Below are 55,339 nucleotides of genomic sequence, written 5' to 3'. Positions count from 1 at the left end.
TTCATGCTGTGTGTCCTGCTGGTTGCTTGTTGTTCTTGTGGCGACTCAGCCCCCGGTTTCGCGCCGGGGTCGCGGAGCAGTATCGGCACTTCGCCGCGCTGACCAAAGAACAGAATATCGAACATGCCGATGCCGAAACGGCATCAGCGAACGGACAAGCTCGGGCAAGCCGTCTGGCATCGGCGCGAGCGCCGCTCAGGCCTCGTTCAGGCGCGCTTCCTCGCGCTCGCGCAGGCGCACTTCCTCGGCGATCTGCCGGGCCAGGGCGTCCACCGCCACCGGCAGGTAACGGCCGGTGCGCACGTAGAGGCCGAGGTCGCTGTGGATGCCGCCATTGTCTTTCAGCGGCAGGAAGCGCAGCTCGCCCTGGGCGATGTCGGCCTCGATCCCCAGGCGGGTCTGGAAGGCGACGCCGAGCCCGCGCCGCGCCAGTTGTCGCGACAGCTCCAGGGAGCTGCTCTCCAGCACCGCCCGGCGCGGTTCGCGCAAACGGCGCTGGAGCGGCGCCAGCAGGTGATGGATGGACAGCTCGCTCTTGGCCATGATCAGGCCATGTTCGACGCAATCGGCGAAGGCGATGGCCTGGTGTCGCGCCAACGGGTGCTGCGGGGAGACGATGGCACCGAGGCGGAAATGGCCGACGCTGACCTGTTGCAGGTCGGCGCTGCGCGGCAGGGCGAAGGCCAGGCCGAGATCGACCGCGCCACTGCTCACCGCCTCGGGTATCGCCTGGGAACCGAGCAGGGTGACACCGACGGTGATGTCCGGGTAGCGTTCGCGCATCGCCTTGAGCACGCAGGGCAGCAGGTCGCTGGTCACCGCCTCGATGGTGGCGATCTCCACATGGCCGGTGCGCAGGCCTTGCAGCGCATCCAGTTCGGAACGCACGCGCTCCATGTCCTGCAGGACCACGGTGACATGGCGCGCGAAGATCTCCCCGGCACCGGTCAGGCGCAGGCCGCCGGGCAGGCGGTCGAACAACGGCGCGCCGATCTCGTCCTCCAGCTTGAGGATCTGCCGGTTCACCGCCGACGAGGCAACGTTCAGGCGTCGCGCGGCTTCGCGGATCGAATGGCAGCGGCGAACCATGTCGAAGTAGTGGATCGCGGGCGCGTGGATATGCAGCTTGCGGCTCATGGCGGACCGAAGGGATGACGGAACTGTCGACCTTCCGGGAAACGCCGGCGAATGGCAAGGGGAAGCGCCGCCTCACCGGCCCTCGCGCAGGATGGGTAACCGCCGTTGGCCCTCGGAGTATCGGCGGATAGCGCCTGCGACGCCATTCGCCCTACCGATAGCGCCGCCCGGCGGCCTACCGGGACTCCTGCCGCGACTCCACGCCAAGCTCGTCCCACACCGATTCGGCCAGGTGGAAGGTCGCGTTGGCCGCGGGAATGCCGCAGTAGATGGCGCTCTGCATGATCACTTCCTTGATCTCGTCGCGGCTCACCCCGTTGTTCTTCGCCGCGCGCAGATGCAGCTTGAGTTCCTCGTTGCGGTTCATGCCGATCAGCATGGCGATGGTGACCAGGCTGCGGGTGTGTCGCGGCAGCCCCGGACGGGTCCAGATGTCGCCCCAGGCGTGGCGGGTGATCATCTCCTGGAACTCTTCGTTGAACGGCGTCAGGTTGGCCAGGCTGCGCTCCACATGGGCGTCGCCGAGCACCGCGCGGCGCACTTGCATGCCGGCTTCGTAGCGTTGTTTCTCGTCCATCGGCGGCTCCTCAGGCGGACAGCAGGAAATCGACCAGGCGGCGGCTGAAGGCGTCACCCGCTTCGACGTTGGACAGGTGCGCGGCGGCGAACTCGACCAACTGCGCGTCGGCGATGCGCGCCTGCATGAAGCGGGCGTTGTCCGGAGTGGTCACGGCATCGTGGCTGCCGGCGACGATCAGCGTCGGTGCCTGGACCAGCCCGAGCTGCTCGCGGAAATCGGCGTCGCGTACCGCAGCGCAGTTAGCTGCGTAACCCTGCGGCGAGGTGGCCGCGAGCATCGCGACGATGCGCTCGACCTGCGCCGGTTCGCGCTCGGCGAAGCCCGCGGTGAACCAGCGCGCCACCGAGGCGTCGCGCAGGTCGCGCATGGCCTGCTCGCCGCCTTTCAGGACGGTATCGATGCGGGTGTTCCAGACCTCGTCGCTGGCGATCTTCGCCGCGGTGTTGCACAGCACCAGCCGGCCGATCCGCTCGCCGGCGTGGATGCCCAGCCACTGGCCGATCAGGCCGCCCATGGACAGCCCGCAGAAATGCACGCGCGGCAGGTCGAGGGCATCGAGCAGGGCAAGCACGTCGGCGCCGAGCTGGCCGATGGCGTACGGTCCGGGGGTGACCAGCGAGGCGCCGTGGCCGCGGGTGTCATAGCGCAGCACGCGGAAGTGGGCGGTGAGTGCAGGGATCTGCGTGTCCCACATGCCCAGGTCGGTGCCCAGCGAGTTTGACAACAGCAGGACCGGCGCGCCGGCCGGCCCTTCCAGGGAGTAGTTCAGGTCGCCGTCGGCGAGGCGTACGGTTGGCACGAGGGGATCTCCAGTCAGGCGGGATGGGGTTCGCAGCCCAGGGCATGGTGTTCGGCGAGCGCGCGCTCGACCCAGGCGCGAGCCTGGCCGAGGTAATGGGCGGGATCGAGCAGGCGGTCCAGTTCGTCGCCGGACAGCTCGGCGCTCACTCGCGCCTCTTCGCCGAGCACCGCGCGCAACTCGCGGCGCTGCTCGACGGCGCGGCGGCAGCATTGCTCCACCAGGTGGTGCGCGGCTTCGCGGCCGATACGGCGGGCCAGGGCGATGCTCACCGCCTCGGCGAGCACCAGGCCGTGGGTCAGGCCAAGGTTGCGGCGCATCCGCTCGGCGTCCACCTCCAGGCCTTCGAGCAGGCCGATCGCCTGATGCAGCGCGCCGGAAACCAGGCAACAGAGTTCCGGCAGGGTTTCCCACTCGGCGTGCCAGAGGCCGAGGCTGCGTTCGTGTTCCTGCGGCATCGCCGCGAACAGGGTCGAGAGCAGCCCCGGCGCACGGGTGGCGGCGGCGATCAGCACCGCGCTGCTCACCGGGTTGCGCTTGTGCGGCATGGTCGAGGAACCGCCACGCCCGGCACCGGCCGGCTCGAAGACCTCGCCGGCCTCGGTCTGCATCAGCAGGCTGACATCGCGGCCGAACTTGCCGAGGCTACCGGCCACCAGGCCGAGCACGCTGGCGAATTCCACCAGGCGGTCGCGCTGGGTGTGCCAGGGTTGTTCGGGCAAAGCCAGGCCCAGCTCCTCGGCCAGCGCCGCGGCCACCGGCAGGGCCTGCTCGCCGAGCGCGGCGAGAGTCCCCGAGGCGCCGCCGAATTGCAGCACCAGCAGGCGCGGGCGCAACTCGTGCAGGCGCTGGCGGTGCCGGGTCAAGGCACCGAGCAGGCCGGCGAGCTTCATGCCCAGGGTCACCGGGGTCGCGTGCTGCAACCAGGTGCGCCCGGCCAGCGGCGTGTCGGCATGCCGTTCGGCCTGGTCCGCCAGGACCTCGGCAAGACGTTGCAGATCCTGCTCGAGCAAGGCCAGCGCGCGGCGCAGTTGCAGCACCAGGCCGCTGTCCATGGCGTCCTGGCTGGTGGCGCCGAGATGCACGTAGCGCTCGGCCTCGGCGTCTCCAGCCGCCACCCGGCGGCCCAGCGCCTTGACCAGCGGGATCGCCGAGTTGCCGGCATTGGCGACCGCCTCGGCCAGCGCCAGCGGGTCGTACAGTTCGGCGCGGCAGGCCGCCTCGATCGGCGCCACCGCCGTCGCGGGAACCACCCCGGTGCGCGCCTCGGCGCGAGCCAGGGCGGCCTCGAAGTCGAGCATGCCTTGCAGGCGGCCGCGGTCGGAGAACACCGCGCGCATCGGCGCCGCCGTGAAATAGGCATCGAACAACTGGTTGGCGGGTACATCGCTCATCGGTTTTCCTTTTCCCGGCCCGTCAGGGCTCGTCGTTCAGGTAGCTGACCTTGCGCAGGTCCGGCAGGCTCACGCAGACCAGCAGCGCCAGCAGGCACATGGCTGAAACATACCAGTAGAAGACGTTCTCCATCCCTACCGACTTCAGCCCCAGGGCGACGTACTCGGCCGAGCCGCCGAAGATCGCGTTGCCCACCGCGTAGGACACCCCGACGCCGAGGGCGCGCACCTGCGGCGGGAACATCTCGGCCTTGATCAGGCCGCTGATGGAGGTGTACAGGCTGACGATGGCCAGCGCCAGGATGATCAGGAAGAAGGCCATGTAGGGACTGCTCACGGTCTTCAGCGCGAGCAGGATCGGCAGGGTGCAGAGCGTGCCCAGGGTGCCGAACCAGAGCATCGAGGTCTTGCGCCCGATGCGATCGGAAAGCATGCCGAACAGCGGTTGCATCAGCATGTACGCCAGCAGGGCGAAGGTCATCACCGCGCTGGCGGTCTTGGCGCTCATCCCGGCGGTGTTGACCAGGTACTTCTGCATGTAGGTGGTGAAGGTGTAGAAGATCAGCGAGCCGCCGGCGGTGAAGCCGAGTACGGTGAAGAAGGCCCGCTTGTGCTTGAACAACTCGGCGAAGGTGCCGGATTCCTTGCGCTCCAGGGTCGACTTCGAAGCGGTCTCGTTCAGCGAGCGCCGCAGCCAGAGGGCGATCACCGCGGTGATCGCGCCGATCACGAAGGGAATCCGCCAGCCCCAGGCGCGCAGTTCGTCTTCGCTCAGCAACTGCTGCAGGATCACCACCACCAGCACCGCCAGCAACTGTCCGCCGATCAGGGTGACGTACTGGAACGAGGCGAAGAAGCCGCGCTGGCCCTTGAGCGCCACCTCGCTCATGTAGGTCGCGCTGGTGCCGTACTCGCCGCCCACCGACAGGCCCTGGAACATCCGCGCCAGCAACAGCAGCGCCGGCGCCAGGGTGCCGATGCTGGCGTAGGTGGGCATGCAGGCGATCGCCAGGGAGCCGGCGCACATCATCACCACCGAGATCAGCATGGCGGTCTTGCGCCCGTGCTTGTCGGCGATGCGGCCGAACATCCAGCCGCCGATGGGGCGCATGAGGAAACCGGCGGCGAAGACCCCGGCGGTGTTCAGCAACTGCACCGTCGGGTTGTCGGAGGGGAAGAAGGCCGGGGCGAAGTAGATCGCGCAGAAGGCATAGACGTAGAAGTCGAACCATTCCACGAGGTTGCCGGAGGAGGCGCCGACGATGGCGAAGATGCGCTTGCGGCGTTCTTCGTTGCTGTACTGGTGAACAGGGGCAGTCATGCTGTTGTTCTCTCGACAGGGTCCGTTTCATCCTGACCGTGCGACGGAGCGTCCTGTTCCGCTGCACACGCGCCGCGCCACCGCCGAAACATGGGCAGCGCCGCGCGACGCGCGCTCTTGATACCGGGCGGGCGACCCGGTTATGCCAGTCAGACCCGCTCGATGGCCAGCGCCAGACCTTGGCCGACGCCCACGCACATGGTCGCCAGGCCGCGCCGGCCGCCGCTCTTCTCAAGGTGGTGGAGCGCGGTGAGGACCAGCCGCGCACCGCTCATCCCCAGCGGGTGGCCGAGGGCGATGGCACCGCCGTTCGGGTTGACCTTCTCGCTGTCGTCGGCCACGCCCAGTTCGCGCAGGCAGGCCAGGCCCTGGCTGGCGAAGGCCTCGTTGAGTTCGATCACGTCGAAGGCGTCGATCGCCAGGTCCAGGCGCCGCAGCAGCTTGCGCACCGCCGGCACCGGGCCTATGCCCATGACCCGCGGGGCGACGCCGGCGCTGGCCATGCCCAGCACCCGCGCGCGCGGAGTCAGGCCATGCTTCTCCACAGCCTCGGCGGAGGCCAGGACCAGCGCGGCGGCGCCGTCGTTGACTCCGGACGCGTTGCCGGCGGTGACGGTCTTCTCCGGCCCGTTGACCGGCTTGAGCCGGGCCAGCGCCTCCAGGGTGGTGTCGGGACGCGGATGCTCGTCGTGCTCGACCAGGGTGTCGCCCTTGCGCCCGCGAATCGTCACCGGGACGATTTCCTCGGCGAAGAAACCGGCCGCCTGCGCCCTGCCGGCGCGCTGCTGGCTGCGCAGGGCAAAGGCATCCTGGTCGGCACGCGACACGCGATAGTCGTCGGCGACGTTGTCGGCGGTCTGCGGCATCGGATCGATGCCGTACTGCTCCTTCATCAGCGGGTTGACGAAGCGCCAGCCGATGGTGGTGTCCTCGATCTTCTGGCCGCGCCCGAAGGCGCTATCGGCCTTGCCCATCACGTACGGCGCGCGCGACATCGATTCGACGCCGCCGGCGATGGCCAGCTCCATCTCGCCGCAGGCGATGGCGCGGAACGCCGTGCCGATGGCGTCCATCCCCGAGGCGCAGAGGCGGTTGAGGGTGACACCCGGCACGCTCTCCGGCAAACCGGCCAGCAGCAGCGCCATGCGCGCCACGTTACGGTTGTCCTCGCCGGCCTGGTTGGCGCAGCCGAGGAACACCTCGTCCAGCGCCGACCAGTCGACCCCAGGGTTGCGCTCGACCAGGGCCTTCAGCGGCACCGCCGCGAGGTCGTCGGCGCGCACCGCGGAAAGGCTGCCGCCGAAACGGCCGATCGGCGTGCGCACGGCATCGCAGATGAATACCTCGCGGCTCATTCGTCGCTCCCCTTCTGTCCATGGGCGGCCGCGGTGCGCGCCTCGAGGTCGCGCAGCGCGGCGAGTTCGACCTCGCTCGGTGCGGGCGTCTCGGCGACCCGCTCGGCAAAGCGGATCGCCCAGCCGGTGGCCTCGACCACCTGCTCGCGGGTCACGCCCGGATGCAGCGAAGTGACCACGAACTCGTTGCTGCCGGCCTCCGGCTCCATGATGCACAGGTCGGTGATGATCGCCACCGGTCCCTTGCCCGGCAGGCCGAGGCGCTGGCGCGAGTCGCCGCCCTCGCCATGGCCGACCGAGGTGACGAAGGCCAGCTTGTCGACGAAGGTGCGGTGCGACTGCTTGAGGATGATCAGCACTTCCTTGGCGCTGCCGGCGATTTCCGGCGCGCCGCCGGCTCCCGGCAGGCGCACCTTGGGCTGGCGGTAGTCGCCGATCACGGTGGTGTTGATGTTGCCGAAACGGTCGACCTGGGCCGCGCCGAGGAAGCCGACGTCGATCCGTCCGCCCTGCAGCCAGTAGCGGAAGATCTCTCCGGTGGGGACCACGGTATCGGCGGTCTCGGCCAACTCGCCGTCGCCGATGGACAGTGGCAGGACGCTGGGCTTGGCGCCGATCGGGCCGGACTCGTAGATCAGCACGACGTCCGGCGAGGAGGTCAGGCGCGCCAGGTTGGCGGCCTTCGACGGCAGGCCGATGCCGACGAAGCACACCGCGCCGTTGTGCAGGCGGCGGGCGGCGGCCACGGTCATCATCTCGTTGGTGCTGTAGCTGCTCATCGCTTGCCCTCCGCGAGCTTGGCCTGGAAGGCGCCGAAATCCTCGGTCCCCCGGATGTATTCGTCGATCCACGCGGTGAAGCTTTCGCGGTCGCGGGCGATCGGGTCCCAGTCCTGGTAGAAGCGGTTGTCGCGCTCGTAGTAGCCGTGGGCGTAGGACGGATGCGCGCCGCCAGGCACCAGGCACACGGCGCTGAGCGCCCAGCTCGGCAGGACGCAGGCGTTCATCGGGGCGTCCAGTTCGTCGACGATCTCCTCGACGGTGACGATGCAGCGCTTCGCCGCCAGGGCCGCTTCCTTCTGCACGCCGAGGATGCCCCAGAGCAGCACGTTGCCCTTGCGGTCGGCCTTCTGCGCGTGGATCACGCTGACGTCCGGGCGCACCGAGGGCACCGCCGCCAGCACTTCGCCGGTGAACGGGCAGGTGACGCTGCGGATCAGCGGGTTGACCTTCGGCAGGTCGGAGCCGGCGTAGGCGCGCAGCACCGCGAAGGGCAATCCGGAGGCGCCGGCGACATAGGCGTTGGCGAGGTCGGCGTGGCTGTGTTCCTCGATCTCCAGCGGTTGCGGCCAGCCCTTTTCCACCGCGTCGCGCAGGCGGTGCAGCGAACCGACGCCGGGGTTGCCGCCCCAGGAGAACACCAGCTTCTTCGCGCAGCCTGCACCGATCAGCAGGTCGTAGACCAGGTCGGGGGTCATGCGGATCAGCGTCAGGTCTTTCCTGCCCTGGCGGATCAGCTCGTGGCCGGCGGCCGTCGGGATCAGGTGAGTGAAGCCTTCGAGGGCGACGCTGTCGCCATCGTGGACGAAGCGTCGCACCGCTTCGCGCAGGGAGAGGATTTCAGCCATCGGTCGGGTCTCGTCTTGTTGTGCGCTGCCTGGACGGCACGTGACGAGAACCTTACGCCGGGGTCCGAGGGCTCACAATCCGATAATCGATTAACAGTTCGGTAATCGAACAGAACGTTAGCAAGCATCCGATCGACCGAAGCCGCCGCCTCATTCGTCGCTGTGGATCACCACCAGCAATTCCGCCTGGGTCTCCCCCAGGGAGCGGATGCGGTGCGGCTTCTGTGCGTTGAAATGCAGGGCGTCGCCGCGCTCGAGGATGATCCGCTGGTTCATGAAGTCGACCTCGACCTGGCCCTCATGGACGAAGATGAACTCTTCACCGAGGTGCTCCTTGAACGTCGAGTGACTGAAATCGCGCGGCGGGTGGACGATGAACGGCAACAGCGCGCGGGCACCGATCTGCTGCGCGAGGGAGGCGTAGGCCGGGCCGTCGTCGCCGCTGGACAGCGACTTGCGCTGGTCGCGACGAACGATGCTGTAGCCGTCGACACCGTCGCTTTCCTCGGCGAACAGCTCCTCCACCTGCACGTTCAACGCCTTCGCCAGCTTCAGCGCGGCGGCAATGGACGGCGTGTTCAGCCCGCGCTCGACCTTGGACAGGTAGCTCTTGGTCAGGCCGGTCTTGTCGGCCAGGGTCTCCAGCGTGACCCCGAGTTTTTTTCTCAGCAATTTCAAGCGCATGGACATTGAGGACAGCCTTCTCCCGATGGCGATGAAACTTTTCTCTTGCTAATGACACTTTGTGTCATATAACTTGATCCGTGTCATTTACAGCCGGGTCGTTGCGTGGCGCGCAACTGCCTGGCGTTTCCCCCGACTCGCTCCGTCAAAGGAACCTCGCATGGCTACGACACTGGAATTACCCAAGGATCAACTGATCCAGCACGCGCTGAAGCAGATGAAAAGCAGCCTCGGCGATAATACGTGGACTGACCGGCAAAAGCTGGCCCTGACCTGCCGGATTCTCTTCGAGGCCGGCCACGACTCCGGGCTCGCCGGGCAGATCACCTCGCGCGGCCCGGAGGCGGGGACCTACTACACCCAGCAACTGGGCCTAGGCTTCGACGAGATCAGCGCCGGCAACCTGCTGCTGGTCGACGAAGACCTCAACGTCCTCCACGGGCACGGCATGGCGAATCCGGCCAATCGCTTCCACAGCTGGGTCTATCGCGCCCGCCCGGACGTCAACTGCATCATCCACACCCACCCGCTGCACATCGCCGCGCTGTCGACCCTGGAAGTACCGCTGCAGGTCTCGCACATGGACCTTTGCCCGCTATACGACGACTGCGCCTTCCTCAAGGACTGGCCGGGCGTGCCGGTAGGCAACGAGGAAGGCGAGATCATCTCCGCCGCCCTCGGCGACAAGCGCGCCATCCTGCTCTCCCACCACGGCCTGCTGGCCACGGGTGCGAGCATCGAGGAGGCCTGCGTGATCGCGGTGCTGCTCGAGCGCGCGGCGAAGATGCAGTTGCTGGCGATGGCCGCCGGAGAGATCAAGCCGATCCCGCCGGCCCTGGCGCGCGAGGCCCACGACTGGATCTCCACCCCGAAGCGCCACGGCGCCGCATTCAACTACTACGCCCGGCGCTGCCTGCCGCGCAACAGCGACTGCCTGAGCTGAACGACCTTTCCCACCAGGTCCGTCCTGGCATTTCCCACTCAATGTCACGGGTACATCCAATGTCCGCATCCATCCACGGCATCATCGGCTACACCATCACCCCCTTCGCCGCCGACGGCGGTCTCGACCTGCCGGCCCTCGGCCGCTCCATCGAGCGCCTGATCGACGGCGGCGTGCACGCCATCGCCCCGCTCGGCAGCACCGGCGAAGGCGCCTACCTGAGCGACCCGGAATGGGACGAGGTGGTCGACTTCACCCTGAAGACCGTCGCCCATCGCGTGCCGACCATCGTCAGCGTCTCCGACCTGACCACCGCCAAGACCGTGCGCCGCGCGCAGTTCGCCGAATCCCTCGGCGCCGAGGCGGTGATGGTCCTGCCGATCTCCTACTGGAAGCTCAACGAGGCGGAAGTGTTCCAGCACTACCGCACGGTGGGCGAAGCCATCGGCGTGCCGGTGATGCTCTACAACAACCCGGGCACCAGCGGCATCGACATGTCGGTGGAACTGATCCTGCGCATCGTCCGCGAAGTGGACAACGTGACCATGGTCAAGGAGAGCACCGGCGACATCCAGCGCATGCACAAGCTGCGCCTGCTCGGCGAAGGCCGGGTGCCCTTCTACAACGGCTGCAACCCGCTGGCGCTGGAGGCCTTCGTGGCCGGCGCGAAAGGCTGGTGCAGCGCCGCGCCGAACCTGATCCCGACGCTCAACGGCCAGCTCTACCAGGCGGTGCTCGACGGCGACCTGGAGAAGGCCCGCGCGCTGTTCTACCGGCAGTTGCCGCTGCTCGACTTCATCCTCCGCCGGGGCCTGCCGACCACCATCAAGGCCGGCCTGGGCCTCTCCGGCCTGGAGGTGGGGGCGCCGCGCCTTCCGGTGCAGGCGCTGGATACCGAGGGCTGTCGGTATCTGCTGGGGTTGTTGGAAGAGCTGCGCTGATCACCCCGTCAGCGCTTTGACCCGACGGGCCCGGACGACTTGGGGCCCGTCGTTTTTTTACCGACGCGCAGCGCGCTCAGCGCGCCGCCCAGGCATTGAAACGCTGTTCCAGCTCCTCGCCGTGGTCCACCCAGAACTCGGCATCCACCGCCCGCGCGCCTCCGAGGTTGGCCGGCGCGGTCGGCAGCGCCTCCTGCACCGTCTTCGGCAGCAACGCCAGGGTGCCCTTGTGTACCGGCCCGTAGGGGATCTGCTCGGAGAACACCTTCTGCGTCTGCGGCTGGCTGGCGAAGGCGATGAATTTCTCCGCCAGCGCCTTGTTCGGCGTGCCCTTCACCACCGCCCAGTACTCCGGATCGTAGAGACTGCCGGGCCAGACGATGGCCAGTTTCACCCCCTCCTTCTGCGCAGCGGCAATGCGCCCGTTGTAGGCCGCGCTCATCACCACGTCGCCGGCCGCCAGCCATTGCGGCGGCTGGGCGCCGGCCTCCCACCACTGGATGTTCGGCTTGAGCTGGTCGAGCTTGGCGAAGGCGCGGCTGACCCCCTCCGGGGTGGCGAGTACCTCGTAGAGGTCCTCCGCCTTCACCCCGTCGGCCAGCAACGCCACTTCCAGGGTGTACTTGGCGCCCTTGCGCAGGCCACGCTTGCCGGGGAACTCGCGGACGTTCCAGAAATCCGCCCAGGACTGCGGCGCCCTGGCCAGCTTCGTCGAGTCGTAGGCCATCACCATCGACCAGACGTAGGTGGCCACCCCGCACTCGCTGAAAGTGCCGGGGACGAACTGCGCGGGGTCGCCGAAACGCGCCGGGTCGAGGCGTTCGAACAGCCCCTCGTCGCAGCCGCGGAGCAGTTCGGGGCTCTCCACCTCGACCACGTCCCAGCTGACCTTGCCGACGTCGACCATGGCCTTCACCTTGGCCATTTCGCCGTTGTATTCGCCGGCGACCACCTGCCCGCCGCCGCTTCGCTCGAAGGGTTTGAAATAGGCCTGTTCCTGGGCGGCCTTGGTCGCGCCGCCGAAGGAGATCACCGTCAGGCTCTGGCTCTGCGCCTGGGCCGCCGCGGCGAACGCCAGGCCGAACAGGGACAACCGGGAAAACACGTGTGCGCACTGGTGCAAGGACTTGAACATGGAACACTCCCACAGCCGATTGGCATTGTTGTGATGTTGCTGAGGCAGTTGCCGGCCAGAGGCCGAAACGGTTCCGCGCGCGGTCGCCAGGCGCCGCGTCGTCGTTATGGGGGGACGTTCCGTGTCGCAGGCGACCCGGCCGAAGCCGGGCCGCCGGGGCGCGTCAGAGCACGCCGATCTCGCGCGCGGTGCGATCCACCGCGATACGGGTCTTGTCGATCAGTTCATCGATCTCGGCACGCCCGGCCACCAGCGCCGGGGCCATGATCATGCGGCCGAGGGTGGAGCGGATGATCACGCCCTCCTCGAAGCCGATGGTGCGGCAGCGCCAGGCCAGGTCGTTCTCGTTGGCGAAGCGCTTGCGGGTCGCCTTGTCCTCGGCGAACTGCAGCGCGGCGACGAAGCCGGCGCCCTGGACCTCGCCGACCAGCGGATGGTCGCCGAAGACCTCGCGCAGGCAGCGTTGCAGGTAGGGTCCGGTCTCCTCCCTGACCCGCGTGACCACGCCCTCGTCGCGCAGCGCCTTGAGGTTGGCGATGGCCACCGCCGCCGCCACCGGGTGGCCGGAATAGGTCAGGCCGTGGGCGAACACCCCGCCCTGCTCCACCAGCACCTCGGCGATGCGCTTGCCGAGTACCAGGCCGCCCATGGGGATGTAGCCGGACGTCAGGCCCTTGGCGATGGACAGGGTGTCCGGCTGGAAGCCGAAGTGTTCGTGGGCGAACCATTCGCCGGTGCGGCCGAAGCCGCCTATCACTTCGTCGGCGCACAGCAGCACGTCGTACTGCCGGCAGATGCGCTGGATCTCCGGCCAGTAGCTTTGCGGCGGGGAGATCATGCCTCCGGCGCCCTGGAAGGGGTCGGCGACGAAGGCGGCGACGTTCTCCGCGCCCAGCTCGAGGATCTTCTCCTCCAGTTGCAGCGCCGCGCGGCGACCGAACTCGGTCGGGCTCAGCTCGCCGCCGTTGGCGTACCAGTAGGGTTCGTCGATGTGGGCGAAGTCCGGCAGCATGCCGCCCATCTCGTGCATGAACTTCATCCCGCCAAGAGCGGTGCTGCCCAGGGTCGAGCCGTGGTAGCCGTTCCAGCGGCCGATCATGATCTTCTTCTGCGGCTTGCCGAGGATCTGCCAGTAGCGCCGCACGGTACGGATCAGCACCTCGTTGGCCTCGGAGCCGGAGTTGGTGTAGATCGCGTGGCTGTAGTGGTCCGGCAGCAGGCTGAAGAGCATCTCGGAAAGCTCCACCACCGCCGGGTGGGTGGTGTGGAAGAACATGTTGTAGTACGGCAGTTGTTCCAGTTGGCGGCTGGCGGCGGCGGCGAGGTCCTGGCGGCCGTAGCCGAGGTTGGTGCACCAGAGGCCGGACATGCCGTCCAGGTAGCGCTTGCCGTCGTTGTCCCAGAGCTGCAGGCCATCGCCGCGGACCATCACCCGCGGGCCTTCGCGGTTCAGCGCCTTCTGGTCGAGGAAGGCGTGGATGTGGTGCGCGGCGTCCAGTTGCTGGTAGTCGCGGGTATCGCGCTGCGGGTTGAGCTGAGCGGTCATCGTCTGTGTTCTCCTTGTTCCCTTGGCGCGTCAGGCCGAAGGGGATTGCAGGGGATCGAGGGCGACGGACTTGCCCTGGGCAGTCTCACCGGCCGTCTCGAGCGGTTCGGGTACGAAGAGGGGCTTGCGCATCACGCCCTTGATCCACACCACCGCCACCAGCGAGACCACGCCCAGCACCACGCCGGCGCTGGCGAAGATCCGTCCGGTCATTTCCGGGGTCGGCGAGACATGGACCACCGCATAGATCATCCCGGCGATGCCGAACAGTTGCGGCAGCGGATAGAACGGCGTGCGGAACGGACGGGCGATGTGCGGATAGCGACGGCGCAGGGCCAGCACGTCGACGTGGGCGATGATGTAGGCCAGCAGCCAGGCCAGCGCGGCGGCGAGCAGCAGCAGGTTGATCGAGTCCGGGTCCTGGCCGAGGATCAGGATCGGCAGGCCGGTGATCGCGGCGACGAACAGCACCGCCACCCAGGGCGTGCGCGCCCGCCGGCTGAGCTGCTTGAATTGCGGGAAGGCCTGGCCGTTCTGCGCCATCCCGTAGAGCATCCGCGGGATCGCCGCCAGCGACGAGTTGAGGGTGCTGCAGGTGGCGGTGATCGCGGCGATCACCAGGAACAGCTGGCCGTACTCACCGAACACGCGGTTGGCGAAGAGGAAGTGCGGCAGCGGGTCGCCGGCCAGTTCCGCCTGCGGGATGCACAGCAGCGCACCGAAGCAGTAGAGGGCGATGGTCAGGAAGATGATGCTCAGGCCGAGGATCATCGAACGCGGGATGTTGCGCTCCGGACGCCGCGTCTCCTCCACCAGCGGGCAGACGAACTCGGCGCCGACGAAGCCCCACACGGCCATCGCGGTGAGCGCCAGGGCGCTTACCCCGAGCGGGTTCCAGCCGCTCGCCAGGGCGGTCTGCGCGGAAGCGTGCTCGCTGCTCACCGCACCCAGGCCGAGTACCAGCAGGACGATCATCATCAGCAGCGCCAGGGCGCTCTGCAGGCGCGCGAAGATGTCGATGCCGAGCAGGTTGAGCAGGGTGAACAGGCCGAGCACGCCGTAGGCCACCAGCATCGGCGGCAGCGCGCCGGGGTAGACCTTGCCGATGATCAGGTCGAGCAGCAGCAGTTCCGCCGAGAGGGCGAACATCGCCACCACCACGTAGCCGGAAAAGGTCGCCAGGATCGCCGGGAAATGCCCGATGGCCACCTCGGTGTAGCTGCTCAGGCTACCGGCGCGGGGAATCATCAGGGCCAGCTCGGAAAAGGAAAAGGCGTAACTCAGCGCCAGCAGGTAGGCCACTCCCAGCGGCACGATGAAGCCCAGGCCGGCCGTCCCGGCGCCTTGCAGCATCAGTACCATCACGCCCTGGGAAACCACCAGGCCGATGGCCACCGCCAGCAGCGGTCCCAGCCCGAGCACGCGGCGCAGGGCCGGCTCACGCAGGTTCGGCGTGTCGTTCATTCGATCGTCCTCTTGTTGTCGTTATCGGCATCGAGTCGTGTCGCGTCCGTCGCGTCTTCAGCGCAACTGGAACCAGGTCGTCTTCAACTGGGTGTACTTGTCGAAGGAATGCAGCGACAGGTCGCGACCGAAGCCGGACTGCTTGCCGCCGCCGAAAGGCACCGCGACGTCCAGCGCGTCCACGGTATTCACCGACACCGTTCCGGCATTCAAGCGCCGCGCCACCCGGTGCGCACGGTGCAGGTCGTCGCTCCACAGCGAGGCGGCGAGGCCGTAGCGGCTGTCGTTGGCCAGGCGGATGGCCTCGTCCTCGGAGTCGAAGGCGCTTATCGCCAGCACCGGACCGAAGATTTCCTCGCGGGCCAGTTGCATGTCCGGGCGTACGTCGCCGAACAGGGTCGGTTCGATGAAGTTGTCCGAACCGTTGATCGTCAACTGGCGGCCACCGCCGAGCAGGGTCGCGCCCTCGCCTTGCGCCCGCTCGATGGCGGCGAGGATCCCGGCGGTCTGCCGGCGGTTGACGATGGCGCCGGCGCGGCTGGCCGGATCCAGCGGATCGCCCGGCTGCCAGTCGCGGGCCTTGGCCAGCAGGCGCTCGACGAACTCGTCGTGGATCGAACGCTCCACCAGCAAGCGCGAGTTCGCCGAACAGACCTCGCCCTGGTTGAAGAAAATCCCGAAGGCGGCCTTCTCCGCCGCCAGGTCGAGATCGCGGCAATCGGCGAACACCAGGTTCGGACTCTTGCCGCCGCACTCCAGCCAGACCTGCTTGAGGTTGGATTGCGCGGAATACCGCATGAAGTACTTGCCGACCTCGGTGGAGCCGGTGAACACCAGTGCGTCCACCTCCGGGTGCAGGCCGAGGGCCTTGCCGGCCTGCTCGCCGAGGCCCGGCACCACGTTCAGCACGCCTTCCGGCACCCCCGCCTCCAGGGCCAGCTCGGCCAGGCGCAGGGCGGAGAACGGCGACTGCTCGGCCGGCTTGAGCACCACCGAGTTACCGGCGGCCAGGGCCGGGGCGAGCTTCCAGGCAGCCATGTCGAGCGGGAAGTTCCACGGCACCACCGCGCCAATCACCCCCAGCGGCACGCGGGTAATGGTGGCCAGGGCCTGCCGGGCGGTCGGCGCGACCTGGTCGTAGAGCTTGTCGAGGCTTTCCGCATACCAGGCGAAGACGTGGGCGGCGCCGGGCACGTCGATGTTCCAGGCGTCCATCACCGGCTTGCCCATGTTCAGCGAGTCGAGCAGCGCCAGCTCTTCGCGATGGGCCAGCATCAGCTCGGCCAGGCGCAGCAGCACGCGCTTGCGCTCGACCGGGGCGAGACGCGCCCAGGGGCCTTCGTCGAAGGCGCGGCGGGCGGCGGCCACTGCCGCATCGACGTCGGCCGCGTCGCAGGCCGCGACCCGCGCCAGCAGGCGATTGCTCGCCGGATCGATGGCGTCGAAGGTAGCGCCGCTGGCGGCCGGACGCTGGCGGCCGCCGATCAGGGCCTGGTCGATGAAGCGCTGTGTCGTGGCGCGCCGTTGCCAATCGCTGAGTTCGAACACCCCACCTTCTCCTTGTTATCTCGCCGGTCTGCGCCGGTCGTGGTTCTGCACGCATGGCCCGGACCGCCAGATGGCGGACCGCTGTCCATGGGGTCGATGGGGAAGGATGGTCGCGCAAGCCGCTGCGAAGGAAAATTATTAAAAATGTCCTCGGGACATAAGAAAAAGCTGGCCAGGCGTGCCCCGGCAAAGTGCGTCGTGCTGGGTTATCGTGCAGGCGGGCAATCGTCGTCGCGGCCAGCGCCGCGACGCTCGGCAGCGGCCTGCAACTTGCTTGCAGCGCGGCGAACACAACAATCGAGGCGCACACGCCCGGCCCGGGGAGGATGATGCGCCGATGAGGTCTTGCAGTGGCGTCCTATACCTTGCGGCAACTCAAGTATTTCGTGACCACCGTGGAATGCGGCAGCGTGGCCGAGGCCTCGCGCAAGCTGTACATCGCCCAGCCGTCGATCTCCACCGCGGTGAAGGGTCTGGAGGAAAGCTTCGGCGTGCAGCTGTTCATCCGCCACCACGCCCAGGGCGTGTCGCTGACCCCCGCCGGCGCGCGCTTCTACCGCAAGGCCCAGGAACTGCTGCGGATGGCCCACGAGTTCGAGCAGAACGCCCTGGCCGACAACGACGTGATCGCCGGGCAGATCGACATCGGCTGCTTCGAGACGGTCGCCCCGCTCTACCTGCCGGGCCTGATCGCCGGCTTTCGCCAGGCCTATCCGGGGGTGGAGATCCGCATCCGCGACGGCGAGCAGCAGGAACTGGTGCAAGGCCTCACCTCGGGGCGCTTCGACCTGGCCTTCCTCTACGAGCACGACCTCGACTCGACCATCGAGACCGAGCCGCTGATGCCGCCGCAACGACCCCACGCGCTGCTCCCCGAAGGGCATCGCTTCGCCGGGCAGGCGCAGGTGTCGCTGCGCGACCTGTGCCTGGAGCCGATGATCCTGCTCGACGTGCAGCCCAGCCGGACCTACTTCGTCAGCCTGTTCGAGGAACTCGGCCTGACGCCGAACATCGCCTTCAGCTCACCGTCCATCGAGATGGTGCGCGGCATGGTCGGCCAGGGCTTCGGCTTCTCCCTGCTGGTCACCCGCCCGCATTCGGAATGCACCTACGACGGCAAGAAAGTGGTCATGGTCGACCTCGCCGAGCCGGTGTCCACCTCCGGGCTCGCCGCCGCCTGGCTGAAACGCGCGCAACTGACCAAGCCGGCACGATTGTTCGTCGACTACTGCCGGGAGCAACTGGGCAAGCTCGCCGAGCGCCGGCACTGACCCTCATCTTTCCGACATTCAAAGAGGAATTTTCTTCCTGACAAAGACGAATCCGATGACTGTGGCAAAAAGCCTCCGTTGCTAGGGTGGCCGGCGCTCCGAATCGCCCCGGTTCGGTAGCCCGGCAATGCCCAAGGATCGATGGATATTCGGGCCTGCCGTCTCATTGATGAGTCATCCTGGAGAGTCAGATGAAGAAGTTCCTGTTGCCCGCCTTCCTGTTCGCCGCCGCCTCGCTGACCGGCTGCACCAGCTACAACATCAGCCAGCCCATCGCCCCGGTGGCCGGCGCGGTGAAGACCGACCTGAAGGCCGACGTCGCCGTAGGCGGGCCGATCAGCGGCGATTCCTCGGTCAACATCCTGTTCGGTTTCATCAAGTTCGGCGGCGACAACCAGTTCGCCGACGGCGTCACCTACGGTGCCGAAAGCGGTTCGGGCCTGAACCTCGGCGCCTTCGACCCGGTGTCCTCGGCCAAGGCCGCCGCCGCGTTCAAGGCGGTGAAGAGTTCCAACGCCGACCTGATCGTGGCGCCGCGCTACGAGGTCTCGGTGAACGACTACTTCGTATTCAAGAAGGTCGACGTCAAGGTCACCGGCAGCAAGGGCACCATCCAGTCGATCCGCTGATGGATCCCCCTGGCGGGCCCCGCGCCCGCCAGCCTACGTTGCATCCCGGTTAGTGCAAGTCCGCCCGTCCGGGGCGTTTTCCGGCCGTCATGCTCCGCCACGCACCAGGACATGACGGCTCTTTTTACCCCTCCCTCGCCGCCTCAGGCACAATCCCCCGGATGCCACCGGCCAGGGGAACGCGCATGCGGATCGACGAAGAAATCACCCTCAAGAAGCTGGAAACCTTCCTCGCCTTCATGCGCACCGGCAACCTGGCGCGCGCGGCGGCGGAACTGGGCACCAGCAACGTCAGCGTGCACCGCGCCATCCACTCGCTGGAAAGCGCCCTGCGCTGCCCGCTGTTCAAGCACGAGGGACGCAACCTGACCCCGCTGGAAAGCGCCTACGTGCTCGAGGAGCGCGCGCAGAAGCTGGTCCAGGAGGTACTCGACACGGTGCGCCTGACGCGCGAGGCGGCCGGCTTCTCCGCCGAGCGCTTCAAGCTCGGTGCGCTCTATTCGCTGACGGTGAAGACCGTGCCGCAACTGATCATGGGCCTCAAGCTGCGACGCAGCGCGCTGAACATCGACCTGATCCTCGGCTCCAACGTCGATCTGTTCTACCAGTTGAAGAACATGGAGCTGGACGCCATCCTGGTGTCGCTCAACGACAGCGTCAGCGATCCCGACTGCGAGCACCTGCCGCTGTTCTCCGATGACATCTTCCTCGCCGTGCCGGTGGACTCGCCCTACGCCAGGCTCGCCGAGATCGATCTCAGCACCCTGCGCGACACGCCCTTCGTCACGCTCACCCAGGGCTTCGCCACCCATCAGGACGGCACCCGGGTGTTCCAGCAGGCCGGCTTCGAACCGCAGATCGCCATGCAGGTGAACGACATCTTCACCCTCCTCAGCATGGTCAGCTCGGGGGTCGGCCATGCGCTGCTGCCCAAACGCATCGAGGCGGTCTACGAGAACCGCGTGCGGCTGATCCCGCTGCAACCGCGCTATCGCCTGCAGCAGCACATCGGCGTGGTGTTCCTCAAAGCCAAGGAGCGCGACCCGAACCTGCTGGCGTTGCTCGCGGAGTGCCGGATGTACAGCCTGCGCCTGGAGCAGGAGGCGGCGGGATAGCGGACGGAAGTCCACATTACCGCTGGCCCGCCGACCTCTCCCCAACCCTCGCCCTTCAGGGAGAGGGAGCCCGGACAAGCCCGCTCACCCAACCAGGCCGCGCACGCTGAAATACAGCAGCGACGGCCCCAGCAGGCAACCGATGGCGGTGTAGAACGCCGCGGTCAGGCAACCGTAGGGCACCAGCTTCGGGTCGGTGGCGGCGAGGCCGCCGGCGACGCCGCTGGAGGTGCCCATGAGACCGCCGAAGATCACCGCCGTACGTGGATTGTTCAGGCCGATGTAGGGCGCGACGAAAGGCGTCAGGACCATCACCAGGATCGCCTTCACCAGCCCGGCGGCGATGCTCAGCGCCATCACCTCGGAGCTGGCCCCCAGGGCGGCGCCGGTCACCGGTCCGACGATGTAGGTGACCGCGCCGGCGCCGATGGTGGTCAGGCTGACTGCGTCGGTATAGCCGAAGGCCATGGCCACCGCGACCCCGGCGACGAACGACGAACCGACCCCGAGGAACAGCGACACCACCCCGGAAACCCCTGCCCGACGCAGTTCCTCGACATTCACCCCGAAGGCCGTGGCGACGATGGCGAAGTCGCGCAGCATGGCGCCGCCCAGCAGGCCGATACCGGACATCAGGGGCACGTCCACCAATCCTTTCTGCCCGCCCGTGGCGACGCCGCCGACGTAGGACAGCACCAGGCCGAGGAAGATCGCGATCGCCGAACCGTGCAGGCGCCCGCGGGTGAGGCGCGCCGACAACCAGTAGGACACCGCCATGGTCACGCCGATGATGGCGAAGCCGCTGATCAGGCCGTAGCCATTGATGACTTTGTTCAGGGACTCGAACATGGCGCTCACCCCTGCACGCTGGTGCGCGGTTTCAACGGCGGGGCGCCTTCGGTTTTCTTCCGGCCGAAGCGGTCGAGCAGCGGGACCAGGGCGAAGGCCACGGCGACCGCGGCGATGCCGGCGAGGATCGCGGCCGGCCCACCGCTCAGCGCGCCGAGGACGTTCTGCTGGGCGGCCATGGCGACCACGATGGGAATGTAGACCGCGCTCCAGAACTCCACGCCCTGCTCGGTCTTCGCCGAGAGCAGGCCACGCTTGCCCAGGTAGCTGCCGACGAAGATCAGCAGCAGCATGGCGATGCCGACGCCACCGACGTTGGCCGGCACGCCGAGCAGCACGCCAAGGATCTCGCCGATGAACAGCCCGGCGAGGGTACACAGAGACAGCAGTGCGACACCGTAGATAATCATTATTGTTGTCCTCGGTTGCGGATCGATGTTGTTGTTTTTATGCCTCGAACGAACGCTTATCGGGTTCTCTTTTCCTCCTCGCGCAACAGCGCGTCCAGGGTATCCGCCCGGGAGCCTTCGAAGGCCGGCGTGGCGCAGCCGAACAGGGGCCGCGCCAGACCGCTGAGGACCCGTCCCGGCGGCAGCTCGAGATGCAGGCGGGCACCGCGCTCGTAGGCGCTGCGCAATGTCGCCAACCACTCGACGCGGCGCGCCATGTTGCCGGCGAGATCGTCGGCCAGCGCAGCCGGTTCGGCGACCAGGCGCGCCCGGCTGCTGCTCAGGTAGGGCACGCGCGGACGACGCAGGCGGATGCCGGCGAAGGCTTCGGCCAGGTGCGTGGCCGGTTCGTCGAGCAGCGCACAGTGCGAGGGTACGCTCACCGCCAGGCGCTTCGCCGCGCTGGCGCCCGCGGCACGGGCGCGTTCGGCGAGGGCGGCCAACGCCGCGTCGCTGCCGGCCACCACCAACTGCCGCTCGCCGTTGACGTTGGCCAGGTAGAGCGGCGGGTGCTCGCGCCGCACCGCCAGGATCAGCGCCTCCAGTTGCGCCTGGTCGAGACCGAGGATGGCGCTCATCCCGTAGCCCTCGGGCCAGGCGGCCTGCATCAGTTCGCCGCGCAGCGCCACCAGACGCAACGCGTCGTCGAAGTCCAGCGCTCCGGCCACCACCGCCGCCGGATAGGCACCGATGGACAGCCCGGCGACCAGTCCCGGCCGATGCCCGCGCGCCTCCAGCAGGCGGCTGGCGGCTACCCCGGCGATCAACAGGCACAACTGCACCGCGCGGGTTCCGCGCAAGGCCTCGGCGCTCTCCAGTTCGGCCGGCGCCTGGCCGAGACAGTCCGCCGCCTGCTCCAGGCAGGCGCGCACCGGCGGTTCGTCGGGCAAGGCCGCGAGCATGCCGGGACGTTGGGCGCCCTGGCCGGGATAGGCGAACAGCGCGCTCATGCCTCGACCTCCGCGACCCGCCAGGGGTCTTCCAGCAACAGCGGCGCCTCGCTGCCTTTCGCCAGCACCCGGGGCCGGCCCTCGGCCCATTCGCGCAGGGCCACGCCGCCCGCCGGGGTCTGCAGTTGCAGGTCGATCCGGCAGGGACACTGCTCGAAGCGTTGCAGCAGGCGCAGCGCGTCATCGCGCGGGAACGGGCGCGGGGTGCGCAGCAGCAGGTCGAGGTCGCTGTCCGGATGCAGCACGGCGACCCCGCTGGCCAGCTCGAAACCGGCGCCGCCGGTCACGCCCCAGGCCAGCCCCAGCACGTTCAGCGGCGCACGCACGTCGCGCAAGGCACGCCAGGCCGGCAGATCACGCTGCATCGCCGACTCGCGCTGGGCCAGCGCTTCCGGGCGCAAGCGCCGGGTGATTGCCGCCAACGGCATCCAGCCGGCCCAGCGCTGCTCCCGCGCCAGGCCGCGCACGCCGATGGCCACCCGTGCAGGATCTGCCGGCGCACGGCGCACCACCACCGGCCAGCCGGCCTTCAGGGCCGCGCGGACCCAGGCCGGAGCATTCTCCGGCAGATGCTCCGGCGCCATGCCCAGGAGCAGGTCGTGGGGCTCCGGCCCTGCCCTGCGGCGCATCGGATCAGGAGCGAGCCGTCGCCGGCTGGAGCCCCGCTGTGAGCTGTTCGCGATGACCACGGCTCGCTCCTGAATTCACCACTGCTCGCGCAGCAGCCGGCGCACCCGCGCCGACGCCTCGCGGTTGGCCGCGCCGAGGCGGCCGCCTAGGTCGCGCGGGCCGCCGAGGATATCGGCCAGGGCCTCGCCCAGGCAGGTGCGGACCCGCTCCAGGTCCGCCGTCGACGGCACCTCGACGGTCTCCACCGGGAGGGTCCTCCAGAGCAGGCCGAGCGACGCGTAGCTGTCGATGTCGTAGGCCATCGGCGGCACCTTCGCCGCCAACGCCTCCAGTTCCTCGACACTGCGCAGGGTGATCCGCGCGGCGGCGGCCTTGCCCATGGCGTGGACCATCACCCCCGGATCGTGCAAGGCGATCAGACGGTTGGCCTGGTAGCCGTGGGCGAGGAACGCGCCGGACATCGCCTTGCCCACCAGCAGGCCGATCAGCGGATGCCCGGCGAGCCGGGCGCGGGCGTAGGCATCCACCGCCCCGGCCAGCGCCTGGTGGATACCCAGGGCCTCCTCGCGGCGGCCGTAGGCCTGGCTCGGCACGTCGACGATGGCCAGCAGCGCGCGCTTGCGCGGCGCCTCGCGGTCGGCCTCCAGCGCCTCGTCGACGGCGGCAGCCAGGCCCCAGCCCTCGAGCAGCCCGACCTCGCCCTGGCGAGCGCGCAAGAATGGATTGTCGGGATCGGGCACGACGGCCAGGAAACGCACCGGGTAGCCGTCCAGCTCGGCATCGGCGACGCGCAACGAAGCAGGATCGCCGGGACGCGGCGCGTGGCCACCGGCCAGCGCCTGGAACCAGGCCAGGCCACGGGAAGCGAAAGGTTGGCTCATGTTGCATCTCCTTGGCCCAGCCCCTGGTACAACCGGCGCACGCCGGCGGCGTCCGGTTGCTCGGCGGTATCGAGGTCGCCCAGCCGCCGCAGGTAATCCTCGGCGCGGCGGCAGCGCGGCCGTGCCGGCAGGCCCTTGGCGAAATACGCGAGTACCGAGGTGCGTACCTCATCGAGGTCGTCGGCCAGGTAGGCGTCGGCGAGACCGCTGGCGAAGCGCTGCTCTCCGCCGGTGAGGCTCCAGATGAACGGCCGGTCGCGCGAGTCGTATTCAGCGATGCCGGCCTCCTGTTCGATCACCTGCGGACCGTTCAATCCGAGGCGCGCCTCGCGGGTCACCAGCACGTAGCTGCACAGCCCGGCGGCGATGGACATGCCGCCGAAGCAGCCGACCGGCCCGGCGATCACCGCCACCACCGGCTGGTAGCGCTGCAGATCGACGATGGCCGCCTGGATCTCGGCGATCGCCGCCAGTCCGAGGTTGGCTTCCTGCAGGCGCACGCCACCGGTTTCCAGCAACAGCAGGGCCCGGGTCGGAACGCCGTTGCGGTTGTCCTCGGCGGCCAGCTCCAGCGCGCCGGCGATCTTCGCTCCGCTGACTTCGCCAAGGCTGCCGCCCTGGAAGGCCCCTTCGATGGCGGCGAGCACCGCCGGCTGGCCGTCGAGCAGGCCACGAGCGACCACTACCCCATCGTCGGCCTGGGGCACGATGCCCTGTCGTTCCAGCCAGGGCGACTGCACGCTGGCGAAGGGATCGAGCAATTCGCGGAAGCTGCCCGCGTCGAGCAGGGCGCGGGCGCGCTGGCGCGCTCCCAGTTCGGTGAAGCTGCGCAGCGCCAGCAGGCGGGCGACGTCAGTCATGGCCAGCCTCCTCCAGTGCCTGCTCCAGGCGCAGGCGGACCACCCCGGGCGTGGCGCCGAAATCGTGGATGCGGATCGACGCGGCCGGCGCCGTGGACGCCGCGAAGACCCGCGCGAAGAGTTGTTGCCAGCGCGGGCCGCTGCCGTTCACCGAGGTCACCACCTGGATGCTCAGCGCGCCTCCGGCGGCCGGCTCGAGCAGCACCTCAAGGTCGCCGGAGCCGACGCAGCCGGCCAGGGCGCGACCGCGCGCCGGAGCGCCGGCGGGAAATTCGAAGGTCAGGGTTTCCATCTCAGAGACTCCCAGCCCACCCACCGGACACGGCGGGCAGGCGATCGAGGAAAAGACAGGCGGCCAGCAGGTCGGCGGCGCCGCCGGGCGAGGCGTTCAGCGCCAGCAGGCGGCGGTCCAGCTCGCACAGGCGGCGACGCCCGGCAAGACTGGCGCTGCCGCCGGCGGCGAGCACCGCGCGGGCGCCATCCTGCATCGCGGCGAGGCCGACGCGACCGGCGCGGTGCAGCACGCAGGTATCGTCGAGGACACTCATGATCGCCAGCAGCGCATCGAGCCTGGCGTTCTGCTCGCTAGCGCCGCCTTCGCGGCTACGCCATAGCTGCGGCAGGCCGTGGCACACTGCGCGGGGGAAGCCGAGACGCGCCTCCTCGCGGGCGCCGCCGACGCCGTAGCGCCGACGGACGCGCTCGCCGTGGCTGTCGCCGATGGCGGCCGCCGGATCGTCGAGCAGGGCGATGCGCCCTGCGCGCGCGGCCACTTCGCCGGCCTGCGTGCGGCGCGGTTCGAGAGCGGCGGCCGCGACCAGCAGGCCGAGCGCCCAGATCGCTCCGCGATGGGTGTTCACGCCTTCGGTGGTACGCAGCATTGCCGCCTCGCCGTCGCGCCCCAGTTGGCCAAGGATGCCGCGCAGGCACGCATCGATGCGCCCATGCCGCTGGGCAGCGTCGGCCATTTCCTTGAAACACGGCCACAGGCTCAGCGCCGAGGCCTGCATCAGGCCCAGGTGCAGGTCGGCATGTGCGCCATTGCCGCGACGATCCACCAGGGCCGGTTTGGGCGACAGTTCGGCTTCGTCGATGAGGGCGTCCACCGCCAGGTCGGCCAGGCATTCGCCGAGGTCGGCGCGCGGCGTCGCCGCGAGGTGCGCGATGGCGTTCATCACCAGCTCCTGAAACGCGCCGGCGGCTGGTACAGCCCGCCGGACCACTCGACCAGCTCGGCGATGCTCTTCGCCGCCAGCAGCTCGCGCGAGGCGTCGGTGCGGCGGATGCCGAGGTCCTCGGGCAGCGCGATCAGCCCTTCGCGGCGCATCCGCAGGGTCTCGCGCGGATCGTGGCGCAGGCCGATCGGACTGATCCCCGCCACCGCCGCGATCATCGCCTGGCGTTCCTCCAGCGAGCGCGCCTTGTACAGGTAGGCGATGCCTTCCTCGGTGAGCACATGAGTGACATCGTCGCCATAGATCATCACCGGCGCCAGCGGCATGCCGGTCTGGCGCGCTACCTCCAGCGCGTCGAGACGCTCGACGAAGGTCGGCTTGCCGCCGTCCTGGAAGGTCTCGACCATCTGCACCACCAGCTTCCGGCCGCGCTCCAGCAAGGCCTCGGGTTCGCCCCGCATGTCCAGCCAGGCCGGCGTCGAGTGGCGCCGGCCGCGCGGGTCGTGGCCCATGTTCGGGGCGCCACCGAAGCCGGCCAGGCGTCCGCGGGTGACGGTGGAGGAATGGCCGTCGCCGTCGACCTGGAGGGTAGCGCCGATGAACAGGTCGACGGCGTATTGTCCTGCCAGTTGGCAGAACATCCGATTGGAACGCAGCGAGCCGTCGCGACCGGTGAAGAACACGTCGGGACGCTGGGCGATGTAGCCCTCCATGCCCAGCTCGGTGCCGAAGCAGTGCACGCTCTCGACCCAGCCGCTCTCGATGGCGGGGATAAGGGTCGGGTGCGGGTTGAGGGTCCAGTGTCGGCAGATCTTGCCCTTCAGGCCGAGGGACTCGCCGTAGGTCGGCAGGATCAGTTCGATGGCCGCGGTGTTGAAGCCGATGCCGTGGTTCAGCGACTGCACGTTGTGCCGCTGGTAGATGCCGCGGATCGCCATCATCGCCATCAGTACGTGGACCGGCTTGATGTGGCGCGGGTCGCGGGTGAACAGCGGCTCGATGTAGAACGGCTGGTCGGCCTCGACCACGAAGTCCACCCAGGAGGCCGGGATATCCACTCGCGGCAGGTCGCGCGGGTCGTCGACGATACGGTTGACCTGGACGATGACGATGCCGTCGCTGAACGCGGTGGGCTCCACCAGCGCCGGGGTGTCTTCCGTGCTCGGCCCGGTGTACACGTTGCCTTCGCGGTCGGCGACGAAACCGGCGACCAGCGCCACGTTGGGGATCAGGTCGACCACCAGCCGCGCGTACAGCTCGATATAGGTGTGGATCGCGCCGATCTCCAGCAGGCCGTCTTCGAGCAACTGGCCGATGCGCAGGCTCTGCGGGCCGGAGAAGGAGAAGTCGAGCTTGCGCGCGATGCCCAGTTCGAACAGGTCGAGATGCTCCGGGCGGCCGACGCTGGGCATGATCATGTGCAGGTCGTGCAGCTTGCCGGGATCGACCCGGGCCAGCGAACGGGAGAGGAAATCCGCCTGCTTCTGGTTGTTGCCTTCCAGCACCACCCGATCGCCCGGCGCGATCAGCGCCTCCAGGGCGGCGACCAGGCGTTCGCGCGGCAGCACCGCGCCGTCGGCCAGGCCGCGCACGCGTTCGAGGCGCCGCTGCTTTTCCTGGCGGCGCCGCGACCACTGCGGCGGGGGAGAGATCGGTGTCGTCATGTCGGCTCCAGGTTTCACGCTGTCGTGAGGAGCCACGTTAGGCAGGCCGCCAGGCCTGTTCAATCAAGCCGGGCGACGAACCGTTACGCCAAGGTTAACGATCTGGAGGATCAGGCGCGGCGACGAGCCTGGCTGTCGATCAGGTACTGCAAGCGGAACAGGTGACGGTAGCCGGCCTCCCAGGCGCCGTGGCCGGACTTCACGTTGATGTGCCCGGCCTCGGGCAGGATCACCGTCTCCGCGCCCCAGGCGCGGGCCAGGTGCATGGCGCGCTGCGGGCTGCAGGCCTGGTCGTTGTCGGAACCCACCAGCACGCTGGGGAACGGCAACGGCTCGCGGCTGATCGGCGCGAAGTTGCGTAGCGCCTCGGCGCAGCTCTCGCGCTCGACGTCGGCCGGCGCCACCAGCAGGGCGCCGCGCACCTGGTCGCGCACCCGGCGCTCGGCCTGGGCCGCCCACAGCGCCACTGTCACGCAACCCAGGCTGTGCGCGATCAGCACCACCGGCCCGGGCTGGCGGCGGATCTCGGCGTCCAGCTCGGCGATCCAGTCGGCGCGCAGCGGGGTGATCCAGTCCTGTTGCTCGACCCGTGAGGCATTCGGCAGCGCGCGCTGCCAGTGGCTTTGCCAATGGGCGTCTTCCGAGCCGTACCAACCGGGCACCAACACATAACGGACGCGTTCGCTGTGCATGGAGATCCCTCCAGAAAAAATCATCACCAGGAAAGTGTATGGGAGTCTGCCCGTTTCTATAAGTAATAAAAAGAAATTTTCTTATTCTATATATTTCTATAAGACGATTCCGTTGATCCAGCGCAAGCCGACAGCAGTTTTCCGCCACCACGCCTGGGCTCCATCGCGTACCGGCGGTATACCTGAGCGCAGGCATCAGGTATCGGATACGACCATGGCCAAGAAATTTCCCCTCCATCCCAGCCACCCCGAGCGCATCTGCTGGGGTTGCGACCGCTATTGCCCGGCGGACTCCATGGGCTGCGGCAACGGCGCCAGCCGTACCCAGCACCCCAGCGAGCTGTTCGGCGAAGACTGGGCCGGCGAATGGGAGGCCGAGGAAACGGAGGAAGCCAAAGAGCGGGAGGCGCCGGCGCGGCAGCCCTGAGGGGCCGCCCCCTGGCGCCGGTGCAAGAGCATCGGGCCCCGCGCACCCTGCCTGGAATAAAAAAGACCGCTCTCCCCTGCCCGGATCGGAGCGGTCGAAACCGTTGCCCGCCCGGCCTGCGCCGGACGGCGTGCATTCGCTTCAGCGTGCGGTGATCACCGCCAGCCTGGTGATCCCGGCACGCTCGATGGAGGCCATGGCCTTCGCCACCTGACCGTAGTTCACCCCTTCGTCGGCCTGCAGCTGCACGCGGACCTCGGCGTCCTTCGCCTTGGCCGCGGCCAGGTTGCTCTCCAGCAGCTCCGGCTGGATCTCGTCCTTGTTGACGAACAGCTTGCCGGCGCCATCGATGCTCACCACCAGGGGGTCCTTCTGCTCCGGCGGGGCCACCGATTCGGTCTTCGGCAGGTTGATCGGGATCGAGTTGGTCAGCAGCGGCGCGGTGACGATGAACACCACCAGCAGCACCAGCATCACGTCGACCAGCGGGGTGACGTTGATTTCGGAAAGGACTTCGTCGCTGTCCTGGGTCGAGAAGGCCATGTCAGGACGCCTCCTTCACGTTGCGCGAGGGGTTGCCGGCCTGGCGCGCGGCGGAGGGATGGACGATGACGCGGAACGCGCTCTTCTGCGCCAGGCTGTAGAAGTCGTGGGCGAAGTCGTCGAGGTCGGCGGCGGTCAGCTTCAGGCGCCGCAGGAAGTAGTTGTAGACCAGCACCGCCGGCACCGCGACGGCGATTCCCACGCCGGTGGCGATCAGCGCGCTGCCGATCGGCCCGGCCACGGTCTCCAGGCTCGCCGAGCCGGCCGCGCTGATCCCCTTGAGCGCCTCCATGATGCCCCAGACGGTGCCGAACAGACCGATGAAGGGCGAGGTCGAGCCGATCGAGGCGAGCACCGCCAGGCCCGACTCCAGGGAACGCCGCTCGCGCTGGATCTGCTGGCGCAGGGCGCGTTCGAGACGGTCCTGGTGGTTGATCGACTGGGCCAGGTCGGGCTGGCCGTTGTCCTGCACCTGGATCGCGGCGAAGCCGGCCTGGGCCACGCGGGCGCCGGCGCCCTGCTTGTCCTGCGCCTGCTCGCCGGCGGAGTCGAGGCTGGTGGCGCTCCAGAACTGCTTCTGGAACTGGCGGTCCTGGCGCTTCTGCCGGGCGAACTGCACGCCCTTGACCAGGGCCAGGCCCCAGGTGACCACGGAAAAGCCGACCAGCAGCCAGATGACGGCGCCTTCGACGGATTCGAGCGGGGTGGTTAACAGACTCATGACGGATACTCCTCGTGACGCTGCAGATTCAGTTCAACTTGAAATCGATCGGTACGCTGACCCAGCCGTCCTCGGCCTTGTCGCCGCGCTTGGCGGGAACGAAGGACCAGCGCTTGACCGCTTTCACCGCGGCCTGGTCGAGGGCTTCGCGTCCGCTCGACTTCTGCACCTGGATCTCGCTCGGGCTGCCGCTGGCGAGGACATGCACTCGCAACAGCACCGTGCCCTCCCAGCCGCGGCGCATGGCCAGGGCGGGGTATTCCGGCGCCGGGTTGTGCAGGTAGCCGGCGTTCGCCGACGGCGGCGTCAGCGCTGCCGGGGCGGCGGCCGGAGCCGGCGGGGCGGGTTGCGCGGCGGGTTGCGGCGGCGCGGGCGGAGCCGGCTCGACGGCCTTCGGCGCCGGCTTGGGCCGGGGTTGCGGCTTGGGCTTGGGTTTCGGCTTTGGCACCGGCTTCGGCGGCGGTGGCTTCACCGCGTTCTCGTCGACCACCGGCGGTGGCGGTTCCTCGACCACCGGCGGCAGCGGCTCGGGCGGCGGCGGTTCCACCACCGGCGGTGCCGGGGCGGTGAACTCGATGGTCATCGGCGGCACCTGTGGCGGCACCTCGGGCAGCGCCGGGGTTCTCTGCTGGCTCAGCCAATGGATCACCGCTCCGTGCAGGGTCAAGGCGAACAGGACCAGCAGGATCGTCTCGCGCCGGCTGAGCACGCGACCCTGTGCCGGGCTGTGGCGAACCAGGTGCAACGCCTGGCGAACCGGCCGACCGAGCGCCACCAGGTCGCCGCCGGGCGTCTCGCGCCAGGGCTGCGTGCGGGCATCGACGGGCTGGGGTGTTGCCATGGAAAAGCTCCTTGCACTGACGAACTCGATGGCCGCTCAGGTCCGTGCTGGAGTCCTAGCGGCGCAGGGAGTTGCATGATTGGCAAGGAGGCTTAGCGCCTGAAGTAATTATTTTTGTTATGGAAATAACTTCTGGAGCTATGGGTTTCGCCCGTGTCGCCACAGGCCGCGTGGTTGGCGGGCTACAGCGATCCGACGAAAAACCCATGCCTTGCGGGCATGAAAAATATTCCTGAAAGGCTGGTGTTTTCGCCGTCGGAAGCGGCGGAGTACGCCGCGCGGGCAACCCGCGAAAACGAAAAACCCCGGCCTCGGCCGGGGTTCTGGTGGACTCAGCGGGGAATCACTCCACCGCCTTGACCATGTCTTCGATGACCTTCTTGGCGTCGCCGAACACCATCATGGTCTTGTCCAGGTAGAACAGCTCGTTGTCCAGGCCGGCGTAGCCGCTGGCCATGGAGCGCTTGTTGACGATCACGGTCTTGGCCTTGTAGGCCTCGAGGATCGGCATGCCGGCGATGGGCGACTTCGGATCGTTCTTCGCCGCCGGGTTGACCACGTCGTTGGCACCGAGCACCAGGACCACGTCGGTCTGGCCAAACTCGGAGTTGATGTCCTCCATCTCGAACACCTGCTCGTAGGGCACCTCGGCCTCGGCCAGCAGCACGTTCATGTGCCCCGGCATGCGCCCGGCGACCGGGTGGATGGCGAACTTCACGGTGACCCCGCGGTGGGTCAGCTTCTCCGCCAGTTCCATCAGCGCGTGCTGGGCGCGGGCCACCGCCAGGCCGTAGCCGGGGACGATGATCACGCTGTCGGCGTTGGTCAGCAGGAACGAGGCATCGTCGGCCGAACCGGACTTCACCGGACGCTGCTCCTTGGAGCCCGCCGGGCCGCCGGCGTCGGCTTCGGCGCCGAAGCCGCCGAGGATGACGTTGAAGAACGAGCGGTTCATCGCCTTGCACATGATGTAGGAGAGGATCGCGCCCGAGGAGCCGACCAGCGAGCCGGCGATGATCAGCATCGAGTTGTTCAGCGAGAAGCCGATCCCCGCCGCGGCCCAGCCGGAATAGGAATTGAGCATCGACACCACCACCGGCATGTCGGCGCCGCCGATGGGGATGATGATCAGCACGCCGAGGACGAAAGCCAGCGCCAGCATCACGGCGAAGGCGGTGAGGTTGCCGGTGAACATGAACGCCAGGCCCAGGCCGAGGGTCGCCAGGCCGAGCACCAGGTTCAGCAGGTGCTGCCCGGAGAACTGCACCGGGGTGCCCTGGAACAGGCGGAACTTGTACTTGCCGGAGAGCTTGCCGAAGGCGATCACCGAACCGGAGAAGGTGATGGCGCCGATGGCCGCGCCGAGGAACAGCTCCAGGCGGTTGCCGGTGGGAATGGTGTCGCCCAGGTGCGCGACGATCCCCAGCGACTGCGGCTCGACCACCGCGGCGATGGCGATGAACACCGCGGCCAGGCCGATCATGCTGTGCATGAAGGCGACCAGCTCGGGCATCTTGGTCATCTCGACGCGCTTGGCCATGATCGAGCCGGCGGTGCCGCCGACCAACAGGCCGACGACGATGTAGCCGACGCCGGTGGTGGCGATCTCCGCGCCCAGCTTGAACACCAGGCCGACGGTGGTGGCCACGGCGATGGCCATGCCGACCATGCCGAAGAGGTTGCCGCGGCGCGAGGTGGTCGGGTGCGACAGGCCTTTCAGGGCCTGGATGAAGCAGACCGAGGCGATGAGGTACAGGAGAGTGACCAGGTTCATGCTCATCAGTGGCCCCCCGCCTTCGGCGCTTTCTTCTTGAACATTTCCAGCATGCGCCGGGTGACCAGGAAGCCACCGAACACATTGACCGCGGCCAGGGCCACGGCGAGGGTGCCCATGGCCTTGCCCAGCGGGGTCACGGTCAGGGCGGCGGCGAGCATGGCGCCGACGATGACGATCGCGGAAATCGCGTTGGTCACCGCCATCAGCGGGGTGTGCAAGGCAGGGGTGACGTTCCATACCACGTGGTAGCCGACATACACGGCCAGCACGAAGATGATCAGGTTGTAGATCCCGTCAGAAATGATATCCATCGTTTTCACCGGTCTTCAGGGCGCAGGCGCGAGGCGTGCGCATTTATCGTTATCGAAGCTTCCCGACGCAGCGGCTCAGCCGTTCTTGCGCACCGCCTGGCCGTCGCGGCACATCAGGCAGGCGGCGACGATGTCGTCCTCTAGGTTCACGCTGAAGCCTTCGGCGTTCAGGGTGAGCTTGAGGAAGTCGAGGATGTTGCGCGCGTATAGCGCCGAGGCGTCCGCCGGTACCAGCGCGGCCAGGTTGCTGTGGCCGACGATGGTCACGCCGTGCCGGACCACGACCTGGTCGGCCTCAGTCAGCGGGCAGTTGCCGCCCTGGGCGGCGGCCAGGTCAATGACCACCGAGCCCGGCTTCATCTCCGCCACGGTCGCCTCGTGCAGCAGCGTCGGCGCCTTGCGGCCGGGGATCAGCGCGGTGGTGATGACGATGTCCGACTGCTTGGCGCGCTCGTGCACGGCCTTGGCCTGGCGCTCCATCCACGAGGCCGGCATCGGCCGCGCGTAGCCGCCGACGCCTTCGGCGCACTCGCGCTCTTCGTCGGTCTCGTAGGGCACGTCGACGAACTTGGCGCCGAGCGACTCGATCTGCTCCTTCACCGCCGGACGCACGTCGGAAGCCTCGATCACCGCGCCCAGGCGCTTGGCCGTGGCGATCGCCTGCAGGCCGGCGACGCCGGCGCCGAGGATCAGCACGCGGGCGGCCTTCACGGTGCCGGCGGCGGTCATCAGCATCGGCATGAAGCGCGGGTAGTGGTTGGCGGCGAGCATCACCGCCTTGTAGCCGGCGATGTTGGCCTGCGAGGAGAGCACGTCCAGGCTCTGCGCCCGCGAGGTACGCGGCGCGGCCTCGAGGGCGAAGGCGGTGATGCCGCGCTCGGCCATGCGGGCGATGTTCTCGTTGTCGAAGGGGTTGAGCATGCCGACCAGCACGGCGCCGCTTTTCATCTGGGCCAGCTCGGCGGCGCTGGGCGCGACCACCTTCAGCACCAGGTCGGCGCCGAAGGCCTCGGCGGCGCTGCCGATCGTCGCGCCGGCGGCTTCATAGGCACTGTCCGGCTGGCTGGCGTTGACGCCGGCGCCGCTCTGGACGATCACCTGGTGGCCTTGGCCGATCAGCTTCTTGACGGTTTCCGGGGTGGCGGAAACCCGCGTCTCACCGGCATGGGTCTCGAGGGGGACACCGATCTGCACTCACGAATCTCCTGCGTGATTGTCGAGTAGTCCGGGGCACTGCGGATGGCGCACCGGCTGCGGAGGTCTAGCTCACATACCGCGATTCGCGAACGAACCTTGGCGCGGCATTGTGCAATCGAGCCGAAAAGCCTTCAACAAGTTCTGAAGGCATACGACAGAGAAACTACAAGTCATAAACCGACCAACAATTCCCGCCCATCGCCGCCGGGCTCGTCCTGACTGGCGTGCAGCCTATCCGGGGAAGCCCGCGCGAGAATATGACATCCCTGCCGTGAATGACCGGCTATCAGGTCAAGCCGCTACGGCTTCGACGGGAAAATATCCTGCCAGCGCCGCGGAATGCCGGGGTAATTAATGTTTTTAATACGCTGTATCAGCAATCCCTGATGTCTGGCCAAAGTAGCAAAGCAAAACTTTGACTACAAAGTCAGGATCGCCTTTCCATGGGCGCTGCAGGCCAGCTCGTTAGACCAAAGGCGAATTGCCCTACGGGCAGGATAGACGCGGAGAAATGGCAGAACTGCGACAGCATGTCGCAGTTCTGCTAGCTATTCGCCGGATCGGAAGGGGCTCGCCAGAGCGGCGCGCAGCGACCGGCGCCGGTTGGCAACGGAGGAGCCGGCGCACGCTGGGGGATGCCGGCTCAGAACGGACGGCTGCCCGCCAGGCTGATGCGCTTCAGGCGCCGCCGCTCGCTGGCCGGGAAGGCGTTGCGCGCATGCAGCACGGCCTGGTTGTCCCACCAGACGATGTCGCCCACCGACCAGGCGTGGCTGTAGCTCAGTTCCGGGCGCGCCAGATGTTCGCGCAGGCGACCGATCAGCGCCTGGCCCCGCGCGGGGTCGTAGCCGGGAATCTCCACCTCGGTGTGGGCGCTGAGGAACAGTACGCGCCGGCCGCTTTCGGGGTGGGTGCGTACCAGCGGGTGCTCGCTGCCCTGGATCGGTTCGATGTCCGGCGTGCGGTAGGTGGCGAAACCGCCGCCGTAGCCACCCTCGCGCAGGCGGATGAAGGGGTTGTAGTTGATCAGGCGCAGGCCATCGATTTCGCGCCGGGTCGCCTCGTCGAGGCTCTCGTAGGCGCGCGCCAGGTTGGTGAAGCGCGTCTCGCCGCCACTGGACGGCACCTCCAGCGCGTAGAGGAACGAGCCGGAGGACGGCACCGGCGTCCATTGGTGGTCGATGTGTGCCGGCAGGGCGAAGTTGCCCAGTTCGCCGTCGCCGGTGTTGGCCACCTTGACGATGTCCGGCACCTTGCCGTCGCCGCCCGAGGACAGTACCGGGATGTCCGCCGGCGGCTGGAACACCGAGCCGAACAGGGTGGCGAAGCGCAAGTACTGCTCATCGTCGAGGTGCTGCTGGCGGAACACCAGGATGTGGTGCTCGCGCAGCGCCTGCTTGAGCGCCAGGACCTGCTCCGGCGCCAGCGGACGACGCGCGTCGAGGCCACGGACCTGGGCGCCCAGCGGCGCCTCCAGGGGAGTGATGCGAAATACCTCGGCGACCTCGGGTTCGGGTTGCCGGGCGGTGGCGGATTGGCTCATGTAAGGGGTCCTCGGGGGGTTCGTTCTGCCTGTGGTCGCCCTCCCCGGCGAGGAGAGGGCCGGGTCCGTCATGCCTTCCGGATCGTCCGGCTGCGTTGCCCGTCGATGCCGACCGGCACGTCGCCGCCGAGGGTCACCCGGCGCACCACGCGCGGCTGGTTGCCGTAGTCGTCGATCGCGTAGTGCTGGGTCGCGCGGTTGTCCCAGATCGCCACGTCGCCGGCCTGCCAGCGCCAGCGCACGGTGTTCTCCAGCCGCGTGACGTGCCCCTGCAGCACCGCGAAGAGGTGCGCCGAGTCATGCTGCGAAAGACCCTTCAGGCGTTTCACGAAGTGGCCGAGGAGCAGCGTCCGCTCGCCGCTTTGCGGATGCACGCGGACCACCGGGTGCTCGGTCTCGTAGACGGTCGAGGTGAATACCTTGCGGTAGTTCTCCAGTTGCTCCACCGAGGCGCTGGGCTTGACCCCGGCGTAGTCGTACTCGTTGCTGTGCACCGCCCAGAGCCGGTCGGCCAGCTCGCGCAGCTCCGCCGGCAGGTCGGCGTAGGCGCTCGCCGTGTTGGCCCAGACGGTATCGCCGCCGGACTCCGGGGCCACCACGCTGCGCAGGATCGAGGCCTTCGGGTAGGCCTCGACGAAGGTCACGTCGGTATGCCAGGAATTGGCCCGGCGGCCTTCGGCGCCATCCAGCTCGAGGAGGAAGCGGGTGCCTTCGCGGGACGGCACGGTGGGGTGGGCGACCGGTTCGCCGAGCAAGTGGGCGAAGGCCTCCTGGGTCTGGTCGTCGAGCTGGCTCTGGCCCCGGAAGAAGATCACCTTGTGGCGTACCAGGGCGGCCTGGATCGCCTCGACGGTGGCGGCGTCCAGTTCGCCGGACAGGGTCACGCCGCGAATCTCCGCGCCGATCCGTCCGGCGACCGGCTGGATGTCGAGCCGTACCGGCGTGGCGAGGGCTTGTGCTGCATTGCTCATGTCATGTTCCTCATGCGTGGGGTACTGCGTGGGTGAAGGCTCAGAAGTCGTAGCGCAGCGATACGCCGAGCGTGCGCGGCTGCCCCACCGATGCGGTGTAGGAGCCGTTGATGCTGGCGAAGGCGCTCAGGTAGTAGTCCTTGTCGAAGGCGTTCTTCAGCCATACCGAGGTGTCCAGTTGGCCGTCGCCGAGATCGCTGCGCAGACCGGCGGCGAGGTTCACCAGGGCGTAGCCGTCGATCTTCGAAAGGTCGGAGTTGTCCAGCGTGCCCTCGGCGGCGGAGCGGTAGGCGTAGCTGGCGCTGACGTAGGGTTGGAAGCGGTCGTCGAGGCGCCACTGGTATTCGCCATTGAGATTGGCGATCCATTTCGAGGCGCCGACCACGCGCTGCCCGGTGAGGTCGCAACTGCTCGGCGCGCCGGGCCGGGTGCTGACTTCCGCAGGGCACGGGGCATCCTTGAACGACAGGTAGGTGACGTCGTTGTAGGAGCCGTTGAAGTTCAGGGTCAGGCCGCGCAACGGCAGCGCGGTGGCCTCGAACTCCAGGCCACGCGAGCGCACGCTGCCGGCGTTGGCCAGCACCTGCACCAACTGGGTCGAGCCCGGCGCCTGGTACAGGGTGGTGGCCTGGTAGCCGTGGATGCCGGTCCAGAACAGATTGGCGTTGAGCAGCAGGCGCCGGTCGAAGAGTGTGCTCTTCAGGCCCAGCTCGGCGTCGTTGGCGCGCTCCGGCCCGACCAGCAGCGAATCGGCGCCCGCACTCGGCGCGCTGCCCACCGCCAGGTTGACCCCGCCGGACTTCTCGCCGTGGGACAGGCTGGCGTAGCAGAACAGGTCGTCGCTGAACTGGTAGCTGAGGCTGAGCAACGCCGAAGGGGCGAAGTTGTACTGGCTGAGATCACCGGAATCGTAGGCGCCGAGCTGGCCGTTGCGCACCGCCGCGCCGACCCCGCCGACCGCCGCGCCGCCCAGCGGAGCGAAGCGCTCGACCTTGGCGTTCTTCTCCTCGTAGGTACCGCGCAGGCCGGCGGTGAAGTCCAGGCGTTCGCTGAGGTGCCAGGTGCCCTGGGCGAACAGCGCGAAGCTGTCGGTCTCGATCTTGCCGTTGGCCTTCGAGTAGGTGTCGTTCAGCGCGCCGAGATTGGCACCGAGCAGGTACAGGTCGGCCAGCGGTCCGTAGGAGGTGAAGGTCTTGTTGCCGAGGTTCTGCCTGAACGCGTAGGCGCCCACCACGTAGTCGAAGGCACCGCCGGTGGGCGAGGCCAGGCGGATCTCCTGGGAGAACTGCCGGTCGTGCACTTCCACCCCGGTGTCGTTGATCGCCGAGACGTTCAGTTGCTCGTCGTTGGCCGGGGTGAAGTGCCAGTAGCGGTAGGCGCTGATGGAGGTCAGGCGGTAGCCGCCGGCGAGGTTCCAGTTGGCCTCCAGCGAGCTGCCGCCCTGGTGCACGCTGACGTGCTGGCGGCCGTTGATGTTGACCTTCCTGCGCTGCGGATCGCGCAACGGCGAGGCGCCGACCAGCGCGGCACGCTGCCAGAAGCGCTCGGCGGCGCCGTAGACCACCATGCTGCCGTTGCTCGAATCCTCCTCGTTGTAGTCGGCGATCCAGCGCAGGCTGAAGTCCTCGTTCGGCTCGAACAGCAATTGCCCGCGCGCGCCCTGGCGCTCGCCGCCGTTGAGATAGTTGTCGTCGTGGATGTTCTTGATGTAGCCGTCGTCGCGGGTGCGATAGACCGAGAGGCGTCCGGCGAGGGTTTCGCCGAGCGGCCCGGAAACCGTGCCGCGGCCCTGGAAGTAGCCGTCCTGCCCGCCGGAGACCTCGACGGTGCGCTCGGCAGTGAAGGTCGGCGCGCGGGTGCTGATGTTCAACACCCCGGCGGTGGTGTTCTTGCCGAACAGGGTGCCCTGCGGACCGCGCAGCAGCTCCAGTTGCTCGATGTCCAGCAGGTCGAACACGGCCATTCCCGGACGCCCCAGGTAGACGTTGTCGAGGTAGATCCCGGCGCTGCCTTCCAGGCCGTCGCTGGCGGGGTTGTTGCCGATGCCGCGCACGGCGACGCTCGACTGCCGCGCATGGATGTAGGCGACATTGACGCTGGGCAGCACCTGCTGCAGGTCCTGCACCCGGGAGATGCGCTGGGCTTCGAGAGTCTCGCCGCCGAGCACGGTGATCGGCGTCGGTACCTTCTGCGAATCCTCCTCGCGGCGACGCGCGGTGACGGTGACCTTGCCCAGGGCCGTATCGGCCTTGGCTGGGACGCTGCTGGCCAGCGGCGGCGCTTCCTCGGCGGGCGCGGGAGCATCGGCTGCACTGGCCGGCAACGCACCGCCGAGGGCGAGCAGCAAGGCCAGGGCGTAGTCGGAGCCGCCGGGCGGCGTTCGGCGGAGCGGCAGGCGGTAGGGGTGCTTCATCGTGAATGTCCTCGGTTCCGGCGCAGCCGGACGCAGGCAGCAGGCGGCCAGCCGCGCAAGGCAGCGATCTGGCGAAAGGTTCGAAGGGGACCGGCGGACGGCTCAGCCCCGGGCGACTGTCAGGGGCGACAGCCGCCGGCGACGCGGAAGGGCATTCGGAACGGCGGAGGTGGCGCGGCAAAGGCACGGTGGACCATGTTCAGCTCCTGGGGTCTATCTATGCTTATTACCAAATCGCATATTTTTCTAATTTGTTCTTTGTTGACGGAATAAGAGCTTGCATTTAAAACCAGCACATCCCGAACGGCAAATGCCTTTGTCCAATATTTCCAATGCCGGTAAAGCATCATGGATCTACGCCAGCTGCGTTACTTCATCGCCCTCGCCGAACACCGCAGTTTCGTCCGCGCGGCGGACGCCATGGGCATCACCCAGCCGGCCTTCAGCCGCAGCATCCAGGGCCTGGAGCAGGAGCTTGGCTGCCAGTTGGTGGACCGTGGCAGCAAGGACCTGCGCCCGACGCCGGAAGGCCAGGTGGTGCTGCAACACGCGCTGAGCCTGGTGCAAGGGTCGGCCAACCTGATTCACGAGATCGCCCAGTTGAACAAGCTGGATGCCGGCGAGCTGCGCTTCGGCAGCGGGCCGGCGCCGGCCCAGCAACTGGTGCCGGACGCGGTGGCCGACTTCATCAACCGTCACCCGCGGGTGCAGATCAGCCTGGACGTGGACAACTGGGAAAAGCTCAGCCGCGCCCTGCTCCGCGAAGAGATCGAATTCTTCGTCGCCGACATCCGCGACTTCGAGGCCGACCCGAACTTCCAGACGCGCCCGCTGACCCCGCGCCGCGGCCAGTTCTTCTGCCGTCCGCAACACCCGCTGCTGGGCAAGGACAGCCTGTCCACCAACGACCTGTTCAACTACCCGCTGGCCTCGACTCTGATTCCCCCGGGCATCCGCAAGCTGTTGGCGAACCTCAGCGGCAAGATCGACTTCGCCGCCAACATCCGCTGCGAGAACATGCACGCGCTGATCCGCATCGTCCGCCAGACCGACGCCATCGGCATCGCCAGCGACGAGACCCTGAGCCCCTACCTGCAGCGCGGCGAACTGCAACCGCTACAGTGGCGCAACCTGCCGCAGAACCTGGATAGCCTCAGCGCCCGCTGCGGCATCATCAGCCGCAGCGGCTACCGGCTTTCGGCGGCGGCCAAGGCGATGATCGAGACGCTGGTGGAACTGGACCAGGCGCAACACGCGGCGGCCTGAGCGGCCGCGCGGTTTCCCTTCTTCTACTGGAGTTTCGGCAACCCCAGCGCGCCGCGCAGTTCCTCGCGCACCGCGGCGAAGTCGGCGGCCACCGCCGGGTCGGCCAGCAGGCTCGCGACCAGCGCCGCGGCGGCGGTCTGCCCGCCTTCCAGGTCGCTGGGGAAGTGCACGCCGGCCAGCACGCGGCTCTGCGCATGCTCCTCGGCGCGGGCGAAGAACGCGTCGTGATGCTCCGGCACCAGCATGCTCAGCAGCGAGGCCTTGAAGTAGCTATCCATGGTATGGCCGCTGGGGTAGGACTCGCCTTCCGGCGGCGGCAGCACCGGCTCGACCATCGGCGTCAACTCGTAGGGACGCGGGCGGGCGAAGTGCTTCTTCGCCGGCATCAGCACCTCGACCAGGTTTTCCTGGGCGCGGTTGAAGAAACTCCGGGTCAGCGACAGGCGTTCCTTGTCGAACGACGCGCCCAGCAGGTCGCCGGCGAAGGGAAAGACGTTGTCCTCCCACTGGTCGTGGGCACGCACCCGGCGTACCTGTTCGGGCGTACGCAGGCGTTGCGCCTCCAGCACCGCGCCGAGATCGGCGACGGCCGCAGCCGAGTCCGCCGCCGGCGGCGGCGGGAGGTAGTCGGCCAGGCGCGGAGGGTGGGCCAGCGGATAGGGCGCAGCGGCGGTCTCCCCGAGACAAGACAGCGGCGCGAGCAGCGAAAGGCAAAGCAAGAGCGAAGGGCATAGGGTCTTGTTGTTCATGAAGCGTATTCCCTGAGGCGAGGTTGCATCGGGAGCCGAGGCTCCCACCCACGGCCGTTGCGGATGACGGCCGACGCCACACTCTCCGTCGGTGACTTCCGAAATGCTTGACCCGGCCTGCCGTTGCACATGCCTGCCCCTGCCAATGGCAGGCCCCGGCAAAAGCCGAGGCAGGGAAACACAAGCGGCCTGCGGAGCGACTTCCGAGACTGCGCCCACCTGGCACTCAGGTGGGAGAAAACAATAAATGCAAAATCTCAGACGCGCTGTATTCGCCGGCCTGGTCGCCGGCACGCTTTCCGAAGGGGCGGCCGCGACGGCCGGGGATGGGGGCTTCGTCGAGGACAGCGAACTGCAGTTCCTCGCCCGCACCTACTACTTCAACCGCGACTACCGCGACAGCCCCAACAACGCCGGGCGCAACCGCTTCAAGCCCAGGAGCGAGCGCAACGGCTACCGCGAGGAAACCACCCAGGGCCTGCGCCTCCAGTTCGCCTCCGGCTACACGCCGGGCAGCCTCGGCTTCGGCCTCGACGCCCATGCCATGCTCGGCCTGCAACTGGACAGCGGCGGCGGCCGCACCGGCACCGGCAACCTGCCGGTCGGCACCGACGGCCATCCCGACCATCGCTACGGCAAGGTCGGTGGCGCCCTCAGGCTACGCCACGGCGAAACCCGCCTGAAGTACGGCCAGACCACCACCAGCGCACCGGTGTTCGCCGCCAGCAGCAACCGTACGCTGGCCGGCATGGCCTACGGCCTGCTGCTGGAGGACCGCTCGTTCGACGGGCTACTGCTCGAGGGCGGGCGCTTCACCGCCGCCGCCGGCCCCGGCGAATCCAAGGTCCGCGGCGACATCAGCACCGTCTACGGCCGCCTCGGCGCCTATCCGGTACGCCTCGACGCAGTCGGCTTCCTCGGCGGTCAATGGCAGGCCTCCGAGCGGCTGCAACTGTCGCTCTACGCCTCGCGCTTCGACGACATCTGGCAGCAGGCCTATTTCGGCGCCAGCCATCGCCAGCCGCTGGGCGAGGAGCGCGCGCTGCTGGTCGACCTCGGCGCCTACCGCACCCGCGACAGCGGCCAGAGCCGCTTCGGCCGCATCGACACCCTGGCCGGTTCCCTGGCCCTGGGCTACGAACAGGGACCGCAGCGCATCACCCTGGCCTACCAGCATGTCCGTGGCGGCCAGCCGTTCGACTACATGGCCTTCGGCGACGGGCGCTCCAGCGCATCCATGGTACTGGCCAACTCGGTGGGCTACTCCGACTTCAACGGACCGGGCGAGCGTTCCTGGCAATTGCGCCACGACCTGGACCTCGGCGCGCTCGGCCTGCCCGGGCTCAGCCTGCACGCGCTGCATGCCCGCGGCCGTGCCGGGGCCAGCGCCAGCAGTGCCGCCGAGAGCATCTACGCCGGACTCTACGGGCGTGGCGGGCGGCACCGGGAAAGCGACCTCGGCTTCGCCTATCGGGTCAAGGCGGGCCCCCTCGCCGGCCTCGCGCTGCGCGCCTCGCAGGCCTGGCACCGGGGCAACGCGAGCTATCTCGACGGCGACATCGACGAAACCCGGTTGGTCGTCGATTACTCCCGCTCGATCTGGTGACGCCCCGGGCCGCGGCTCGGCGTCACTCCGCCGCCTGCGCCACGGCCTTGGCCTTGGCCTTGGCCAGCTTGCCGGCCGCTTCCAGCAGTTCCGGTGCGGCCCACTGCTCGGCGCTGAATTCGCGACGGATCAGGCCGAAACGCTTGGCCGCCTGGATCGAAGCATCCAGCCGGCCAAGGAAATCGGCGTCCAGGCGCGGCGACAGGGCGTCGCCCAGCTTGCGGCCACGGTACTCGCTCTGCAGGATCACCACCGGGTAGCTGGCCTGCTTCGACACCAGTTCGATGTAGGCGTCGCGGTTCTCCTCGCGGGCCAGCCAGTCCTGGGCCTGCAACTGCACCTTGAGCAGCCGCTCGGTGATGTCCGGATGGGCATCGACGAAGGCTCCGGAGCCGACCAGCAGCGCCTGCAGGGTGCCGGCGCCGTTCAGGTCGCGGGTGCTCAGCGGAATTTCCGCGAGCCCGCGGTCGCGCAGGGCGAACAGTCCGGCCAGGCCCCAGGTGGCATCGATCTGCCTGGCTGCGAGGGCGGACAGGGCGGCGCTGAAATCGAGGTTGATCACCTTCAGGTCCTTCTCGCTGAGACCGACGCTGGCCAGGGCATTGTCGAAGGACAACTGGCTGGCGGTGCCACGGAAGATGCCTACGCGCTTGCCCTTGAGATCCTCCAGGGTCTTGATCCCGGAGCCCGGCTGCACGCCGAGATAGTGGTTGACCCCTCGCGCGGTAGCGGCCAGCAGGCGGCTGTCCAGGCCTCCGGACTTGCCGATGATCGCCGCCAGGTCGCCGAGGTAGGCGAAGTCCACCTGGCCGTTGGCGAACGCTTCGTTGACCACCGGGCCGGCTCCCTTGAAGAAGCTCCATTTCACCTCGATGCCGTCGTTGGCGAATTCCTTCTCCAGCAACTGGCGGGTGTAGAGCACGTCGACCACGCCGCCGCCCGAGTGCGAGCTGCCGGCGCTGACGTCCGGCACCGCGATGCGGATCTCCTTCGGCGGAGCGGCGCTCGCCAGCGGCACGTAGGCACTGAGCAAGCCGGCGAGGACAGGCGCGGCGAACAGACCGAGCAGGGAAGACGTAAGCGCTTTCATGGGGCGGCTCCTTGGAACGGGAAGAGAGGGATTCCCGCCGGGAGCGGGTGTGCGGCTAGCTATGCACAGCGGCGCCTCGAAAATAAATAATAAAAATTCATTTTTTTATAACCATAAGCAGTATGACAGGCCGCACGGGCCTCTCCGCGTCATATGCAGCCAGAGCATGGAAAATATTCTCCAAATGCATTTGCCGCTGCCTGGCGCCTTTCTTTAAATGGCCCTTCTTAGCGAAAAAATGCATCGATTCGGCGATTTATATTCCCATGAAGAATATCGATAAAACCCTTTCGCCCGCCTGGAGCCGGCCCCTGCCGCGCCTGGCGCCGCCGTCCTCCGCGGCTTTCGCCAGGCGCCTGGGGGACAGCCTGCTGCCCTGGTTGCTGCCGCTCGGGCTGGCGCTGCTGTGGTGGGTCGCCAGCCATCGCCACTGGATGTCGGCCCAGGTGCTGCCGACTCCCGAGCTGGTCTGGCAGAGCGCCCGTGAGTTGCTCGCCGGCGAACTCTGGAGCGAATTGGCGATCAGCCTGCGGCGCCTGGCCTGGGGCCTGCTCGCCGGGGTCGCCAGCGGCGCCGCGCTAGGCGCCTGGCTGGGCTTCAGTCCGCGTGCCGAGCGCCTGGTCTTCCCCACCTTCAGCGCCCTCGCGCAGATCCCCACGCTGGCCTGGATCCCGCTGTTCATGCTGTTCTTCGGCATCGGCGAACTGCTCAAGCTGGTGGTGCTGGTAAAGGCGGTCGTGGTGCCGGTGACCATCCATACCCTGGTCGGCGTGCGCGACGCCCAGCCCAAGCTGCGCGAAGCCGCCGCAGTACTGCGCCTGCCGCCACGCCTGCTGGTCTGGCGGCTGATCCTGCCGGCGGCGCTGCCGGCCTTCCTCACCGGGCTGCGCCTGGCCCTGGCGCAGGGCTGGACCTCGCTGCTGGCGGTCGAGCTGCTGGCTTCCAGCGAGGGTATCGGCTACCTGATGGTGCAGGGCCGGCAACTGTTCATGCTCGACATCGTGTTCGTCTGCATCCTCGTCATCGGCCTGGTCGGGGTGGGTATGGATCGCGCCATCCAGTGGCTCGACCGCCGCCTGCTGCACTGGCCGCAAGCCGCCACCGGTGAATTCCGCCGGCGCCCGCCTGGACGCGGCTGGCAGCGCCTGCAGGTCTGGCTGCCGCCGCTGGGGCTGCTGCTCCTGTGGCAGTCGGCGAGCAGCGCCGAATGGGTCGATCCGGCGATCCTCGCCAGCCCTCTGGAAGTGGCGCGGGCGACCTGGAGCGGAGCGCTCGACGGCAGCCTGCCGGGCGCCCTGTTCGACAGCCTGAAGCGCACGCTCGGCGGCCTCCTGCTGGGCGGCGGCCTGGGGTTCCTCGGCGGCCTTCTGCTCGGTCTGTGGCGCCCGGCGGAACGCTTCTTCGGCCCCACTTTCGCGGCACTGCGGCAGGTGGCGATCTTCGCCTGGGTGCCGCTGCTCACCGCCTGGTTCGGCCTGGGCGAACCGGCCAAGCTGACGTTCGTCGCAATCGCCGCCTTCTTCCCGCTGCTGCTGGCCACCCAGCGCGGCATCGCCAGCCTGCCGCCGAGCCTCGGCGAGGCGGCTCGGGTGCTGCGCCTGGGGCCCTGGCGCCGGCTGCTCCGGCTGGTCCTGCCGGGTGCCGCCCCGTCGGTGTTCGCCGGCCTGCGCCTGGCGCTGATCTACGCCTGGCTGGGAACCATCGGCGCCGAGTACTTCATGCCCTCCGACGGCGGCATCGGCAGCCTGATGATCGGCGCCCAGCAATTGTTCCGCATGGACCTGATCGGCGCCGGCATGCTCCTGGTCGGCCTCACCGGCGCCCTGCTCAATGCCCTCGGCCAACGCATCGAAGCGCGCGCCACGCGCTGGAGACACGCATGAACGCATTCACCGCGCCCGCCACGAGCACCCCGCTGGTCAGCTTCCGCCAGGTGCGCAAACACTTCGCCGTGGACGGCCGGCGACTGGAAGCGATCCGGCAGTTCGACCTGGAGATCGGCGAGGGCGAGTTCATCGCCATCGTCGGCGCCAGCGGCTGCGGCAAGTCGACCCTGCTGCGCCTGCTGATCGGCCTGGACCGCGACTACGACGGCGAGATCCGCGTCGACGGCCGGCCAATCGCCGGCATCGGCGGCGAACGCGGCATCGTGTTCCAGGAGCACCGCCTGTTCCCCTGGCTGACGGTGCAGCAGAACGTCGCCCTCGGCCTGGTCAACGAAGCCCTTGGCGAAACCGACAAGGCGGCGCGGATCGACGAATACATCCGCCTGGTCGGCCTGCACGGCTTCGAGCGTGCCTACCCGCACCAGTTGTCCGGCGGCATGGCCCAGCGCGTGGCGATCGCCCGTGGCCTGGTGGCCAGCCCGCGCCTGCTGCTGCTCGACGAGCCGTTCAGCGCCCTCGATGCACTGACCCGCCAGCAATTGCAGGAAGAGCTGCTGGCGATCCGTCGGCGCACCCGCATCACCACCCTGCTGGTCACCCACGACGTCGAGGAAGCGCTCTACCTGGCCGACCGGGTAGTGGTGATGGAGCCGCGTCCGGGGCGGATCAGGCGGGTGGTCGAGGTGGACCTGGCGCATCCGCGCGAGCGCGGTGGCTTCGACTTCCTGCGCCAGCGCGAAGCGCTGCTGCACGAACTGACCGCCGACGGCGAGTACGTCGCGCCGCCGCCGCGACGGGTGGAAAACCTGCCCTTCGAATTCCTCGCTTGCTGAAAAGCCCCTTGCCCTGGCCCTTTCCCCCCTGCGGGAAGGGCGGGGGCGAGGGCCCCACCCTCTCCTCCCATCCAGACGAGACCCGCGCATGAGCAAACGCCCCAACTTCCTGGTGATCGTCGCCGACGACCTGGGCTTCTCCGATATCGGCGCCTTCGGCGGCGAGATCGCCACGCCGAACCTCGACGCCCTGGCCATCGCCGGCCTGCGCCTGACCGACTTCCACACCGCCTCGACCTGCTCGCCGACCCGCTCGATGCTGCTCACCGGCACCGACCACCACATCGCCGGGATCGGCACCATGGCCGAGGCGCTGACCCCGGAGCTGGAAGGCAAGCCGGGTTACGAAGGGCATCTCAACGAGCGCGTGGTGGCGCTGCCGGAGCTGCTTCGCGAGGCCGGCTACCAGACCCTCATGGCCGGCAAGTGGCACCTCGGCCTGAAGCCGGAACAGACGCCCCATGCACGCGGTTTCGAGCGTTCCTTCTCGCTGCTGCCGGGCGCCGCCAACCACTATGGCTTCGAGCCTCCCTACGACGAAAGCACTCCGCGCATCCTCAAGGGTACGCCAGCGCTCTACGTGGAAGACGAGCGCTACCTCGACACGCTGCCGGAGGGCTTCTATTCCTCCGACGCCTTCGGCGACAAGCTGCTGCAATACCTCAAGGAGCGCGACCAGAGCCGGCCGTTCTTCGCCTACCTGCCGTTCTCCGCGCCGCACTGGCCGCTGCAGGCGCCGCGGGAGATCGTCGAGAAGTACCGCGGCCGCTACGACGCCGGTCCAGAGGCGCTGCGCCAGGAACGCCTGGCCCGGCTCAAGGAGCTGGGCCTGGTGGAGGCGGACGTCGAAGCCCATCCGGTGCTCGCCCTGACCCGCGAGTGGGAGGCCCTGGAGGACGAGGAACGGGCGAAGTCGGCGCGGGCGATGGAGGTCTACGCGGCGATGGTCGAGCGCATGGACTGGAACATCGGCAGGGTCGTGGACTACCTGCGCCGGCAGGGCGAGCTGGACAACACCTTCGTCCTGTTCATGTCCGACAACGGCGCCGAAGGCGCCCTGCTGGAGGCATTCCCGAAATTCGGCCCGGACCTGCTGGGCTTTCTCGACCGGCACTACGACAACAGCCTGGAAAACATCGGCCGCGCCAATTCCTACGTCTGGTATGGCCCGCGCTGGGCCCAGGCGGCCACCGCACCATCGCGCCTGTACAAGGCGTTCACCACCCAGGGCGGCATTCGCGTGCCGGCGCTGGTGCGCTACCCGCGACTAAACCGGCAGGGTGCGATCAGCCATGCCTTCGCCACGGTGATGGACGTCACCCCGACCATCCTCGACCTCGCCGGTGTCCGCCACCCAGGCAAGCGCTGGCGCGGCCGCGAGATCGCCGAGCCGCGCGGCAGGTCTTGGCTGGGCTGGCTTTCCGGCGAGACCGAGGCGGCCCACGACGAGAACACCGTGACCGGCTGGGAGCTGTTCGGCATGCGTGCGATCCGCCAGGGCGACTGGAAGGCGGTGTACCTGCCGGCCCCGGTGGGCCCGGCCACCTGGCAACTCTACGACCTGGCCCGCGACCCGGGCGAGATCCACGACCTCGCTGACAGCCAGCCGGGCAAGCTGGCGGAGCTGATCGAGCATTGGAAGCAATACGTCAGCGAGACCGGTGTCGTAGAGGGGGCTTCGCCTTTCCTGGTGCGATAAGCGGAACCTCTCCCCTCGCCCTCTCCCTTCAGGAGGGAACGTCTGGCCAGAAGGTCGGGGAGAGGGGCTACTTCGCCGGGTGGAACGAGGCGACCAGGGTCAGGCCGAGAAACCGCCATCGATGCTCAGGCTGGCCCCGGTGATGTAGGCCGCTTCCGGCCCGGCCAGGTAGGCGACGAAGCTGGCGATTTCCTCGCTGCGGGCGTAGCGCGGCAGCGCCATCAGGCCCTTGAGGGCCTCGGCGAAGTCGCCGTCGTCCGGGTTCATGTCGGTATCCACCGGACCCGGCTGCACGTTGTTCACCGTGATCCCGCGCGGGCCGAGGTCGCGGGCCAGGCCCTTGGTCAGGCCGACCAGCGCCGACTTGCTCATCGCGTAGGTGGCGCCGCCGGCGAACGGCATGCGCTCGGCATTGGTACTGCCGATGCTGATCACCCGCCCGCCGTCGCCCATGTGCCTGACTGCCGCCTGGGTGGCGACGAAGACGCTGCGCACGTTGATCGCCAGGGTCCGGTCGAAGTCGGCCAGCGGCAGCTCTTCCACCGAACCGAGGGCGAGGACGGCGGCGTTGTTGACCAGGATGTCGATGCGTCCGAAGCGAGCCGCCGCTTCGTCGACGGCGGCGACGAGCGCGGCCGCGTCGGCGCTATCGGCATGCAGGGCCAGGATGCTGGCTCCGGCGCCCTCGAGTTCGGCCGCCAGGGCCCGGGACTTGTCCGCCGAGCTGACGTAGGTGAAGGCGACGCTGGCGCCTTCGGCGGCCAGCCGGCGGACGATGGCGGCGCCGATGCCACGGGAACCGCCCTGGACGAAGGCGACTTTGCCGGCGAGGGATGCAGAGGATACGGACATGGAAATCTCCATAGGAGTGGATAGACAGGCCCCCGAGTTTCCGTCGTCCATTGCAGACCTGGTAGCGGGTAATCGCTATATTCAGCCGATACCAATGGTTTATGCGGGCCCTTTCCCATGGAAACCCTCAGCAACATCCAGTGCTTCGTCCGCAGCGCCGAGGCCGGCAGCTTCGCCGAGGCCGCCAGGCGCCTGGGCCTGACGCCGGCCGGGGTGGGCAAGAACGTCGCCCGCCTGGAAAGCAACCTCGGCGTGCGCCTGTTCCAGCGCAGCACCCGGCGCCTGACCCTGACCGAAGCCGGGGAGCGTTTCCTGCAAGAGGTCGGCGGCAGCCTGGAAGGCATCCAGACCGCTCTCGCCAACGTCTCCAGCGTCGGCAACCAACCCAGCGGCACGTTGAAGGTCAGCATGGGGCTGGCCTTCGGCCGCGACTACATCCTGCCGCTGCTCGGCGAGTTCCTCGAACGCTATCCCGACATCGTGCCCGACTGGCATTTCGACAATCGCCAGGTCGACCTCATCGGCGAAGGCTTCGACGCCGCCATCGGCGGCGGTTTCGAACTGCCTCCCGGGGTGGTGGCGCGCAACCTGACGCCGGGCCACCTGATCCTCCTCGCCTCGCCCGCCTACCTCCGCGACAAGCCGCCGATCCGCCATCCAGGCGACCTGGGCGGCTTCGACGGCATCCGCATCCGCTCGCCGCAGACCGGCCGCGTGCGCTCCTGGCCGCTGCGCCGCCGCGATGGCGAGGAGGCGCCGATCGAGCTGCGCGAACGCATGACCATGAGCGACCCGGAAGCCACCTGCGAGGTCGCCGCCATGGGCCTGGGCATCACCCTGGTATGCATGCAGCACGCCTATGCCTACCTGGAGTCCGGCGCCCTGGTGCGGGTCCTGCCGGACTGGTACGTCGACGCCGGCAACACCAGTCTCTACTACGCGGCGAACAAGCTGCTACCGGCCAAGACCCGGGTCTTCGTCGACTTCGTCGTCGACTACTTCCGCCGCCAGGACCTGGCCCGGCGCTTCTCCGCCTTCCCAACCGGCTAGCGCCAGCCATCCGTCGCCTCGGCAACCGGGAAAAGGCCCTGGCACCGGCCTCGCCGGAAAAACGGCAGTTTGACATTACCGATTGGGACTCTAGTTTTAGAAAACGCCGCCGACGAGCTTGGAAAGCGTCTTCCGCACGGTCCCGGGGGACCGCCTGGAAGCCCTGCTCCGATCCGGCACATGGAGTGCAGCATGCGCGAGTCCCTCGGTGTTTCGTTACCATCCCGGCCCCTGCTGCTGAAGCTGGGCCTGCTTTCCCTACCCTGGGCGTTGTGCGCCGGGCTGCAGGCCGTCGGCCTCGGCGTCTGGCTGGTCCTGGCGCTCGGTTGGTTCGCCAGCCTGGCCATGCTCTTCCTCCTCCTGCGCGACCCCCGGCAAGCGGTAGCGAACGCCAGTCCGCAGGCGGATGCCGCTTCGCCGGCCTGGAGCGCGGCGCAACGGGCGCTCGCCGACGAAACCGCGCAACTGGACGGCCACGCCCGGCAGATCGACGAACTGCTGCATTCGGCGATCCGCCAGCTCAGCGACAGCTTCCACGGCCTCGCCGAACGCATCGATACCCAGCGCGGCCTGTCCCATTCGCTGATCGAGCGCTACGACGGGCGCGGCCAGGTCGACGAAGGCATCAACTTCCAGGACTTCGTCAGGACCACCCAGCAGACCCTCAGCCTGTTCGTCGAGGCTACCCTGGAAACCAGCCGGACCTCGCAGCAACTGGTGGAACGCATGGACCAGGTGCGCCTGAAGATCACCGAGATCCTGCAATCGACCCAGGACATGGACGCCATCGCCAAGCAGACCAACCTGCTCGCCCTCAACGCCGCCATCGAGGCCGCCCGAGCCGGCGAGAGCGGCCGCGGCTTCGCCGTGGTCGCCGATGAGGTGCGCGCGCTGTCGACCCGCTCCACGGAGTTTTCCGCCGCCATCCGCAAGCACGTCGACGTGGTCCACCACGAGATCCAGGACGCCGAGAGCGCGATCTCGCAACTGGCCGACAAGGACATGTCCTTCGCCCTCGATTCCAAGCAGAAGATCCAGGGCATGCTCGATGACCTGGAAGCGATGAACCGGCACACCCTGAAGGTCATCCACGAACTGGACCGGCTCTCGCTGGAAGTCGGCCAGGGCGTCGACGCGGCGGTCACCGCCCTGCAATTCCAGGACATGGGCAGCCAGTTGCTCGGCCAGATGCGCAAGCACCATGCGCGTCTTGGCGCCTTCGCCCTCGGCCTCGGCGCGCTGGAGGCGCGGCCGCGCCAGGAATGGCCCGAACGGGTCGCGCGGGAGGTCGAGGAACTGCGCCGGCCCTTGCCCAGCCCGGTGAGCCAGAACAGCGTCAACGTGGGCGAAGTGGAATTGTTCTGAGGGGTATCGATAGCCAATCCGTCTAACCGGATAACTATCCGACGAGAAACCGGCGCCAATAATTGAAATCCAGCGGACATTGTCTTTACTGGAACTAGCAAAGGGCCATCAGAGCCCTCCGTCACAGCCACCTGGCACACACCACCTTCGCCGCCGAGCTTGGCGCTGCGGTAGGGACACCGTGAGGACGCAAGACCATGGGCAAACCGATTCTGATCGTCGACGACTCGGCGTCTATCCGCCAGATGCTGAGCTTCACCCTGAAGTCCGCCGGTTACGAGGTGGACGAGGCCGCGGATGGCAAGGAAGGCCTCGGCAAGGCCCAGAGCAAGAGCTACAGCCTGGTGTTCACCGACCAGAACATGCCGAACATGGACGGCCTGTCGCTGATCCGCAGCCTGCGTAACCTGGCCGGCTACCGCAGCGTGCCGATCCTCATGCTGACCACCGAATCGAGCGACGCGATGAAGCAGCAGGGGCGTAGCGCCGGCGCCACCGGCTGGCTGGTGAAGCCGTTCGACCCGCCGAAACTGCTCGAAGTGACGCGCAAGGTCCTGCCCTGATTCCCGTTCCCCCGCGGGGGAGGTCCCATGCCCCAGGATATGAGCCAGTTTCTCCAGGTGTTCTTCGAGGAAACCGAGGAACACCTGGCCACCCTCGAACTCCTCCTGATCGGTCTCGACCTGGACCGGCCGGACAGCGAGACGCTGCACGGCATCTTCCGCGCCGCGCATTCGATCAAGGGTTCCAGCGGAATGTTCGGTTTCGACGACATCACCGCCGTCACCCACGAACTGGAGACCCTGCTCGACCGCATCCGCTGCGGCCAGATGCACCTGCGGCCGGACATGATCAGTTCCTTCCTCGAAGCCCGCGACGTGTTGCAGCGCCTGCTCGACGCCCATCGCAGCGGCCGTCCCGACCCCGGGGTGCCGTTGCTGGAGACGGTCGAGCGGCTGCGCGGCTGGCTGCGGGCGCCGGAGCAGGAAGCGGCAGAGGAAGGCTTCGGCCTGTTCGACGAGGCGCCCGCCAGGGAAACCGCGGACGACGATGCCTTCGGCTTCTTCGACGAAGGCCCGGGCGCTCCGGAACGAGCGGCCGCGCCGGAAGCGTTCGGGCTCTTCGAAGAGGCGCCCGGCGCCCCGGCCGCGAGCGAAGCGTTCGGCTTCTTCGATGAGGCACCGGGTTCCCCACCGGCGGAGGAACGCGCCTTCGGCCTGTTCGACGACGCCCCCGGCAGCCCCGCCGCGCCCAGCGCGCCCGCGCCAGCCGTCGCCGCGACGGCCAGGGGCGCAGTCGCGCCCATGCGTGGCGACGGCGAGTCCGGCTCGATCCGGGTCAGCGTGGAAAAGATCGACAGCCTGATCAACCTGGTCGGCGAACTGGTGATCACCCAGGCCATGCTCGGCCAGCTCGGCGAGCAGCTCGACCCGAGCCGCCACGAGCGCCTGCAGCACGCCCTGGCCCAGCTCGAACACAACACCCGCGACCTGCAGGAATCGGTGATGTCGATCCGCATGCTGCCGATCAACTTCATCTTCAGCCGCTTCCCCAGGCTGGTGCGCGACACCGCCACGCGCCTGGGCAAGCAGGTCGAGCTGCACCTGCACGGCGAGCACACCGAACTGGACAAGAGCGTGATCGAGAAACTCAGCGATCCGCTCACCCACATCGTCCGCAACAGCATCGACCACGGCATCGAAACACCCGCCGAACGCCTCGCCGCCGGCAAGCCGGCGAGCGGCACGGTGAAGCTCGCCGCCAGCCACCAGGGCGGCAGCGTGGTGGTGGAGGTTTCCGACGACGGTCGCGGCCTGTCGCGTCCGCGCATCCTCGCCAAGGCCCGCGAGCGCAACCTGCCGGTGCATGACGGGATGAGCGACGCCGAGGTCTGGCAACTGGTGTTCATGCCCGGCTTCTCCACCGCCGAGACGGTCACCGAGCTGTCCGGACGCGGCGTCGGCATGGACGTGGTGAAGCGCAACATCGGTGCCATGGGCGGGCGCATCGACATCGACTCGGCGCCCGGCATGGGCACTCGCATCGGCATCCGCCTGCCGCTGACCCTGGCGATCCTCGACGGCCTGATCGTCGCCGTGGAAGCGGTCAACTACGTGATTCCGCTGACCTACATCGTCGAGTCGCTGCAGGCGCGCAGCGACGACGTGCGCGGCCTCGGCGGCGAAGACAACGCGATGATCCGCGTACGCGGCGAGTACCTGCCGCTGTTCAGCCTGCACGAGCTGTTGCGCATCGGCGGCGAAGCGCCGGCGCCGGAGCAGGGCATCGTGGTGATCCTCGAGTCCGAGGGGCGCAGCTTCGCCCTGCGGGTGGACGAACTGGTCGGCCAGCAGCAGGTGGTGATCAAGAGCCTGGAACAGAATTTCCGCCGCGTGGAGGGTATCGCCGGCGCCACCATCATGGGCGACGGCAGCGTCGCCCTGATTCTCGACGTCGATGCGCTGCCACGCCTGGCGGCGCGGGAGGGCACCGCCGATGAACGGCACTGAGGCAAGCCAGGCGAACGGCCCGGCGCAGGAATACCTGACCTTCACCCTGGGCCGCGAGGAGTACGCCATCGATATCCTCCGCGTGCAGGAGATCCGCGGCTACGACCAGGTCACCGCGATCGCCAACGCGCCGCCCTTCATCAAGGGCGTGATCAACCTGCGCGGGGCGATCGTGCCGATCGTCGACCTGCGCATCAAGTTCCACCTCGCCGAGGTCACCTACGACCCGTTCACCGTGGTGATCATCCTCAACATCGGCCGGCGCATCGTCGGCGTGGTGGTGGACTCGGTATCCGACGTGATCGCCCTGGGCGGCGACGCGATCAGGCCGCCGCCGGAATTCGGCGCCAGCTTCGACACCGAATACCTGCTCGGCCTGGCCACCGCGGGCGAGCGCATGTTGATCCTGGTGGACATCGAGAGACTGATGACCAGCCGCGAAATGGCGCTGGTCGACGAAGCCGCGGCCTGAGCGGCGCCAACAAGGGATAGGCAGGGGATATCGAAATGGGTCTGTTCAATGCACATGCGGTGGCGCAGCAACGCGCCGACCGGATCGCTACGCTCCTCCAGTCGTTCGCCGACGGCCAGCTCGACACCGCCGTCGGCGAGGCCCCGGCGCCCGGCTACGAGCGTCTCTACGACAGCCTGCGGGCGCTGCAGCGGCAACTGCGCGAACAACGCGCCGAACTCCAGCAGGTGGAAAGCCTGGAGGCAGGGCTGGCGGAGATGAGCCGCCAGCACGAAGCCGGCTGGATCGACCAGACGATTCCCGCCGAACGCCTGGAAGGTCGCGCGGCGCGCATCGCCAAGGGCGTCAACGAACTGGTGGCCGCGCACATAGCGGTGAAGATGAAGGTGGTCAGCGTGGTCACCGCCTACGGCCAGGGCAACTTCGAGCCGCTGATGGACCGCCTGCCGGGCAAGAAGGCGCAGATCACCGAAGCCATCGACGGCGTTCGCGAGCGCCTGCGCGGGGCCGCCGAGGCGACCTCGGCGCAACTGGCCACGGCGGCCTACAACGCGCGGATCAAGAGCGCGCTGGACAACGTCTCGGCCAACGTGATGATCGCCGACAACGACCTCAACATCATCTACATGAACCGCACCGTCAGCGAGATGCTCGGCCGCGCCGAAGCGGATATCCGCAAGCAACTGCCGAACTTCGACGCCGGCCGCCTGATGGGCGCCAACATCGACGTGTTCCACAAGAATCCGGCGCACCAGCGGCACCTGCTGGCCAACCTCACCGGCGTGTACAAGGCCGAGCTCAACCTCGGCGGCCGGCGCTTCTCCCTCGACGTGGTACCGGTGTTCAACGACGCCAACGAACGCCTGGGCTCCGCCGTGCAATGGACCGACCGCACCGAGGAACACCGCGCCGAGCAGGAAGTCTCGCAGCTGGTGCAGGCGGCGGCGGCCGGCGACTTCAGCAAGCGCGTCGAGGAGGCCGGCAAGGAAGGCTTCTTCCTCAGGCTGGCGAAGGACCTGAACAGCCTGGTGGATACCGCCGACCGCGGCTTGCGCGACGTCTCGCGGATGCTCGGGGCGCTGGCCCAGGGCGACCTCACCCAGCGCATCGAGGCCGACTACCAGGGCACCTTCGGCCAGCTCAAGGATTTCTCCAACGACACCGCACAAAGCCTGTCGCGGATGCTCGGGCAGATTCGCGAGGCCGCCGACACCATCAACACCGCCGCCAGCGAGATCGCCAGCGGCAACGCCGAACTGTCGGCGCGCACCGAGCAGCAGGCGTCGAGCCTGGAGGAAACCGCCTCGAGCATGGAAGAACTGACCAGCACCGTGAAGCTCAACGCCGAGAATGCCCGCCAGGCCAACTCGCTGGCGGCCAATGCTTCGGAGGTGGCGACCCAGGGCGGCACCGTGGTGCAGAAGGTGGTCAGCACCATGTCTTCGATCAACGAATCGGCGCGCAAGATCGCCGACATCATCGGGGTGATCGACGGCATCGCCTTCCAGACCAACATCCTCGCCCTCAACGCCGCGGTCGAGGCAGCCCGCGCCGGCGAGCAGGGCCGCGGCTTCGCGG

Annotated in this window: 53 protein-coding genes (1 of these 53 cut by a window edge); 17 read left to right on the top strand and 36 right to left on the bottom strand. The window is 68.2% G+C overall.

Translation table 11 applies throughout. From position 1 onward, the window contains the following. From HMPREF2886_RS13850 to HMPREF2886_RS13805, 10 genes are all read right to left on the bottom strand, one after another. A protein-coding gene (locus HMPREF2886_RS13850; protein ID WP_033973621.1) for a hypothetical protein crosses the window boundary here: on the bottom strand, positions 1-5 show its 5' end (the start). 829 nt of this gene lie to the left of the window's left edge; only the first 5 of its 834 coding nucleotides appear in the window; its start codon is at positions 3-5; the stop codon falls past the left edge of the window. A 190-nt stretch (positions 6-195) separates the two neighbouring features. Then, positions 196-1,137: a LysR family transcriptional regulator gene (locus HMPREF2886_RS13845; RefSeq protein ID WP_003084073.1), complete on the bottom strand. Its 942-nt coding sequence runs from the start codon at positions 1,135-1,137 to the stop codon at positions 196-198. Positions 1,138-1,312: 175 nt separating this feature from the next. Beyond that, positions 1,313-1,714 carry a 4-carboxymuconolactone decarboxylase gene (pcaC, locus tag HMPREF2886_RS13840; RefSeq protein ID WP_033973619.1) on the bottom strand — a complete coding sequence of 134 codons (402 nt, stop codon included), beginning with the start codon at positions 1,712-1,714 and terminating at the stop codon, positions 1,313-1,315. 10 nt (positions 1,715-1,724) lie between these two features. Then, positions 1,725-2,516 carry a 3-oxoadipate enol-lactonase gene (pcaD, locus tag HMPREF2886_RS13835; RefSeq protein ID WP_034016053.1) on the bottom strand — a complete coding sequence of 264 codons (792 nt, stop codon included), beginning with the start codon at positions 2,514-2,516 and terminating at the stop codon, positions 1,725-1,727. Positions 2,517-2,530: 14 nt separating this feature from the next. Then, the gene (locus tag HMPREF2886_RS13830; protein ID WP_070747636.1) at positions 2,531-3,910 is read right to left on the bottom strand and encodes a 3-carboxy-cis,cis-muconate cycloisomerase; all 1,380 of its coding nucleotides are present in this window, start codon (positions 3,908-3,910) and stop codon (positions 2,531-2,533) included. A 22-nt stretch (positions 3,911-3,932) separates the two neighbouring features. Further along, the gene (locus HMPREF2886_RS13825; RefSeq protein WP_033973616.1) at positions 3,933-5,231 is read right to left on the bottom strand and encodes an MFS family transporter; all 1,299 of its coding nucleotides are present in this window, start codon (positions 5,229-5,231) and stop codon (positions 3,933-3,935) included. 149 nt (positions 5,232-5,380) lie between these two features. Then, the gene (pcaF, locus tag HMPREF2886_RS13820; RefSeq protein ID WP_033976887.1) at positions 5,381-6,586 is read right to left on the bottom strand and encodes a 3-oxoadipyl-CoA thiolase; all 1,206 of its coding nucleotides are present in this window, start codon (positions 6,584-6,586) and stop codon (positions 5,381-5,383) included. Continuing rightward, complete coding sequence (locus HMPREF2886_RS13815) at positions 6,583-7,365, bottom strand: CoA-transferase subunit beta (RefSeq protein WP_003084062.1); 783 nt, start codon at positions 7,363-7,365, stop codon at positions 6,583-6,585. Before HMPREF2886_RS13815 ends, pcaF begins: the two co-directional genes overlap by 4 nt. Beyond that, positions 7,362-8,213: a CoA transferase subunit A gene (locus HMPREF2886_RS13810; RefSeq protein ID WP_003084060.1), complete on the bottom strand. Its 852-nt coding sequence runs from the start codon at positions 8,211-8,213 to the stop codon at positions 7,362-7,364. Before HMPREF2886_RS13810 ends, HMPREF2886_RS13815 begins: the two co-directional genes overlap by 4 nt. 150 nt (positions 8,214-8,363) lie before the next feature. Then, positions 8,364-8,903 (bottom strand): helix-turn-helix domain-containing protein, encoded by a 540-nt coding sequence (locus HMPREF2886_RS13805; protein ID WP_033976885.1) that lies wholly within the window; start codon positions 8,901-8,903, stop codon positions 8,364-8,366. A 154-nt stretch (positions 8,904-9,057) separates the two neighbouring features. Here HMPREF2886_RS13805 and HMPREF2886_RS13800 point away from each other — a divergent pair, with 154 nt between their 5' ends. Together HMPREF2886_RS13800 and HMPREF2886_RS13795 are read left to right on the top strand one after the other, a co-directional pair. Beyond that, positions 9,058-9,840 carry an aldolase gene (locus HMPREF2886_RS13800; RefSeq protein WP_003084054.1) on the top strand — a complete coding sequence of 261 codons (783 nt, stop codon included), beginning with the start codon at positions 9,058-9,060 and terminating at the stop codon, positions 9,838-9,840. A 59-nt stretch (positions 9,841-9,899) separates the two neighbouring features. Next, the gene (locus tag HMPREF2886_RS13795) at positions 9,900-10,781 is read left to right on the top strand and encodes a dihydrodipicolinate synthase family protein (protein ID WP_070747633.1); all 882 of its coding nucleotides are present in this window, start codon (positions 9,900-9,902) and stop codon (positions 10,779-10,781) included. A gap of 76 nt (positions 10,782-10,857) precedes the next feature. Here the strand turns inward: HMPREF2886_RS13795 and HMPREF2886_RS13790 are convergent, their stop codons facing one another. The 4 genes from HMPREF2886_RS13790 to HMPREF2886_RS13775 all read right to left on the bottom strand — a co-directional run bounded on the left by HMPREF2886_RS13790 (position 10,858) and on the right by HMPREF2886_RS13775 (position 16,474). Beyond that, complete coding sequence (locus HMPREF2886_RS13790; RefSeq protein ID WP_083318554.1) at positions 10,858-11,916, bottom strand: ABC transporter substrate-binding protein; 1,059 nt, start codon at positions 11,914-11,916, stop codon at positions 10,858-10,860. 163 nt (positions 11,917-12,079) lie between these two features. Beyond that, positions 12,080-13,462, bottom strand: a complete 1,383-nt coding sequence (locus HMPREF2886_RS13785) for an aspartate aminotransferase family protein (protein WP_070747630.1) — start codon at positions 13,460-13,462, stop codon at positions 12,080-12,082. Positions 13,463-13,492: 30 nt separating this feature from the next. Beyond that, positions 13,493-14,926 carry an APC family permease gene (locus tag HMPREF2886_RS13780; protein WP_033973611.1) on the bottom strand — a complete coding sequence of 478 codons (1,434 nt, stop codon included), beginning with the start codon at positions 14,924-14,926 and terminating at the stop codon, positions 13,493-13,495. A 57-nt stretch (positions 14,927-14,983) separates the two neighbouring features. Further along, positions 14,984-16,474, bottom strand: a complete 1,491-nt coding sequence (locus HMPREF2886_RS13775) for an aldehyde dehydrogenase (protein ID WP_070747627.1) — start codon at positions 16,472-16,474, stop codon at positions 14,984-14,986. A 350-nt stretch (positions 16,475-16,824) separates the two neighbouring features. Between HMPREF2886_RS13775 and HMPREF2886_RS13770 the strand changes: the two genes are divergently transcribed. The 3 genes from HMPREF2886_RS13770 to HMPREF2886_RS13760 all read left to right on the top strand — a co-directional run bounded on the left by HMPREF2886_RS13770 (position 16,825) and on the right by HMPREF2886_RS13760 (position 19,489). After that, positions 16,825-17,745 carry a LysR substrate-binding domain-containing protein gene (locus HMPREF2886_RS13770; RefSeq protein WP_003084035.1) on the top strand — a complete coding sequence of 307 codons (921 nt, stop codon included), beginning with the start codon at positions 16,825-16,827 and terminating at the stop codon, positions 17,743-17,745. Between the two features lie 191 nt (positions 17,746-17,936). After that, positions 17,937-18,374 carry a hypothetical protein gene (locus tag HMPREF2886_RS13765; RefSeq protein ID WP_033973609.1) on the top strand — a complete coding sequence of 146 codons (438 nt, stop codon included), beginning with the start codon at positions 17,937-17,939 and terminating at the stop codon, positions 18,372-18,374. 185 nt (positions 18,375-18,559) lie between these two features. Continuing rightward, a complete protein-coding gene (locus HMPREF2886_RS13760) occupies positions 18,560-19,489 on the top strand; it encodes a LysR family transcriptional regulator (RefSeq protein WP_033973607.1) in 930 nt (309 codons plus the stop codon). A gap of 84 nt (positions 19,490-19,573) precedes the next feature. On the opposite strand, the gene madM is transcribed toward HMPREF2886_RS13760, so the two are convergent. From madM to HMPREF2886_RS13710, 10 genes are all read right to left on the bottom strand, one after another. Next, entirely contained in the window at positions 19,574-20,338 is a 765-nt protein-coding gene (madM, locus tag HMPREF2886_RS13755; RefSeq protein WP_003084016.1) for a malonate transporter subunit MadM, read from the bottom strand. A 5-nt stretch (positions 20,339-20,343) separates the two neighbouring features. Next, on the bottom strand, positions 20,344-20,748 hold the full coding sequence (gene madL / locus HMPREF2886_RS13750) for a malonate transporter subunit MadL (RefSeq protein WP_033973606.1): 405 nt from the start codon (positions 20,746-20,748) through the stop codon (positions 20,344-20,346). Between the two features lie 56 nt (positions 20,749-20,804). Then, on the bottom strand, positions 20,805-21,737 hold the full coding sequence (mdcH, locus tag HMPREF2886_RS13745; RefSeq protein WP_070747624.1) for a malonate decarboxylase subunit epsilon: 933 nt from the start codon (positions 21,735-21,737) through the stop codon (positions 20,805-20,807). Continuing rightward, complete coding sequence (locus HMPREF2886_RS13740; protein ID WP_073649067.1) at positions 21,734-22,426, bottom strand: malonate decarboxylase holo-ACP synthase; 693 nt, start codon at positions 22,424-22,426, stop codon at positions 21,734-21,736. The genes mdcH and HMPREF2886_RS13740 overlap by 4 nt, the downstream gene beginning before the upstream one ends. Positions 22,427-22,441: 15 nt before the next feature. Beyond that, entirely contained in the window at positions 22,442-23,248 is an 807-nt protein-coding gene (gene mdcE / locus HMPREF2886_RS13735) for a biotin-independent malonate decarboxylase subunit gamma (RefSeq protein ID WP_070747621.1), read from the bottom strand. After that, entirely contained in the window at positions 23,245-24,108 is an 864-nt protein-coding gene (locus HMPREF2886_RS13730) for a biotin-independent malonate decarboxylase subunit beta (RefSeq protein WP_033976876.1), read from the bottom strand. Before HMPREF2886_RS13730 ends, mdcE begins: the two co-directional genes overlap by 4 nt. Then, positions 24,101-24,400 (bottom strand): malonate decarboxylase subunit delta, encoded by a 300-nt coding sequence (locus HMPREF2886_RS13725; RefSeq protein ID WP_003084001.1) that lies wholly within the window; start codon positions 24,398-24,400, stop codon positions 24,101-24,103. The genes HMPREF2886_RS13730 and HMPREF2886_RS13725 overlap by 8 nt, the downstream gene beginning before the upstream one ends. Position 24,401: 1 nt before the next feature. Continuing rightward, positions 24,402-25,283, bottom strand: a complete 882-nt coding sequence (locus tag HMPREF2886_RS13720) for a triphosphoribosyl-dephospho-CoA synthase (RefSeq protein WP_070747619.1) — start codon at positions 25,281-25,283, stop codon at positions 24,402-24,404. Beyond that, a complete protein-coding gene (gene mdcA / locus HMPREF2886_RS13715; protein WP_003111980.1) occupies positions 25,283-26,947 on the bottom strand; it encodes a malonate decarboxylase subunit alpha in 1,665 nt (554 codons plus the stop codon). The genes HMPREF2886_RS13720 and mdcA overlap by 1 nt, the downstream gene beginning before the upstream one ends. Positions 26,948-27,057: 110 nt before the next feature. Further along, the gene (locus tag HMPREF2886_RS13710; RefSeq protein ID WP_003106176.1) at positions 27,058-27,639 is read right to left on the bottom strand and encodes an alpha/beta hydrolase; all 582 of its coding nucleotides are present in this window, start codon (positions 27,637-27,639) and stop codon (positions 27,058-27,060) included. Between the two features lie 214 nt (positions 27,640-27,853). On the opposite strand from HMPREF2886_RS13710, the gene HMPREF2886_RS13705 reads away from it, so the two are divergent. Further along, on the top strand, positions 27,854-28,066 hold the full coding sequence (locus tag HMPREF2886_RS13705; RefSeq protein ID WP_070747616.1) for a DUF3079 domain-containing protein: 213 nt from the start codon (positions 27,854-27,856) through the stop codon (positions 28,064-28,066). Between the two features lie 141 nt (positions 28,067-28,207). Here HMPREF2886_RS13705 and HMPREF2886_RS13700 read toward each other — a convergent pair whose 3' ends face one another. From HMPREF2886_RS13700 to HMPREF2886_RS13660, 9 genes are all read right to left on the bottom strand, one after another. After that, positions 28,208-28,609 (bottom strand): ExbD/TolR family protein, encoded by a 402-nt coding sequence (locus HMPREF2886_RS13700; RefSeq protein WP_003106175.1) that lies wholly within the window; start codon positions 28,607-28,609, stop codon positions 28,208-28,210. A 1-nt stretch (position 28,610) separates the two neighbouring features. Then, the gene (locus tag HMPREF2886_RS13695; RefSeq protein ID WP_003083979.1) at positions 28,611-29,330 is read right to left on the bottom strand and encodes a MotA/TolQ/ExbB proton channel family protein; all 720 of its coding nucleotides are present in this window, start codon (positions 29,328-29,330) and stop codon (positions 28,611-28,613) included. A gap of 28 nt (positions 29,331-29,358) precedes the next feature. Continuing rightward, entirely contained in the window at positions 29,359-30,171 is an 813-nt protein-coding gene (locus HMPREF2886_RS13690; RefSeq protein WP_033976868.1) for an energy transducer TonB, read from the bottom strand. Between the two features lie 343 nt (positions 30,172-30,514). Further along, positions 30,515-31,951 (bottom strand): NAD(P)(+) transhydrogenase (Re/Si-specific) subunit beta, encoded by a 1,437-nt coding sequence (locus tag HMPREF2886_RS13685; protein ID WP_033973588.1) that lies wholly within the window; start codon positions 31,949-31,951, stop codon positions 30,515-30,517. Further along, positions 31,951-32,259 carry an NAD(P) transhydrogenase subunit alpha part 2 gene (locus HMPREF2886_RS13680; RefSeq protein WP_003083974.1) on the bottom strand — a complete coding sequence of 103 codons (309 nt, stop codon included), beginning with the start codon at positions 32,257-32,259 and terminating at the stop codon, positions 31,951-31,953. The genes HMPREF2886_RS13685 and HMPREF2886_RS13680 overlap by 1 nt, the downstream gene beginning before the upstream one ends. A gap of 75 nt (positions 32,260-32,334) precedes the next feature. Beyond that, positions 32,335-33,453, bottom strand: coding sequence for a Re/Si-specific NAD(P)(+) transhydrogenase subunit alpha (locus HMPREF2886_RS13675; protein ID WP_003083972.1), 1,119 nt, complete (start codon positions 33,451-33,453; stop codon positions 32,335-32,337). Between the two features lie 646 nt (positions 33,454-34,099). Next, on the bottom strand, positions 34,100-34,999 hold the full coding sequence (locus tag HMPREF2886_RS13670) for a TauD/TfdA dioxygenase family protein (protein ID WP_033976866.1): 900 nt from the start codon (positions 34,997-34,999) through the stop codon (positions 34,100-34,102). Between the two features lie 68 nt (positions 35,000-35,067). Beyond that, positions 35,068-35,970 (bottom strand): TauD/TfdA dioxygenase family protein, encoded by a 903-nt coding sequence (locus HMPREF2886_RS13665; protein ID WP_033973585.1) that lies wholly within the window; start codon positions 35,968-35,970, stop codon positions 35,068-35,070. 40 nt (positions 35,971-36,010) lie between these two features. After that, the gene (locus HMPREF2886_RS13660; RefSeq protein WP_070747613.1) at positions 36,011-38,383 is read right to left on the bottom strand and encodes a TonB-dependent receptor; all 2,373 of its coding nucleotides are present in this window, start codon (positions 38,381-38,383) and stop codon (positions 36,011-36,013) included. A gap of 348 nt (positions 38,384-38,731) precedes the next feature. Between HMPREF2886_RS13660 and HMPREF2886_RS13655 the strand changes: the two genes are divergently transcribed. Beyond that, on the top strand, positions 38,732-39,649 hold the full coding sequence (locus tag HMPREF2886_RS13655; RefSeq protein ID WP_033976863.1) for a LysR family transcriptional regulator: 918 nt from the start codon (positions 38,732-38,734) through the stop codon (positions 39,647-39,649). Between the two features lie 23 nt (positions 39,650-39,672). Here the strand turns inward: HMPREF2886_RS13655 and HMPREF2886_RS13650 are convergent, their stop codons facing one another. Then, positions 39,673-40,398, bottom strand: coding sequence for an acid phosphatase (locus tag HMPREF2886_RS13650; RefSeq protein ID WP_070747610.1), 726 nt, complete (start codon positions 40,396-40,398; stop codon positions 39,673-39,675). 247 nt (positions 40,399-40,645) lie between these two features. Between HMPREF2886_RS13650 and HMPREF2886_RS13645 the strand changes: the two genes are divergently transcribed. Continuing rightward, on the top strand, positions 40,646-42,004 hold the full coding sequence (locus HMPREF2886_RS13645; RefSeq protein WP_070747607.1) for an OprD family porin: 1,359 nt from the start codon (positions 40,646-40,648) through the stop codon (positions 42,002-42,004). Positions 42,005-42,026: 22 nt separating this feature from the next. On the opposite strand, the gene HMPREF2886_RS13640 is transcribed toward HMPREF2886_RS13645, so the two are convergent. After that, the gene (locus HMPREF2886_RS13640; protein WP_033973577.1) at positions 42,027-43,094 is read right to left on the bottom strand and encodes an ABC transporter substrate-binding protein; all 1,068 of its coding nucleotides are present in this window, start codon (positions 43,092-43,094) and stop codon (positions 42,027-42,029) included. A 266-nt stretch (positions 43,095-43,360) separates the two neighbouring features. Here HMPREF2886_RS13640 and HMPREF2886_RS13635 point away from each other — a divergent pair, with 266 nt between their 5' ends. From HMPREF2886_RS13635 to atsA, 3 genes are all read left to right on the top strand, one after another. Further along, a complete protein-coding gene (locus HMPREF2886_RS13635; RefSeq protein ID WP_079394891.1) occupies positions 43,361-44,977 on the top strand; it encodes an ABC transporter permease in 1,617 nt (538 codons plus the stop codon). Then, positions 44,974-45,813, top strand: a complete 840-nt coding sequence (locus HMPREF2886_RS13630) for an ABC transporter ATP-binding protein (protein ID WP_033973576.1) — start codon at positions 44,974-44,976, stop codon at positions 45,811-45,813. The genes HMPREF2886_RS13635 and HMPREF2886_RS13630 overlap by 4 nt, the downstream gene beginning before the upstream one ends. An 88-nt stretch (positions 45,814-45,901) precedes the next feature. Further along, positions 45,902-47,512, top strand: a complete 1,611-nt coding sequence (gene atsA, locus HMPREF2886_RS13625; RefSeq protein ID WP_070747604.1) for an arylsulfatase AtsA — start codon at positions 45,902-45,904, stop codon at positions 47,510-47,512. Between the two features lie 99 nt (positions 47,513-47,611). Here the strand turns inward: atsA and HMPREF2886_RS13620 are convergent, their stop codons facing one another. Continuing rightward, positions 47,612-48,364, bottom strand: a complete 753-nt coding sequence (locus HMPREF2886_RS13620; RefSeq protein WP_079385280.1) for a 3-oxoacyl-ACP reductase family protein — start codon at positions 48,362-48,364, stop codon at positions 47,612-47,614. A 117-nt stretch (positions 48,365-48,481) separates the two neighbouring features. On the opposite strand from HMPREF2886_RS13620, the gene HMPREF2886_RS13615 reads away from it, so the two are divergent. From HMPREF2886_RS13615 to aer2, 6 genes are all read left to right on the top strand, one after another. Further along, positions 48,482-49,414: a LysR family transcriptional regulator gene (locus tag HMPREF2886_RS13615; protein WP_033973573.1), complete on the top strand. Its 933-nt coding sequence runs from the start codon at positions 48,482-48,484 to the stop codon at positions 49,412-49,414. Positions 49,415-49,594: 180 nt separating this feature from the next. Continuing rightward, on the top strand, positions 49,595-50,779 hold the full coding sequence (cttP, locus tag HMPREF2886_RS13610) for a trichloroethylene chemotactic transducer CttP (RefSeq protein WP_371915123.1): 1,185 nt from the start codon (positions 49,595-49,597) through the stop codon (positions 50,777-50,779). Positions 50,780-50,976: 197 nt separating this feature from the next. After that, entirely contained in the window at positions 50,977-51,342 is a 366-nt protein-coding gene (locus tag HMPREF2886_RS13605) for a response regulator (protein ID WP_003083943.1), read from the top strand. Between the two features lie 27 nt (positions 51,343-51,369). Further along, a complete protein-coding gene (locus HMPREF2886_RS13600) occupies positions 51,370-53,289 on the top strand; it encodes a chemotaxis protein CheA (RefSeq protein WP_070747601.1) in 1,920 nt (639 codons plus the stop codon). Next, complete coding sequence (locus HMPREF2886_RS13595) at positions 53,276-53,761, top strand: chemotaxis protein CheW (protein WP_003083938.1); 486 nt, start codon at positions 53,276-53,278, stop codon at positions 53,759-53,761. Before HMPREF2886_RS13600 ends, HMPREF2886_RS13595 begins: the two co-directional genes overlap by 14 nt. A 35-nt stretch (positions 53,762-53,796) precedes the next feature. Next, positions 53,797-55,339: aerotaxis transducer Aer2 (gene aer2 / locus HMPREF2886_RS13590; protein WP_070747599.1), on the top strand; the 1,543-nt coding region annotated here is incomplete at its 3' end.

The sequence above is a fragment of the Pseudomonas sp. HMSC066A08 genome, assembly GCF_001813025.1.
In the GTDB taxonomy this organism is placed as follows: Bacteria; Pseudomonadota; Gammaproteobacteria; order Pseudomonadales; family Pseudomonadaceae; genus Pseudomonas; species Pseudomonas aeruginosa.
This window is presented reverse-complemented; position numbering and strand designations above follow the sequence as displayed.

Bases quoted from the DNA above. Each gene is read 5' to 3' on its own strand.
- HMPREF2886_RS13845 (WP_003084073.1), bottom strand. From the start codon at position 1,137: ATGAGCCGCAAGCTGCATATCCACGCGCCCGCGATCCACTACTTCGAC.
- pcaC (WP_033973619.1), bottom strand. From the start codon at position 1,714: ATGGACGAGAAACAACGCTACGAAGCCGGCATGCAAGTGCGCCGCGCG.
- HMPREF2886_RS13830 (WP_070747636.1), bottom strand. From the start codon at position 3,910: ATGAGCGATGTACCCGCCAACCAGTTGTTCGATGCCTATTTCACGGCG.
- HMPREF2886_RS13825 (WP_033973616.1), bottom strand. From the start codon at position 5,231: ATGACTGCCCCTGTTCACCAGTACAGCAACGAAGAACGCCGCAAGCGC.
- pcaF (WP_033976887.1), bottom strand. From the start codon at position 6,586: ATGAGCCGCGAGGTATTCATCTGCGATGCCGTGCGCACGCCGATCGGC.
- HMPREF2886_RS13815 (WP_003084062.1), bottom strand. From the start codon at position 7,365: ATGAGCAGCTACAGCACCAACGAGATGATGACCGTGGCCGCCGCCCGC.
- HMPREF2886_RS13810 (WP_003084060.1), bottom strand. From the start codon at position 8,213: ATGGCTGAAATCCTCTCCCTGCGCGAAGCGGTGCGACGCTTCGTCCAC.
- HMPREF2886_RS13805 (WP_033976885.1), bottom strand. From the start codon at position 8,903: ATGTCCATGCGCTTGAAATTGCTGAGAAAAAAACTCGGGGTCACGCTG.
- HMPREF2886_RS13800 (WP_003084054.1), top strand. From the start codon at position 9,058: ATGGCTACGACACTGGAATTACCCAAGGATCAACTGATCCAGCACGCG.
- HMPREF2886_RS13795 (WP_070747633.1), top strand. From the start codon at position 9,900: ATGTCCGCATCCATCCACGGCATCATCGGCTACACCATCACCCCCTTC.
- HMPREF2886_RS13790 (WP_083318554.1), bottom strand. From the start codon at position 11,916: ATGTTCAAGTCCTTGCACCAGTGCGCACACGTGTTTTCCCGGTTGTCC.
- HMPREF2886_RS13785 (WP_070747630.1), bottom strand. From the start codon at position 13,462: ATGACCGCTCAGCTCAACCCGCAGCGCGATACCCGCGACTACCAGCAA.
- HMPREF2886_RS13780 (WP_033973611.1), bottom strand. From the start codon at position 14,926: ATGAACGACACGCCGAACCTGCGTGAGCCGGCCCTGCGCCGCGTGCTC.
- HMPREF2886_RS13765 (WP_033973609.1), top strand. From the start codon at position 17,937: ATGAAGAAGTTCCTGTTGCCCGCCTTCCTGTTCGCCGCCGCCTCGCTG.
- HMPREF2886_RS13760 (WP_033973607.1), top strand. From the start codon at position 18,560: ATGCGGATCGACGAAGAAATCACCCTCAAGAAGCTGGAAACCTTCCTC.
- madM (WP_003084016.1), bottom strand. From the start codon at position 20,338: ATGTTCGAGTCCCTGAACAAAGTCATCAATGGCTACGGCCTGATCAGC.
- madL (WP_033973606.1), bottom strand. From the start codon at position 20,748: ATGATTATCTACGGTGTCGCACTGCTGTCTCTGTGTACCCTCGCCGGG.
- mdcH (WP_070747624.1), bottom strand. From the start codon at position 21,737: ATGAGCGCGCTGTTCGCCTATCCCGGCCAGGGCGCCCAACGTCCCGGC.
- mdcE (WP_070747621.1), bottom strand. From the start codon at position 23,248: ATGAGCCAACCTTTCGCTTCCCGTGGCCTGGCCTGGTTCCAGGCGCTG.
- HMPREF2886_RS13730 (WP_033976876.1), bottom strand. From the start codon at position 24,108: ATGACTGACGTCGCCCGCCTGCTGGCGCTGCGCAGCTTCACCGAACTG.
- HMPREF2886_RS13725 (WP_003084001.1), bottom strand. From the start codon at position 24,400: ATGGAAACCCTGACCTTCGAATTTCCCGCCGGCGCTCCGGCGCGCGGT.
- HMPREF2886_RS13720 (WP_070747619.1), bottom strand. From the start codon at position 25,283: ATGAACGCCATCGCGCACCTCGCGGCGACGCCGCGCGCCGACCTCGGC.
- mdcA (WP_003111980.1), bottom strand. From the start codon at position 26,947: ATGACGACACCGATCTCTCCCCCGCCGCAGTGGTCGCGGCGCCGCCAG.
- HMPREF2886_RS13710 (WP_003106176.1), bottom strand. From the start codon at position 27,639: ATGCACAGCGAACGCGTCCGTTATGTGTTGGTGCCCGGTTGGTACGGC.
- HMPREF2886_RS13705 (WP_070747616.1), top strand. From the start codon at position 27,854: ATGGCCAAGAAATTTCCCCTCCATCCCAGCCACCCCGAGCGCATCTGC.
- HMPREF2886_RS13700 (WP_003106175.1), bottom strand. From the start codon at position 28,609: ATGGCCTTCTCGACCCAGGACAGCGACGAAGTCCTTTCCGAAATCAAC.
- HMPREF2886_RS13695 (WP_003083979.1), bottom strand. From the start codon at position 29,330: ATGAGTCTGTTAACCACCCCGCTCGAATCCGTCGAAGGCGCCGTCATC.
- HMPREF2886_RS13690 (WP_033976868.1), bottom strand. From the start codon at position 30,171: ATGGCAACACCCCAGCCCGTCGATGCCCGCACGCAGCCCTGGCGCGAG.
- HMPREF2886_RS13685 (WP_033973588.1), bottom strand. From the start codon at position 31,951: ATGAGCATGAACCTGGTCACTCTCCTGTACCTCATCGCCTCGGTCTGC.
- HMPREF2886_RS13680 (WP_003083974.1), bottom strand. From the start codon at position 32,259: ATGGATATCATTTCTGACGGGATCTACAACCTGATCATCTTCGTGCTG.
- HMPREF2886_RS13670 (WP_033976866.1), bottom strand. From the start codon at position 34,999: ATGAGCCAATCCGCCACCGCCCGGCAACCCGAACCCGAGGTCGCCGAG.
- HMPREF2886_RS13665 (WP_033973585.1), bottom strand. From the start codon at position 35,970: ATGAGCAATGCAGCACAAGCCCTCGCCACGCCGGTACGGCTCGACATC.
- HMPREF2886_RS13660 (WP_070747613.1), bottom strand. From the start codon at position 38,383: ATGAAGCACCCCTACCGCCTGCCGCTCCGCCGAACGCCGCCCGGCGGC.
- HMPREF2886_RS13655 (WP_033976863.1), top strand. From the start codon at position 38,732: ATGGATCTACGCCAGCTGCGTTACTTCATCGCCCTCGCCGAACACCGC.
- HMPREF2886_RS13650 (WP_070747610.1), bottom strand. From the start codon at position 40,398: ATGAACAACAAGACCCTATGCCCTTCGCTCTTGCTTTGCCTTTCGCTG.
- HMPREF2886_RS13645 (WP_070747607.1), top strand. From the start codon at position 40,646: ATGCAAAATCTCAGACGCGCTGTATTCGCCGGCCTGGTCGCCGGCACG.
- HMPREF2886_RS13640 (WP_033973577.1), bottom strand. From the start codon at position 43,094: ATGAAAGCGCTTACGTCTTCCCTGCTCGGTCTGTTCGCCGCGCCTGTC.
- HMPREF2886_RS13635 (WP_079394891.1), top strand. From the start codon at position 43,361: ATGAAGAATATCGATAAAACCCTTTCGCCCGCCTGGAGCCGGCCCCTG.
- HMPREF2886_RS13630 (WP_033973576.1), top strand. From the start codon at position 44,974: ATGAACGCATTCACCGCGCCCGCCACGAGCACCCCGCTGGTCAGCTTC.
- atsA (WP_070747604.1), top strand. From the start codon at position 45,902: ATGAGCAAACGCCCCAACTTCCTGGTGATCGTCGCCGACGACCTGGGC.
- HMPREF2886_RS13620 (WP_079385280.1), bottom strand. From the start codon at position 48,364: ATGTCCGTATCCTCTGCATCCCTCGCCGGCAAAGTCGCCTTCGTCCAG.
- HMPREF2886_RS13615 (WP_033973573.1), top strand. From the start codon at position 48,482: ATGGAAACCCTCAGCAACATCCAGTGCTTCGTCCGCAGCGCCGAGGCC.
- cttP (WP_371915123.1), top strand. From the start codon at position 49,595: ATGGAGTGCAGCATGCGCGAGTCCCTCGGTGTTTCGTTACCATCCCGG.
- HMPREF2886_RS13605 (WP_003083943.1), top strand. From the start codon at position 50,977: ATGGGCAAACCGATTCTGATCGTCGACGACTCGGCGTCTATCCGCCAG.
- HMPREF2886_RS13600 (WP_070747601.1), top strand. From the start codon at position 51,370: ATGCCCCAGGATATGAGCCAGTTTCTCCAGGTGTTCTTCGAGGAAACC.
- HMPREF2886_RS13595 (WP_003083938.1), top strand. From the start codon at position 53,276: ATGAACGGCACTGAGGCAAGCCAGGCGAACGGCCCGGCGCAGGAATAC.